General features: G+C 62.6%; 56 protein-coding genes, 1 tRNA gene and 1 other RNA gene. 29 read left to right on the top strand and 29 right to left on the bottom strand.

Translation table 11 applies throughout. From position 1 onward, the window contains the following. The 11 genes from AC6CH8_RS17430 to AC6CH8_RS17380 all read left to right on the top strand — a co-directional run. Positions 1-748, top strand: a 748-nt coding sequence (locus tag AC6CH8_RS17430) for an HNH endonuclease (protein ID WP_498191644.1), incomplete at its 5' end; no start/stop codon positions are given. 364 nt (positions 749-1,112) lie between these two features. After that, complete coding sequence (locus AC6CH8_RS17425; RefSeq protein ID WP_498191643.1) at positions 1,113-1,667, top strand: RNA polymerase sigma factor; 555 nt, start codon at positions 1,113-1,115, stop codon at positions 1,665-1,667. Then, positions 1,664-2,602, top strand: a complete 939-nt coding sequence (locus AC6CH8_RS17420) for a hypothetical protein (RefSeq protein WP_498191642.1) — start codon at positions 1,664-1,666, stop codon at positions 2,600-2,602. The genes AC6CH8_RS17425 and AC6CH8_RS17420 overlap by 4 nt, the downstream gene beginning before the upstream one ends. 87 nt (positions 2,603-2,689) lie before the next feature. Beyond that, positions 2,690-3,115, top strand: coding sequence for a CoA-binding protein (locus tag AC6CH8_RS17415; RefSeq protein ID WP_498191641.1), 426 nt, complete (start codon positions 2,690-2,692; stop codon positions 3,113-3,115). A gap of 138 nt (positions 3,116-3,253) precedes the next feature. After that, the gene (locus AC6CH8_RS17410; protein WP_498191639.1) at positions 3,254-4,060 is read left to right on the top strand and encodes a polysaccharide deacetylase family protein; all 807 of its coding nucleotides are present in this window, start codon (positions 3,254-3,256) and stop codon (positions 4,058-4,060) included. 49 nt (positions 4,061-4,109) lie between these two features. Then, positions 4,110-4,520: an MmcQ/YjbR family DNA-binding protein gene (locus AC6CH8_RS17405; protein WP_498191638.1), complete on the top strand. Its 411-nt coding sequence runs from the start codon at positions 4,110-4,112 to the stop codon at positions 4,518-4,520. Positions 4,521-4,615: 95 nt separating this feature from the next. Beyond that, positions 4,616-5,266 carry a hypothetical protein gene (locus AC6CH8_RS17400; protein ID WP_498191637.1) on the top strand — a complete coding sequence of 217 codons (651 nt, stop codon included), beginning with the start codon at positions 4,616-4,618 and terminating at the stop codon, positions 5,264-5,266. A 150-nt stretch (positions 5,267-5,416) separates the two neighbouring features. After that, positions 5,417-6,826: an N-acetylglucosamine/diacetylchitobiose ABC transporter substrate-binding protein gene (gene ngcE, locus AC6CH8_RS17395; protein WP_402936692.1), complete on the top strand. Its 1,410-nt coding sequence runs from the start codon at positions 5,417-5,419 to the stop codon at positions 6,824-6,826. A gap of 5 nt (positions 6,827-6,831) precedes the next feature. Then, positions 6,832-7,848: a carbohydrate ABC transporter permease gene (locus AC6CH8_RS17390; protein ID WP_498191636.1), complete on the top strand. Its 1,017-nt coding sequence runs from the start codon at positions 6,832-6,834 to the stop codon at positions 7,846-7,848. Continuing rightward, complete coding sequence (locus AC6CH8_RS17385; protein WP_091465147.1) at positions 7,848-8,741, top strand: carbohydrate ABC transporter permease; 894 nt, start codon at positions 7,848-7,850, stop codon at positions 8,739-8,741. The genes AC6CH8_RS17390 and AC6CH8_RS17385 overlap by 1 nt, the downstream gene beginning before the upstream one ends. Before the next feature lie 118 nt (positions 8,742-8,859). Then, on the top strand, positions 8,860-9,180 hold the full coding sequence (locus tag AC6CH8_RS17380; RefSeq protein WP_498191635.1) for a putative quinol monooxygenase: 321 nt from the start codon (positions 8,860-8,862) through the stop codon (positions 9,178-9,180). A 123-nt stretch (positions 9,181-9,303) separates the two neighbouring features. On the opposite strand, the gene AC6CH8_RS17375 is transcribed toward AC6CH8_RS17380, so the two are convergent. The 6 genes from AC6CH8_RS17375 to AC6CH8_RS17350 are packed head-to-tail and all read right to left on the bottom strand — an operon-like array spanning position 9,304 to position 14,537. Then, positions 9,304-9,828, bottom strand: coding sequence for a flavin reductase family protein (locus AC6CH8_RS17375; protein WP_498191634.1), 525 nt, complete (start codon positions 9,826-9,828; stop codon positions 9,304-9,306). Between the two features lies 1 nt (position 9,829). Then, the gene (locus AC6CH8_RS17370; protein WP_091465153.1) at positions 9,830-10,186 is read right to left on the bottom strand and encodes a cupin domain-containing protein; all 357 of its coding nucleotides are present in this window, start codon (positions 10,184-10,186) and stop codon (positions 9,830-9,832) included. A gap of 2 nt (positions 10,187-10,188) precedes the next feature. After that, the gene (locus AC6CH8_RS17365) at positions 10,189-11,676 is read right to left on the bottom strand and encodes a 4-hydroxyphenylacetate 3-hydroxylase family protein (RefSeq protein WP_091465154.1); all 1,488 of its coding nucleotides are present in this window, start codon (positions 11,674-11,676) and stop codon (positions 10,189-10,191) included. Beyond that, positions 11,673-12,368, bottom strand: coding sequence for a DUF2848 family protein (locus AC6CH8_RS17360; RefSeq protein ID WP_178993252.1), 696 nt, complete (start codon positions 12,366-12,368; stop codon positions 11,673-11,675). Before AC6CH8_RS17360 ends, AC6CH8_RS17365 begins: the two co-directional genes overlap by 4 nt. Before the next feature lie 10 nt (positions 12,369-12,378). Beyond that, positions 12,379-13,173, bottom strand: coding sequence for a carbon-nitrogen family hydrolase (locus tag AC6CH8_RS17355; RefSeq protein WP_498191633.1), 795 nt, complete (start codon positions 13,171-13,173; stop codon positions 12,379-12,381). Next, complete coding sequence (locus AC6CH8_RS17350) at positions 13,170-14,537, bottom strand: MFS transporter (RefSeq protein WP_498191632.1); 1,368 nt, start codon at positions 14,535-14,537, stop codon at positions 13,170-13,172. Before AC6CH8_RS17350 ends, AC6CH8_RS17355 begins: the two co-directional genes overlap by 4 nt. Before the next feature lie 164 nt (positions 14,538-14,701). Between AC6CH8_RS17350 and AC6CH8_RS17345 the strand changes: the two genes are divergently transcribed. Continuing rightward, positions 14,702-15,343, top strand: coding sequence for a GntR family transcriptional regulator (locus AC6CH8_RS17345; protein WP_498191631.1), 642 nt, complete (start codon positions 14,702-14,704; stop codon positions 15,341-15,343). Positions 15,344-15,349: 6 nt separating this feature from the next. Here the strand turns inward: AC6CH8_RS17345 and AC6CH8_RS17340 are convergent, their stop codons facing one another. Beyond that, on the bottom strand, positions 15,350-15,643 hold the full coding sequence (locus AC6CH8_RS17340) for a DUF503 domain-containing protein (protein ID WP_498191630.1): 294 nt from the start codon (positions 15,641-15,643) through the stop codon (positions 15,350-15,352). Positions 15,644-15,762: 119 nt separating this feature from the next. Between AC6CH8_RS17340 and AC6CH8_RS17335 the strand changes: the two genes are divergently transcribed. Genes AC6CH8_RS17335 through AC6CH8_RS17325 form a run of 3 tightly spaced genes read left to right on the top strand, consistent with a single transcriptional unit; the run spans position 15,763 to position 18,856 of the window. Then, positions 15,763-16,941: a GGDEF domain-containing protein gene (locus AC6CH8_RS17335; protein ID WP_498191629.1), complete on the top strand. Its 1,179-nt coding sequence runs from the start codon at positions 15,763-15,765 to the stop codon at positions 16,939-16,941. Next, positions 16,938-17,441 carry a hypothetical protein gene (locus AC6CH8_RS17330; protein ID WP_178993257.1) on the top strand — a complete coding sequence of 168 codons (504 nt, stop codon included), beginning with the start codon at positions 16,938-16,940 and terminating at the stop codon, positions 17,439-17,441. The genes AC6CH8_RS17335 and AC6CH8_RS17330 overlap by 4 nt, the downstream gene beginning before the upstream one ends. After that, positions 17,438-18,856 (top strand): putative bifunctional diguanylate cyclase/phosphodiesterase, encoded by a 1,419-nt coding sequence (locus AC6CH8_RS17325; RefSeq protein ID WP_498191628.1) that lies wholly within the window; start codon positions 17,438-17,440, stop codon positions 18,854-18,856. Before AC6CH8_RS17330 ends, AC6CH8_RS17325 begins: the two co-directional genes overlap by 4 nt. 51 nt (positions 18,857-18,907) lie before the next feature. Here the strand turns inward: AC6CH8_RS17325 and purL are convergent, their stop codons facing one another. Genes purL through purS form a run of 3 tightly spaced genes read right to left on the bottom strand, consistent with a single transcriptional unit; the run spans position 18,908 to position 22,237 of the window. Then, complete coding sequence (purL, locus tag AC6CH8_RS17320; protein ID WP_178993259.1) at positions 18,908-21,217, bottom strand: phosphoribosylformylglycinamidine synthase subunit PurL; 2,310 nt, start codon at positions 21,215-21,217, stop codon at positions 18,908-18,910. Beyond that, on the bottom strand, positions 21,214-21,984 hold the full coding sequence (purQ, locus tag AC6CH8_RS17315; RefSeq protein WP_498191627.1) for a phosphoribosylformylglycinamidine synthase subunit PurQ: 771 nt from the start codon (positions 21,982-21,984) through the stop codon (positions 21,214-21,216). Before purQ ends, purL begins: the two co-directional genes overlap by 4 nt. Before the next feature lies 1 nt (position 21,985). Next, positions 21,986-22,237 carry a phosphoribosylformylglycinamidine synthase subunit PurS gene (purS, locus tag AC6CH8_RS17310; protein ID WP_011773385.1) on the bottom strand — a complete coding sequence of 84 codons (252 nt, stop codon included), beginning with the start codon at positions 22,235-22,237 and terminating at the stop codon, positions 21,986-21,988. 278 nt (positions 22,238-22,515) lie between these two features. On the opposite strand from purS, the gene AC6CH8_RS17305 reads away from it, so the two are divergent. Beyond that, positions 22,516-22,701: a hypothetical protein gene (locus AC6CH8_RS17305; protein WP_017198376.1), complete on the top strand. Its 186-nt coding sequence runs from the start codon at positions 22,516-22,518 to the stop codon at positions 22,699-22,701. 177 nt (positions 22,702-22,878) lie between these two features. Next, the gene (locus AC6CH8_RS17300; protein ID WP_054808888.1) at positions 22,879-23,169 is read left to right on the top strand and encodes a DUF1540 domain-containing protein; all 291 of its coding nucleotides are present in this window, start codon (positions 22,879-22,881) and stop codon (positions 23,167-23,169) included. A gap of 69 nt (positions 23,170-23,238) precedes the next feature. Here the strand turns inward: AC6CH8_RS17300 and AC6CH8_RS17295 are convergent, their stop codons facing one another. Then, positions 23,239-24,183, bottom strand: a complete 945-nt coding sequence (locus AC6CH8_RS17295; RefSeq protein ID WP_498191626.1) for a manganese catalase family protein — start codon at positions 24,181-24,183, stop codon at positions 23,239-23,241. Positions 24,184-24,311: 128 nt separating this feature from the next. Continuing rightward, complete coding sequence (locus AC6CH8_RS17290; protein ID WP_498191625.1) at positions 24,312-25,250, bottom strand: phosphoglycerate dehydrogenase; 939 nt, start codon at positions 25,248-25,250, stop codon at positions 24,312-24,314. Between the two features lie 261 nt (positions 25,251-25,511). Here AC6CH8_RS17290 and AC6CH8_RS17285 point away from each other — a divergent pair, with 261 nt between their 5' ends. After that, on the top strand, positions 25,512-28,688 hold the full coding sequence (locus AC6CH8_RS17285; RefSeq protein ID WP_498191624.1) for a S8 family serine peptidase: 3,177 nt from the start codon (positions 25,512-25,514) through the stop codon (positions 28,686-28,688). 132 nt (positions 28,689-28,820) lie between these two features. On the opposite strand, the gene AC6CH8_RS17280 is transcribed toward AC6CH8_RS17285, so the two are convergent. The 4 genes from AC6CH8_RS17280 to AC6CH8_RS17265 all read right to left on the bottom strand — a co-directional run bounded on the left by AC6CH8_RS17280 (position 28,821) and on the right by AC6CH8_RS17265 (position 31,293). Continuing rightward, positions 28,821-29,255 carry a serine protease inhibitor gene (locus AC6CH8_RS17280; protein WP_498191623.1) on the bottom strand — a complete coding sequence of 145 codons (435 nt, stop codon included), beginning with the start codon at positions 29,253-29,255 and terminating at the stop codon, positions 28,821-28,823. Positions 29,256-29,284: 29 nt separating this feature from the next. After that, positions 29,285-30,223, bottom strand: a complete 939-nt coding sequence (locus AC6CH8_RS17275; protein ID WP_498191622.1) for a 3-methyladenine DNA glycosylase — start codon at positions 30,221-30,223, stop codon at positions 29,285-29,287. Beyond that, entirely contained in the window at positions 30,210-30,737 is a 528-nt protein-coding gene (locus tag AC6CH8_RS17270; RefSeq protein WP_498191621.1) for an SSI family serine proteinase inhibitor, read from the bottom strand. Before AC6CH8_RS17270 ends, AC6CH8_RS17275 begins: the two co-directional genes overlap by 14 nt. 79 nt (positions 30,738-30,816) lie before the next feature. Then, positions 30,817-31,293: a MarR family winged helix-turn-helix transcriptional regulator gene (locus tag AC6CH8_RS17265; protein WP_498191620.1), complete on the bottom strand. Its 477-nt coding sequence runs from the start codon at positions 31,291-31,293 to the stop codon at positions 30,817-30,819. A gap of 116 nt (positions 31,294-31,409) precedes the next feature. Between AC6CH8_RS17265 and AC6CH8_RS17260 the strand changes: the two genes are divergently transcribed. The 3 genes from AC6CH8_RS17260 to AC6CH8_RS17250 all read left to right on the top strand — a co-directional run bounded on the left by AC6CH8_RS17260 (position 31,410) and on the right by AC6CH8_RS17250 (position 32,614). After that, positions 31,410-31,634 (top strand): hypothetical protein, encoded by a 225-nt coding sequence (locus tag AC6CH8_RS17260; protein ID WP_054808891.1) that lies wholly within the window; start codon positions 31,410-31,412, stop codon positions 31,632-31,634. Positions 31,635-31,800: 166 nt separating this feature from the next. Then, positions 31,801-32,031 carry a hypothetical protein gene (locus tag AC6CH8_RS17255; protein WP_044568518.1) on the top strand — a complete coding sequence of 77 codons (231 nt, stop codon included), beginning with the start codon at positions 31,801-31,803 and terminating at the stop codon, positions 32,029-32,031. 187 nt (positions 32,032-32,218) lie between these two features. Next, the gene (locus AC6CH8_RS17250; RefSeq protein ID WP_420180057.1) at positions 32,219-32,614 is read left to right on the top strand and encodes a LapA family protein; all 396 of its coding nucleotides are present in this window, start codon (positions 32,219-32,221) and stop codon (positions 32,612-32,614) included. Positions 32,615-32,723: 109 nt separating this feature from the next. Here the strand turns inward: AC6CH8_RS17250 and AC6CH8_RS17245 are convergent, their stop codons facing one another. The 3 genes from AC6CH8_RS17245 to AC6CH8_RS17235 all read right to left on the bottom strand — a co-directional run bounded on the left by AC6CH8_RS17245 (position 32,724) and on the right by AC6CH8_RS17235 (position 35,855). Further along, a complete protein-coding gene (locus tag AC6CH8_RS17245; protein WP_011773410.1) occupies positions 32,724-33,023 on the bottom strand; it encodes a DUF4193 domain-containing protein in 300 nt (99 codons plus the stop codon). Positions 33,024-33,197: 174 nt separating this feature from the next. Beyond that, complete coding sequence (locus AC6CH8_RS17240; protein ID WP_498191619.1) at positions 33,198-35,693, bottom strand: beta-glucosidase family protein; 2,496 nt, start codon at positions 35,691-35,693, stop codon at positions 33,198-33,200. Further along, entirely contained in the window at positions 35,694-35,855 is a 162-nt protein-coding gene (locus AC6CH8_RS17235) for a hypothetical protein (RefSeq protein ID WP_420180059.1), read from the bottom strand. A gap of 136 nt (positions 35,856-35,991) precedes the next feature. On the opposite strand from AC6CH8_RS17235, the gene AC6CH8_RS17230 reads away from it, so the two are divergent. After that, positions 35,992-36,588, top strand: a complete 597-nt coding sequence (locus AC6CH8_RS17230) for a TetR/AcrR family transcriptional regulator (protein ID WP_498191618.1) — start codon at positions 35,992-35,994, stop codon at positions 36,586-36,588. A 72-nt stretch (positions 36,589-36,660) separates the two neighbouring features. Here AC6CH8_RS17230 and AC6CH8_RS17225 read toward each other — a convergent pair whose 3' ends face one another. Continuing rightward, positions 36,661-38,007, bottom strand: coding sequence for an aspartate kinase (locus tag AC6CH8_RS17225; RefSeq protein WP_091465188.1), 1,347 nt, complete (start codon positions 38,005-38,007; stop codon positions 36,661-36,663). A gap of 145 nt (positions 38,008-38,152) precedes the next feature. Continuing rightward, positions 38,153-38,671 carry a DUF427 domain-containing protein gene (locus AC6CH8_RS17220; protein WP_498191617.1) on the bottom strand — a complete coding sequence of 173 codons (519 nt, stop codon included), beginning with the start codon at positions 38,669-38,671 and terminating at the stop codon, positions 38,153-38,155. An 83-nt stretch (positions 38,672-38,754) separates the two neighbouring features. Here AC6CH8_RS17220 and AC6CH8_RS17215 point away from each other — a divergent pair, with 83 nt between their 5' ends. Beyond that, the gene (locus AC6CH8_RS17215) at positions 38,755-39,261 is read left to right on the top strand and encodes a hypothetical protein (RefSeq protein WP_091465191.1); all 507 of its coding nucleotides are present in this window, start codon (positions 38,755-38,757) and stop codon (positions 39,259-39,261) included. Positions 39,262-39,328: 67 nt separating this feature from the next. Further along, entirely contained in the window at positions 39,329-40,414 is a 1,086-nt protein-coding gene (locus AC6CH8_RS17210; RefSeq protein WP_498191616.1) for a hypothetical protein, read from the top strand. Here the strand turns inward: AC6CH8_RS17210 and AC6CH8_RS17205 are convergent. From AC6CH8_RS17205 to ffs, 4 genes are all read right to left on the bottom strand, one after another. After that, positions 40,395-41,000 carry a dihydrofolate reductase family protein gene (locus AC6CH8_RS17205; protein ID WP_498191615.1) on the bottom strand — a complete coding sequence of 202 codons (606 nt, stop codon included), beginning with the start codon at positions 40,998-41,000 and terminating at the stop codon, positions 40,395-40,397. The two genes, AC6CH8_RS17210 and AC6CH8_RS17205, sit on opposite strands and share 20 nt — an antisense overlap. A 36-nt stretch (positions 41,001-41,036) precedes the next feature. Next, the gene (recR, locus tag AC6CH8_RS17200) at positions 41,037-41,636 is read right to left on the bottom strand and encodes a recombination mediator RecR (protein WP_498191614.1); all 600 of its coding nucleotides are present in this window, start codon (positions 41,634-41,636) and stop codon (positions 41,037-41,039) included. 33 nt (positions 41,637-41,669) lie between these two features. Next, positions 41,670-44,756: a DNA polymerase III subunit gamma and tau gene (locus AC6CH8_RS17195; protein WP_498191613.1), complete on the bottom strand. Its 3,087-nt coding sequence runs from the start codon at positions 44,754-44,756 to the stop codon at positions 41,670-41,672. A gap of 34 nt (positions 44,757-44,790) precedes the next feature. Further along, an RNA gene (gene ffs, locus AC6CH8_RS17190) (signal recognition particle sRNA small type) lies at positions 44,791-44,887 on the bottom strand. Positions 44,888-45,297: 410 nt separating this feature from the next. Between ffs and AC6CH8_RS17185 the strand changes: the two genes are divergently transcribed. Beyond that, on the top strand, positions 45,298-45,786 hold the full coding sequence (locus AC6CH8_RS17185) for a hypothetical protein (RefSeq protein ID WP_498191612.1): 489 nt from the start codon (positions 45,298-45,300) through the stop codon (positions 45,784-45,786). An 11-nt stretch (positions 45,787-45,797) separates the two neighbouring features. On the opposite strand, the gene AC6CH8_RS17180 is transcribed toward AC6CH8_RS17185, so the two are convergent. Beyond that, positions 45,798-46,121 (bottom strand): hypothetical protein, encoded by a 324-nt coding sequence (locus tag AC6CH8_RS17180; RefSeq protein ID WP_498191611.1) that lies wholly within the window; start codon positions 46,119-46,121, stop codon positions 45,798-45,800. A 305-nt stretch (positions 46,122-46,426) separates the two neighbouring features. On the opposite strand from AC6CH8_RS17180, the gene AC6CH8_RS17175 reads away from it, so the two are divergent. Next, positions 46,427-46,511, top strand: a tRNA-Ser gene (locus AC6CH8_RS17175). A gap of 46 nt (positions 46,512-46,557) precedes the next feature. Here AC6CH8_RS17175 and AC6CH8_RS17170 read toward each other — a convergent pair. Continuing rightward, entirely contained in the window at positions 46,558-47,487 is a 930-nt protein-coding gene (locus tag AC6CH8_RS17170) for a LysR family transcriptional regulator (protein WP_091467496.1), read from the bottom strand. 123 nt (positions 47,488-47,610) lie between these two features. On the opposite strand from AC6CH8_RS17170, the gene AC6CH8_RS17165 reads away from it, so the two are divergent. Beyond that, positions 47,611-51,072 carry a bifunctional proline dehydrogenase/L-glutamate gamma-semialdehyde dehydrogenase gene (locus AC6CH8_RS17165; protein WP_498191610.1) on the top strand — a complete coding sequence of 1,154 codons (3,462 nt, stop codon included), beginning with the start codon at positions 47,611-47,613 and terminating at the stop codon, positions 51,070-51,072. A 79-nt stretch (positions 51,073-51,151) separates the two neighbouring features. On the opposite strand, the gene AC6CH8_RS17160 is transcribed toward AC6CH8_RS17165, so the two are convergent. Continuing rightward, positions 51,152-52,072 carry an oxygenase MpaB family protein gene (locus tag AC6CH8_RS17160; protein WP_498191609.1) on the bottom strand — a complete coding sequence of 307 codons (921 nt, stop codon included), beginning with the start codon at positions 52,070-52,072 and terminating at the stop codon, positions 51,152-51,154. Between the two features lie 44 nt (positions 52,073-52,116). Then, positions 52,117-53,559: an MFS transporter gene (locus tag AC6CH8_RS17155; protein ID WP_091465205.1), complete on the bottom strand. Its 1,443-nt coding sequence runs from the start codon at positions 53,557-53,559 to the stop codon at positions 52,117-52,119. Positions 53,560-53,656: 97 nt separating this feature from the next. Between AC6CH8_RS17155 and AC6CH8_RS17150 the strand changes: the two genes are divergently transcribed. Both AC6CH8_RS17150 and AC6CH8_RS17145 read left to right on the top strand, forming a co-directional pair. After that, the gene (locus AC6CH8_RS17150) at positions 53,657-54,037 is read left to right on the top strand and encodes a MarR family winged helix-turn-helix transcriptional regulator (protein WP_091465207.1); all 381 of its coding nucleotides are present in this window, start codon (positions 53,657-53,659) and stop codon (positions 54,035-54,037) included. A gap of 154 nt (positions 54,038-54,191) precedes the next feature. Then, positions 54,192-55,838 carry a M23 family metallopeptidase gene (locus AC6CH8_RS17145; RefSeq protein ID WP_498191608.1) on the top strand — a complete coding sequence of 549 codons (1,647 nt, stop codon included), beginning with the start codon at positions 54,192-54,194 and terminating at the stop codon, positions 55,836-55,838. The last annotated feature ends 98 nt before the right edge of the window (positions 55,839-55,936 follow it).

The following is a 55,936-nucleotide window of genomic DNA, read 5'->3' as shown; positions in this document are numbered from 1 at the left end:
CCCGGCGCCGGACACCATGACGTACCTGACGGCGCTGCTTCCTGTGGCCCAAGGGGTGGCGGTCTACGCTGCTCTTTGCCAGGCTGCTGATTCGGCCCGTTCCAGCGGGGATGCGGGCTCTGGTGTTGTCCCGACCCGTGGTCAAGTCATGGCCGATACCTTGGTCGAGCGCGTCACCGGCACACCCGGCGGGATTTCAGGGATCAACCTGGACCTTGTCATGACCGACCGCACCCTGTTCCAAGGCGACAGCGAACCGGCCCGGCTCAAGGGCTACGGAATCGTCCCGGCAGAATGGGGGAGGGAAATAGTCGGTTCGGGGCAAGCTGGCCAGGTCCACGCGAGAACGGCGGATACAGAGCTCACTGTCTGGCTTCGCCGGCTCTACACCGCGCCGGCCAGTGGTGAGCTCCTGAGCATGGACTCCAAAGCCCGGCTCTTCCCGGCGAGGCTTCGGCGTTTCATCGAAACCCGCGACCACACCTGCCGCACGCCGTACTGCGATGCGCCCATCCGGCATATCGACCATGTGGTTCCTTGGCGTTCCGGAGGGAAAACAAACCTCGCCAACGGTGCAGGTCTATGCGAGGCGTGCAACCACACCAAGGAAAACCCCGGCTGGACCAGCAAAACCGTCCATGCTGACGTGCACGGGGGTATACACACCCTGGAAATCAGCACCCCCACCGGACACAGCTATCAATCGAAAGCCCCACCCCTACCCGGACACCACCCCTCCAGAACGTAGACATACGCCGCAGATGTCCTGGTGCTGCCCACCTCAATGCGCCTTCAAGAAACTTCTGAAAAAAGTTCGTAGCCCGCGTAACCCTTTGGGGTGCCGCGACGATTACGTCATTGAAAGGGCCGAGCTGGAATTTGTCCCCCATCATGTTCCAGCTCGGTTCTTCCTTGTTTCGGGAGAGTTTGATCTCCGGGGAGGTCTCGGAAAGTTTGGCCTCCGGCGAGTTGGCCGGGGAGTTGGTCGGGATAGCGGGTCCTTCCACGGAAGGGCGCGGAGAGCAGTTACCCTTGGTGGGGTCGTCCGTTGGTGACAAGGCGGATGTCCAGGCCCAAGTAACGGACCTGCCGCCGATCGAAAGCCTCATTCTGTGACCGACGCATTGACCGATGAAGCGCTACATGCACTCAAGGGCAATAACGCGGAACTGTTCGGCGCCGTCTACCAGACTTATGCCGGCCAGGTTCTCGGCTATCTGACGGCCAAAGGTGTGCAAGACCCGGAAGCAATCACCCAGGACGTGTTCTTGGCAGTTCTGCCCCGACTGGATGACATCAGCGGCGGGATTCACGGCCTCCGGACCTTCATCTTCTCGGTGGCTCATGCCCGCATGGTGGATGAGCATCGGAAGCAAAGCAGGGCACCGGAACACCACGAGTTTGAGCCGGAACGGGATACTCGGGAAGTGAGTTCCGCGGAGGCGGAAGCCATGGGTCTTTTGGCGCCCAAAGAGGTCATGAGGCTTTTGGACTACCTTGGTGACGACCAGCGGGAGGTCTTGACGCTTCGAATCGTGGCAGGCCTGACCGTTGAACAGGTTGCCGACATCATGGGGAAATCCGCCGGGGCAGTAAAACAACTGCAGCGGCGGGCACTTATTACGCTCCGTGAGCACTCGGCAGTAAAGGAATACGTGTCGCCATGACATACAGGGATAGTGAACGCGAAGCAATCGTGGAGGAGCTGCTACTCGACGCCGATGCTGTCATTGCCACTGATGCTGATGCTGATGCTGATGCCACGTCCGGCGTCCGGCAGGCGCTCCTCTCATTGAGTTCCTTCGCCAACCTTGCAGCCCCAACTCCGAGTGCGGAGCTTTCCGCCATGCTGGCTGGTCCGCACGATGAAGTCTCCAAACGTCGCTGGAGGCACAAACACCGCACGGCGGTAGTGAGCGTAGCCGTGGTGGCAGCGATGGGCCTAGGCGTCAGCGGTGTTGCCGCTGCCAGTTCCGGCTTCACCCGGAACCCTTCCTTCGTTGATGAACTTCTGGGCAACGTCCGGCCTCAGCCAGTGGCCGCCGCACCGGTATTTCCGATTCCCGACGCCCCGCGCGTTAGCACGGAACCCGCTCCTGTCGTGGATCCTGCAGCTGTTCCACCGATCCCAACCGCTTCATCCATACCCGTGCCAAGCCGCGTTGAACCTACCCAAACTCCCGCACAGGCACAGGCACAGGCACAGGCACAGGCACAGGATGTGCTTCCCGTCCCCGCTCCCGCCGGCCCCGCACAGAGCGGCTCCACGCCGGGCAACTCCGCACCGGGCAACTCTGCGCCGGGTGGCTCCGCGCCGGGTGGCTCCACACCGGGCAGTGCCGCGCCGAACCTGCAGACAAAGCCCGCCCCGATCAAGGCGGAGAAGCAGCAATCCGCTAAGCCTGATGCTTCACTGCAGGGTGCCGGGAAGCCGACGCCTGCTTTGCCGGGACCGAACGCCACCAAGCCCGCACACGTGCCTCCCGGTCTGGGCAAGCAACTGACGGGCAAGCAACTGACGGGCAAGCAACTGACCGACAAACAGTTAAAGACAGCTGCGGACAAGTGGAAGCAGTGGCTTAAGCACGGCGACCGACGCTAGGAAGGGAACGGCCGACTAAGGAAACCATGCCTAACGTGCAGGATATTCGGCAAAGCTGCTCGTAGAAGGCCGGAGTAGGCTTGGGTCATGATGCATGTCAACGATCCGGCCGTCGTCGAGCGGTTGATGCGAACAAAAGGCACTTGGGCCATCGTTGGCCTCAGCACCAACCCGTGGCGCTCCGCGCATGACGTCTCGCTGTACGTACGGGACACCATGGGGATGGAGATCATCCCCATCAACCTCAAGGGCGAGGACGTGCACGGCGAAAAAGGGTATGAAACCCTCGCGGACATCCCCGAGGCCAGGCACCCCATCGATGTTGTTGACTGCTTCGTGAACTCCCAACGCGTGGGCGCAGTGATTGACCAGGCGATTGCGATCGGCGCAAAGGCTGTTTGGCTCCAGCTCGGCGTCTTTGACGACGACGCCGTGCAGCGTGCACGTGAGGCCGGACTCGACGTGGTGGTCAACTCCTGCCCGGCACGTGAAGGCTGGCAGTACGGCCTGTGATTCGGGGACACATTCCTCTGCTAGATTGCAGCTGAATCATTTCTTGAGTCTTGGGGGACAACCATGTTCGGTGGCCATTCTGCGGTGCCTGTTTCCACGCCCAGCAGACGGGCCGTCTTCAGTGTTTTAGGCGCTTCCGTGGTGGCCGGATTGACGGCGTGCACTGCCGCTGAAAGTTCGACGCCGGCGCTGACGCCCAGTGGCGCTGCTGTATCGCCCGAGGTGCCGGGGGCGAACGGTGCGCTGGCAGTCGGAGGCGAGGTTCCGACGTCGTCCGCTTCTCCAACTCCCACGCTGACGGCCACCAAACGCATCCGCCGCACGTTTATCCCGGATTACCAGCTGCCGCCGATCGTTGGTGGGCTGGCTCCGGTGATCACCAAAATCGAGACCAAGCATCCGGTGGTCTTCCTGACCATTGATGACGGCAACATCAAAACGCCGGAGTCGATCAAGCTCCTGGCGGAGTACGACTATCCGTCGTCGCTGTTCCTCACCAAGGACACCATCGCGGACAACCCGGCTTTCTTCAACGCGTTCAAAGCCCAGGGCAGCCTGATCGAGAACCACACGGTCACTCACAACATCAACATGGTGAGGCAGTGGGGCTATCAGCAGCAATTGAACGACATGGTGGGAATGCAGGAGTACGCGCTCCAGCACTACGGCCGCCGTCCTACGCTTTTTCGGCCCCCGGGAGGCGCCTACTCCAACGTGATGCGCCAGGCCGTTGCTGATGCAGGAATGAAGGCAATCGTTACGTGGGAGGCGAAGGCGAACGCCGGGAAGATGGACTACCAGGTGGGCAATTCACTGCGTCCCGGTGACATTGTGCTCATGCATTTCCGGGCTGAGTTCGCCGCTGACCTCGCTGCTTTCCGCGCTGCCCAGTTGGCGGCGGGACTTGAAGTGGTGCTGCTGGAGGACTTCCTGGGCGTGGCGTAGGCGGGGCATCAGCATGGCCCGCCGCCCGGAGCGCCAGTAGGCTCTCCCCATGGATGTTTCCACCCTCCGCTCGATTTGCCTTGGCTTTCCCGGCGCGTTCGAAGACTTCCCGTTCGGTCCCGAGACCTCCGTGTTCAAGGTGCGTTCCGCCGTCGCGGGTGGTTCGCGTCAGGAGGCCAAAATGTTCGCGTTGTCCACCATGGATCCGGACAACTGGTCCGTGAGCCTTAAATGCGAGCCGGCGTTGGCTGAACAACTCCGGGCAGCAAACCCTGAAATCACCGGTGCCTGGCATATGAACAAGACGCACTGGAACGGTGTCCGCCTGGACGGCGCCCTGCCGGATGACATGATCCGGGACATGGTGGAGGACTCGTATGACCTGGTGGTGGCGACGCTGAGCCGCAAGCAGCAGGAACAACTTGGCTGGGCCAGGCTCGCAAAACCACAGCGCAACTGACACGCCCGCAAACCCCTCCCCACGGCGCTGACATGGGACTAGATTGATACTGCATACCTAAAGACCTCAGTCACTGGCTGGTCAGGAGCGGTTTGATGCTGGATCAGAAGACACTGGACCACCTATGGAACTTTCGCGATCCTGCATCTTCCGAGGCAGCGTTCCGCGCCGCGATGGTCGAGGAAATGTACGACGCCGACGAGCGCGCTGAGTTGGCAACCCAGCTTGGGCGGGCCATTGGTTTGCAGGGCCGGTTTGAAGAGGCCGATGCCCTCCTGGACGAAATTGACGACGACGAGCCAACTGTTGGTGTGCGGATCCTCCTTGAGCGCGGTCGGGTTCTTAACTCCGACGGGCGGGCCGCCATGGCTGTGCCTCTCTTGGAGCAGGCGGCGGAGTTGGCGGACCATCTTGGTGAGGAATTCCTGGCTGTCGATGCCCTGCACATGCTCTCCATCGCAGATGCTGCCAACGCCGAAGTGTGGATGCGTAGCGCCCTTGAATATGCGTCCACAGCCCATGATGAGCGAACCAAGCATTGGATGATTGCTTTGCACGCAAGCCTTGGTGCGTTTCTGCAGGATAAAAACCGGCTCACCGAAGCCCTGGTGGAGTTCCAATTGGCCGAACAATGGGCGGCACGACTGGGAACTGAGCGGCAGAGGGCCATGGCACGGCAGGCAATCACAGTGTGGAAAAGCCCTCGCAGAAGGGCCGTAGAAAGATCACGCTTTGACAAATGTTGATCGAAACTGCCAAGAAAGATTGATTTTCGATCATTCGTGGTGAATTATGTCACAGAAGGTTGGTGCTGCCAGAGCGCCTACCCAGACTGTCTGACTGAACGGCTTTCCCGCCGCAACAGTCGACACTACGAGTCACTGGAGGGTTTAGAAATGAACGTTCAGCACCAGTCCGTCGGACGCCGTGGATTCCTGCGCGGAGCACTCGCAGCAGCCGTGCTCGTGCCCATGGGTGGAACCATTGCTTCCTGTGCCGCAGGTGGCGGCGGCACTACCACCGGCCCCACCGGCACTGTTTCGGACACCAACCCGTTCGGCATGGCGGAAAAGGCCACCCTCGACGCCGTGATCTTCAAGGGTGGCTACGGCATCGACTATGTCGAGTTCGCCGGCAAGATCTTCGAAAAGACGCACGAGGGCTCCACCGCCAAGATCGCCCCGTCCACCGATATCGCCCAGGAGCTCCAGCCGCGGTTCGTCGGTGGCAACCCGCCGGACCTGATCGACAACTCCGGTGCAAAAGCCATCGGCTTCAGCACCATCCTGGCCCAGCTCGAAGACCTTACCCCCCTTGTGGAGGCAAAGAACCTCGAAGGCAAGGTCATCAAGGACACCCTGTACACCGGCGTACTGGCTCCAGGTACTTTCGACGGCAAGCTTGCTGCCCTGAACTATGTGCTCACGGTGTTCGCCATGTGGTACTCGGATTCCCTCCTCAAGGAAAACGGCTGGACCCTGCCAAAGACCTGGGATGAGATGTACACCCTGGGCGAGCAGGCCAAGGCCAAGGGCAAGTACCTGTTCGTATGGGGCAAGGAAGCTGCCACGTACTACCAGGAAATGGCGATCGCGTCCGCCGTCAAGGAAGGCGGCGACGAAGTCCGCATCGGCTTGGAGAACCTCACTGCTGACTCGTGGTCCCACCCGGCTATCCAGTCCGTTTTCACTGCGCTGGACAAGATCGTGAAGGCCGGCTTCTTCAAGCCCGGTGGCTCCGGCACCCAGTTCACGGCAGCTCAGGCGCAGTGGACCAACGCCCAGGAGGCCGTGTTCTACCCGTCAGGTTCCTGGATTGAAAACGAAATGAAGGACCAGACCAAGGCCGGCTTCAACATGATGGGAGCGCCCGTGCCCACGGTCAGCGCCAGCCCCAAGCTGCCTTACACGTCCCTCCACAGCGCTGCGGGCGAGCCGTTCATTGTTCCCTCGCAGGGCAAGAACGCTGCCGGTGGCAAGGAATTGCTCCGCATCATGCTGTCCAAGGAGGCTGCAACCAACTTCGCCAAGACCAAACTGGCCCCCACCATCGTCAAGGACACGGTCCCGGCCGACGGCTTCGGTTCCACGGCACTGGTCTCGCAGACCAAGTTGCTCGCTGACGCCGGCGAGGACATCTTCACCTGGAACTTCATTGACCTCTACGGAACCAACAAGGACCAACTGGTGGTCTGGAACAGCTTCCTTGACGGCAAGTCGGACGTCGCAACCCTCACTTCCGCACTGCAGAACATCTCCGACAAGGTCCGTAACGACAGCTCGGTCAAGAAGATCGAAGTGAAGTGACTTCAGTGAAAACTCAGCAGAGCCGGAGCGACGACGGCCTGGCCGCCGTCGTTCCGGCAACGGCTCCGCAGCAGTTGGTTAAGCGGCGGCGGAAACCGTTGACATGGGACAAGGTCAGCTTCTTCGCGGTCTTCCTCGGACTGCCGCTGGCGATCTACCTGTTGTTCGTGATTTGGCCCTTCGTGCAAGCCTTCGGTTATTCGTTGACGGACTGGTCCGGTTTCTCTCCCAACCAGAACTTCATCGGCCTGGAGAACTACACCAAGATCTTCACGGACGACATCTTCATGAAGGCCATGGGAAACAACATCCTCCTGGTCATCTTCCTCCCCATCATCACCATCATCCTGAGCCTGGTGCTCGCATCATTGGTGACGGTTGGCGGCAGCAGCAAAGGCCAGATCAAGGGCCTGCGGAACTCCAGCTTCTACCGGGTTGTGTCGTTCTTCCCCTACACGATTCCGGCGATCGCGATCGGCATCATGTGGGGACAGATCTACGATCCCTCGGGTGGCCTGCTTAACGGCATCCTCACAGGGCTGGGCATGGACCAGTTCAAGGACTTTGCCTGGCTGGGTGACAAGAACACCGCAATGATCGCCACCATGTTCGTGATTGTCTGGGGCTTTGTTGGCTTCTACATGGTCCTGTTCGTGGCTGGTATCAAGGGCATTCCTGCCGAGCTTTTCGAGGCCGCCAGGATCGATGGTGCCGGTCGCTTCCGCACCGCGGTGTCCATCACCATTCCTCTGATTCGCGACAACATCCAGACTGCCTACATTTACATGGGCATCCTGGCTCTGGACGCGTTCGTTTACATGGCGGCACTGAACTCGGGCGGCGGCCCCGACAACTCCACGCTCGTGATGGCACAGCAACTGTTCTTCACCGCGTTCAGCAAGGGGCAGTTCGGCCTCGCCAGCGCCATGGGCGTTGTGCTGGCCGTTGCCACGCTGATCTTCTCCGGATTGGTCTTCCTGGTCAACCGGCTCACCGGCGGCGATAAGGATGTGAGCCTGTAATGAGTACCAAAGTCTCAACTCCGGAAATGAAGTCACTTCACTTCCAGCCGCGGACACCGGCAACCACTACGGGCGACAAAGTGGTGGGAGCGGTCTCGCACACAGCGCTGACCATCTGGACCCTCATCGTCATTCTTCCTTTGCTGTGGACGTTCATGTCCTCCTTCAAGACGTCCAGCGAGATCTTCGCGTCGCCGTTCGCCTTGCCGGGTGAATGGAAGCTGGACAACTACGTCAAGGCCTGGAGCGAGGCAGGCATCGGATCTGCCTTCCTCAACTCGGTGCTGGTGGTGGCCGTGGCACTGGTGATCGTCATGGTCCTCGGGGCCATGTGCGCCTACGTTCTGGCGCGCTACACCTTCCGGGGCAGCCGGGCCATTTACTACCTGATGCTCGCGGGCCTGACCTTCCCGATCTTCCTCGCCATGGTGCCGTTGTTCTTCGTCCTGAGGAACATGGGCCTCCTGAACACCCTGCCGGGACTGATCCTTGTGTACGTGGGCTTCGCGCTTCCGTTCACCGTGTTCTTCCTGTTCTCCTTCTTCAAGTCGCTGCCGCACGAAATCACTGAAGCAGCGGCCCTCGACGGAGCAGGGGAGTGGCGGACGTTCTTCCAGGTCATGCTGCCGATGGCCAAGCCGGGCCTCGCCTCGGTTGCCATCTTCAACTTCCTGGGCCTCTGGAACCAGTTCCTCATTCCGGTGTCCATCAACGCAGCCGGTCCTCGCGTCCTTTCCCAGGAACTCGCGGCCTTCGCCGGCCAGATGGGCTACGCCGTGGACTACGGCGCGCTGTTCGCGGCCGTCAGTGTCACCGTCATTCCGGTGCTCATCGTCTACGTGATCTTCCAGCGCCAGCTGCAGGGTTCCGTTTCGCAGGGCACCTCCAAGTAACACAACCAAGCTAAAACAGCCTTCGACGGCGGTCCTCACCTTAAGGTGCGGGCCGCCGTCGGGCGTTGACTCTGAAAAGATGGAACGGATTCTGTAGTGCAACGAAAGGCAGCAGCCCGTGATCTTTATTGTGGTCAAGTTCAACGTCAAGCCCGATTGGTCTGAGCGCTGGCTGGACTTGGTGGCCGACTTCACCAAGGCGACCCGCGAAGAGCCCGGCAACTTGTGGTTCGACTGGTCCCGCAGTGTGGACAACCCGAACGAGTTCGTCCTGGTGGAAGCCTTCCAGGATGATGCCGCTGAGGCCCATGTGAACAGCGAGCACTTCAAGAAGGCCATGGCGGACATGCCGCAGGCCCTCGCGGAGACTCCCCACATCATCAGCCGCCAGTTCGAGGGCAGTGGCTGGGACCGCATGGGCGAGCTGACTATCGACTAGCGGCTGTACCGCATCCACCCACTTTGGAACCAAAACCGCCCCCGACACACCTTCAAAGAGGCGTGTCGGGGGCGGTTGTGATTCAAAGAAGGTCGTGGCGGCACAGGCCCTCGACCGTACTACTCAGAACATCCAGGGAATCTCGGCATGGCCGAAGTCGCTGAATGAGCCAAAACGGCCGGCCTTGAACGCCAGCACCTCGCCGTCCCGGTCCCGGCACGTGGTGACCTGGCCGAAGAAGACCTGGTGATCTCCGACGTCGTACTGCTGCACAACGGTGCAATCAGCTTGGGCGAGGGCGCCCTTGATGACCGGAAGCCCGCTGTCTGTGACGTCGAAGTCTCCTTCAGCGAAGCGGTTCCCGCCGCGGACAGCGAACCGCCGGGCCACCGACTCCTGCTTGGCGCCGAGGATGGATACCGCGAACTTACCGCTCTCCATCAGGGCCTCGCCCGTCCGGGTACCGAAGTTCAGCGAGATCATCAGAATGGGCGGTTCCAGGCTGATGGAGGTCAGCGAGCTGATGGTCATCCCGTATTGCTCGTCCTCGTGCTGGGTGGTGACCACGGCGACGCCGGTGAGGAATCGGCCCATGGCGCGGCGCATCCCCATGGCGTCGGGGATGGTGAAAGCTGGTGCCAGGCTCATGTCAGTTGCTCCGCTCCGCGTAGTACCGGACCTCGAACATCTTGGCGCCGTTTTCGGAAACCCATGGTCCGTGCTCCATCCCGGGAGGCCGCGTTGCCCAGTCGCCGGCCTTGAAGGTCTTGCCGAGGCGCTGGTCAACGAACGAGCCTTCGAAAATGAAGACCTCTTCCCAGAAATCGTGAGTCAGAACTCCGTTGGGGGAAGTGTCCGTTCCGGGCTCGAACTTCAGGATGCGCGTGACGCTGTCGTTGTCCGAGTCGCGGGCGAGGATGGCCTCGGAGAGGCCCTCAATGTGTGGGTTGCAGGGTGCGAAGTCCACCGAGGATACAGGCGTGAACTCCACTTCGGGCTTTGCCATGGCTAGGCTCCTTCCATGCCGTCGCCGGCCCCATTGACTGTGCTTTCGATGCTGTACGAACCCAGGAATGTGTCCAGCTCCGCAACCAGAGCGTCATAGCCGTAGTTCCTGTACGTGTAAGCACCGCGGACCACGAACGGAGCGCCGGCATAGAACATTTCGTACTGCTGGTGGCGGCCAGCGAACTCGGAACCGATGATGTCCCAGGCAAGCTTGAACAACTTGACGCGTTCTTCGCTGGCAACGCCCGGGGACTGGACGTAGCGCTCCATGTCCGGCCGGGTCACGCTGCTGGTCATGTCGGCGATGCTGGACGGCAGCTGCAGGACACCGCCGCCTACCAGGTCGCGGAGGATGGAAATCACGCGGGGGTAGGTCTCTGACTGCAAGCCCATGGCCCCGTAAAGTGCGCTCTTGCCCGGAACCCTCATGCCGGCGTCGTCCGTGGTTGCTGTGTATTCGGCGGCGAGGACGGCTGACTCAACGGACTGCACAATGGCGGCGAGCTCGCCGAGCTTCTCCTGCACGCCAGGGATCTTGTCCGTGCCGTTGACCTGCGTGACCTTGCGGGCAACGGAGGCGATGAACTTCAGCTTGGTGGAGAAGCGGATCTGGGCTTGCCAGTTGCCCAGGGCGTGGGCGCCGGTGTCGAAGAACTGGCGGCGAAGGGTTTCGATGTTCCGGTTGATGAACACCCGGTCCCACGGAATGAGCACGTCGTCGAAAACAACCAAGGCGTCAGGCTCGTCGTAGTGGCTGGTCAGCGGGTAGTCGAACTCGCTGGTGGCAGCCGGCGCGAACGGACGGCGGCAGTACAGCTTCAGTCCGTCGGTTGCCACCGGGATGGCGAAGCTGACCGCGAAGTCAACATCGTCCGGGCCCAGGGGCTTGATGCAGGTGACAAAGACTTCGTCGGCAATGGCGGCGCCTGTGGCGAGCATCTGCGAACCTCGGACAATGATGCCCTCCTCGGTTTCACGCACGACGCCGACCTGCAGGTATTCGCCTTCCCAACCGGACGCCGTGGTTGCGCGGGAAACCTGCGGGGGAATGATCGCATAGGAGAGGTACAGGTTCTCGGAGAGGATCTTCTTGTAGTACCGCTCCACGTTGCCGGCAAAGTCACGTTCGTCGTTCTTGAAGACGTCCGGATGGGAACCGAACGCCGCGAAGAACGTTCCGACGTGGTCGGGGCTGCGGCCCACCCAGCCATGGGTGTGTTTGGCCCACTTTTCGATTGCCTGGCGGCGAAGGACCAGCTCTTCCTGCGTGCGGGGGGCGGCGAAGGTGCGGTTGGCCGGACCATTGATCTCATCCGAGTGGAACTGCATGCCGTTGGCGGGATCGGCTGCGATATCGAACAGCTCGGCCATGGTCCGGGCAACGTTCGCGAAGGCCGGGTGCTCCAGGACGTTGCCGACTACCTCGCCGTCGAGGATCACTGTCCGGCCGTCGTTCAGGGACTTCAAATACTGCTTTCCGGTTCTCATCGGAGTGAGCCTTTCTTGATTTTGTAGTTATGTTCAATGGTGGTCCCATTCGGGAAGGAGAGCTCCAACTTCCAGGAAGTTCCGTCGACGAACTTCCCGTTCAGCAGCGGAAGCGTGCCTCCCAAGCACATGAAATCAGCGTCGCCGATGTCGGTTCGTGCGAGAAGGCGCTCGACGACGTCGGCCGGCTTGAGGAGGCCGCTCAGCGAACCTTCCTGGTACAGGGCGCCGTCAACCCATGAACGGGCTGTGCATTCGTCGAGATCCAGGTCTTTCAGTGATTCGACGGCAATCACCTCGTTTGAGACGGGCTTGGGGCATGCCCGCTTGGAGTCGCCGATGTCGCGGGCTTCGATGTCCCGGTCTGTGTGGTCGGAGCCGATACCGAGGTAGTACTTTCCGTCGTGGCGGATGTAGAGGGGCTCGATCTCGCCGGACGTCAGGTTCTCGGTGGTGTCATGTTCACCCGAGGTCTCGAACAGGTCCGAGTCCATCCGGTAAAACATGGGAACCTCCGGTGGGGGAGCCACGCCGATTGCGGCGAGCTCATCGATGTGATGCTGGACTGCCTTGGGATCGCGGCCCGTGTAGCCGGCCACTACTGCATGGAAGTCGGTGATGACGATTGTCTGGTCGGTGCCCACCACCCTGAAGGTGAGCGGGACTTGCCTTGTGGTTTGCTGTGTTTGCATTGGGTTTCCTCTAAACAGTCAACGTGTTGTAAGCGGGTAGGCGATCGCCAATGACGGGAAACTCTTGGCGGACTGACTGGACCTGACGGGGATCGATGTCCACCATCAGCACCGTTTCGTCTGAGCCTGCCTCGGCGATGACATTGCCGCCCGGGTCCACCACCCGGCTGTGCCCACCAAGGTCTACACCTTCCTGGTTACCGGCAGCGTTGCAGGCGATCACGAAGATCTGGTGTTCCAGTGCCCTGGCTGTGGTGAGCAACCGCCAGTGTTCCCGCCTGGCAGCGGGCCAGGCCGCGGGTACGATCACGATGTCCGCGCCGCGGGTGCTCAACTCCATCCACAACCCGGGGAAGCGGAGGTCGTAACAGGTGATGCCGGCAACGGCGCCGAACGGCAGCGGGACTACGGGAAGTGAGGAGCCGGCAGTGAGCAGGCTGGCCTCCTTGGACTTGTAGCCGAAGACGTGGATCTTCCGGTACGTGTGGATCACTTTGCCGTCCGGCCCCAGCAGGATGGAGGTGTTGCTGAGCTGGCCGTCCTCACCGGCCTCGATGATGCTGCCGAGGTGAAGGTAGACACCCAACTCCGCCGCTACCCGCGAGCACATGGAGACCGTTGGTCCATCCAATGTTTCCGCGAGGTCCTCATAGGCATCGAAGTGGAAGTAGCCAGCGCTCCAGAGTTCAGGGAGCACGATGAGCTCTGCACCGTTGATGCCCCGAAGGATGGCTTCCACGCGATCAATCCGTTCCTCACGGGTTTCGGAGTCCGGGCTGGCCACTTGGACGAGTGCGATTTTCATGCTTGTTCCTTATCCAGGGCTGGGGTCGGGTCCCTGTCCAGGTCGCTGAGCTTCAGGCCCTTGGTTTCCTTGGCGAACATCACGGAGACCATGGAGATCAGGCCCATGGCCGCGAGGTAGATGCCGATCGCGTAGCCGGTGCCGAAAGCGCTGTAGAGAGCCAAGGCGATGATGGGAGACAATGAACCTGCGATCAGCGAAGCCAGGTTGTAGGACACTGAGGTTCCGCTGTACCGGACGTCCGTGGGGAAGAGTTCGGAGAAGAACGCTCCGATCACTGAGCTGTAGGCCGCGAAGATCAGGAGCCCTCCCACAGCTGCGGCAATGATGCCCCACACCTGGCCGGTGTTCAGCAGGAAGAAGAACGCGAAGGCCCACACCATGGTGGCGATCGAGGCACCAATCAGGATTGGTTTACGGCCCACCTTGTCTGCGTAGACGGCGAGGATGGGAATGGCGACGACGGCGACGCCCTGGCCGATCATGACGGCGGTAAGGCCTGTCTGCCTTTGCAGCCCCATGATCTGGGTGACGTACGTGATGATGAACAGCGAGTAGATGTAGAAGCCTGCGTTTTCGCCCATCCGGCTGCCGGTGGCGATGAGGATTTCACGCCAGTTGCGGCGGAACAGGATGGTCAGTGGCAGCTTCCGTTCCTTGTTGCCTTCGGCTTCGCGCTTCCGCTGTGCTTCCTTGAACAGCGGGGTTTCCTGCACGTAGAGCCTCAGGATGAGGCCAATGACAACCAGCAGTGCGGACAATCCGAACGCAATGCGCCAGCCCCATGCCAGGAATTCGCTCTCCGGCATGGTGGCGGCCAGGATGGCCAGGACGCCGGCGGCCATCAGGTTGCCCAGGGGCGGACCCATGTTTGGCCAGGAGGACCAGAAAGCGCGCCGGGTGCTCTCATTGCTGTGTTCGGAAACCAGCAGGACGGCACCGCCCCACTCACCGCCGAGGGCAAAGCCTTGGATCAGGCGGAGCAGCAGGAGGAGCAGAGGTGCTGCCAGACCAATAGCGGCGTAGGAGGGGATGAAGGCGATCAGGGTTGTAGCCACGCCCATGAGCATCAGGCTGGCAACCAAGGTGGCTCGACGACCATGCTTGTCGCCGAGGTGTCCCAGGACTATTGCGCCGATGGGACGGGCAAGGAAACCGGCTGCGAACGTTCCCAAGGCAAGCATGGTGCCAACCATGGGATCGTCGGTGGGGAAATAGAGCTTGTTGAATACCAGCGCGGCCGCGGTGCCGTAGAGAAAGAAGTCATACCATTCGACGGCGGTGCCGGCGAGGCTCGAAGCAGCAACGACGGGCAGGCTGGAGTGCTTCTGTCGCCTCAGTTCTGCTTTCTTCAATTCGGTCATTGTGGGGGTCCTTTTGCGGGGAGATTCCGATGCGTGAGCGGTGTCACTAAGAAGACTGTAGACGAGTTGTATACAACCTGTCTATATTTGAAACAGAAGTTTTTTCAGCACTCCGCTCCGTTCTGAATGCAACTCGTATACTGGGCTAGCGAGAAAGGCTCTGCATGATCCAGATGACCCCCACTGCGCAGTCGCAGCCAGAAGTGGCCTACCAGTGGATGAAAAGTTACATCGCAGCGCTCCCTCGCGAGGAGGAAACCTTCCTCAATGAAGGGGTCCTGGCAAAGACCACTGGCACATCACGGACACCTGTGCGTGAAGCCTTGCTGCGCCTCGAAGCCGAGGGATTCGTCAAGCGCGTCCCGCATAAAGGCGCCTACGTCCCGCCGATCTCAGACCCCGATGTCCGCGCCATCCTGCAGGCCAGGGCGGTAGTGGAAAAGTGGGCGGTCTCAGCCGTGGAGACCATGCCTGACGCCCAGATCGACGCCTTCCAGCGCATCATTGACCAGCAGCAGGAAGCGCGGGAAGACCCAGCCAGGTTCATTGAACTGGATACCGAATTCCACACCCTGATGGTCCGGGCAGGGGGCAACCCCGTGCTTGCCGATTTCTATGCTTCCCTCCGGCAAAAGCAGCTCAGGATCGGCGTCAAGGCAGTCAGCCAAGGCGCCGATCGCGCCGGGGACGTCCTCCGTGAACACCAGTTGATCGTTGACGCGCTCCGCAGCCGAATCCTCGACGCCGCGCATCAGGCCATTGATGCCCATCTGGACTCCACCCGCTTGGCGGTCATCGGCTACTGAGCCCTGCTAGTCCTCGCTGTGCAGCTCCCGCTGCCGTGCGCTCAGCAGCTCAAACTCAGGCCGGGCAGCCACGAACCGTTCAACGGCGTCGAGCACTTGCTGAAGGCGCGCGTGGTCGGGGGCCACCACAGCTGCCCCCACCAGCGCTCGCCTATGTTGGTCCTGCATGCCCGTTTCAGCGGCAGAAACCTCGAAACGCCGCTTGAGCTCAGCCACGAGGGGCCGTACCAGCGACCGCTTCTCCTTGAGGCTATGGACATCGCCCAAAAGGACGTCGAACTCAATCCAACCGATCCACATGGTTCATTATTACTTGCCTGCATCTTGAGCCAATCTTGAGCAAAATTCGCATCCAGGTTGAGTAAGCCCCGGGACACTGAACTCAAAGGCCGGAGGGTGACCAGCTGAGGGGGTTGGACATGGAGCTCGATGCATTCTCGGTGAGGGTCGCGCTGGGCGTGGTTACGGTGACCCTCCTGGTGCTGTTCTGTACTTCATTCCACCGCACGCGCTCGCCGTATGCGGGCTGGTGGAGCCTAGCCTTGCTCGAGTTCATGGCGGGGAATGCCGCCTTCCTCCTCAACGGAACCCCCCACCAGCAATGGGCCAACCCCTTGGGCAACGTCCTGGTGGTGGCAGGCGCTTTCAGCGTGTGGGCCGGAGCGAAGACCCTCCGGGACCGGAAAGCCGCGTCATGGCAGCTGGCTCTTGGTCCGGCCGTCACGGCTATCGCATCCTTTCTGGAAAGCCCCGGGAGTAACGTTTGGTCCGGAGGCCTCGTTTATCTGGCCATGATGACGTTGGGCATAGCGTTGGCCGCGTACGATCTCTGGTTCATCAAGTCTTCGCATTCGCAAGTCCACAAAGCCCTGTCCATCGCCGCAGGCCTGCTGGCAGCCTATTATCTGGGCCGCTGGATGGTTTATGCCCTCGAAGGGCCGGGCAGTTACACGTTCCGCACGTATTTTGGGCCCGGACCGTCAGCGCTGATATCGATGGTTCTCCTGGTCACGGTGTCCTTCAGCATGACGGCCCTGACCAGCGACCAACTCATCAAAGGCCTCCGGGAGCGTGCCACCCGCGACCATCTCACAGGACTCCTCAACCGCGGAGCATTCCTGGACCTCGCCACCACGGAACTTGAGCGCCTTCACTCCACAGGGTCTGGCGCCGCCGTAGTCCTGGCCGACCTGGACCACTTCAAAGCCGTCAACGACGAACACGGTCACGGGGCAGGGGATGTGGCCTTGCAGGCATTCGCTGATGTTTGCACAGCCTCGGTCAGGTCCACAGATCTCATCGGACGCTATGGAGGCGAAGAGTTCGTCCTCTTCCTGCCGGGAGCTACGCAGGACCGGGCCGAGAACATCGCTACGGAAATCAGCCGCCGGATGGCAGCCTTGCCGACTCCAGAGGGCGTTGTCTTCCCCACCATCAGCTACGGAGTCACATCAAGCATTCCCGCTGCAGCCGACCTCAATTTCATGATCGAGGTAGCGGACGCAGCCCTTTACAGCGCGAAAGCGCAAGGAAGAAACAGGATTGTAGGAGCCCACCGCCCCGAGGCGGCCACTATCGCGGATGAGGCAAGATCATGACCTTCAACGAACTCACCACCCGGATCCAGATCCAGCACACCCAGGAACTATCCGCGTTCCGGCAAGGCATCACAAGCCCTCCTTACAAAGCTGGAACACCCACAATGCTGAACGCGGACCGGCGTTCGGTAAGGATGAGTCCCGTTCAATCGGTGGAGGACAGCAACGCGAACCTCACCATCGTGGCCGACGTCGAAGGCCTTGCCTGGTTCACGGCGGACAAGGGCCTCCTGGGCAGCTGCATCACAGTGTCCATTGCCGGTCACCGCAGGAACACCGGTACCCGCGTGCACCTCCCCCTCGCAGAATGCGACGCTTGGATTGAGGCGATCCTAGGCGGGGCATGGATCACGCACGTGTACCGCGCCGGAAACAAGGTGGAACCGGACGGCAGGCTGGACATTGCGTCATACCGGCTGTTCCTGGACGAACGCCGTAACCCAGTGGCCAAACCGCAGGCTGTCGCCGACTCCAGCCTGCGACGCTTGGAAGAGTCGTGAGAGGCTCCAAGCCCCACAGGTTGATCCCCCTTGATTCACGGATCGAAAAATTGGAGCGGCACGTGCAGGCGCTGATGGAGGAGCTCCACAGAGCACGCTATGAACAACGCCGCGAGGCCCTTACGGACGCCCTTACCGGGCTCGGCAACCGCCAAGCACTGGTGAATTCCTTCATCGAAGCCCAAGCAGCCACGGCCAACGGCGCCGTCCCGCCGGCACTTCTCCTCCTGAACCTGGATGGGTTCAAGGCACTGAAAAACTCCGCAGGCCACGCCGCAGCGGACCAGATCCTGGTCACCGTTGCCATGCGCATCCGCTCGGCCGTCCGGGAGAACGACGTCGTCACCCGCCTTGGGGGCGACGAATTCGCGGTGCTGTTGCCCGCTACCCCGCAAAGCCGGGCCACCGCCGTCGGGAACCGCGTCCTGGCCGCGCTGGAACCGAACATCGACCTGGGCAACAACAGCATCCGCTGCGGCGCAAGCCTTGGGCTGCGCACCGCTGAACCACATCACAGTATCGAGGACCTTCTGCAAGAGGCCGATCTGGCCATGGAAGAATCCAAAAACGAGGGCAGGAACAAGCTCAAAGTCTTCGATCCTTCCACCCTTCACGCGCGGCAACTCCAGCGGCAAATAGTGGGAGAGCTCCGCGAAGCCATCCGTTCTGATCAGTTGGTCCTCTTCTACCAACCGATCGTGGAGCTTTCCACTGGCAGGATCGAAGGCTGCGAAGCTTTGGTTCGCTGGAACCACCCCGTTCATGGACTGATCATGCCGGACCAGTTCATTCCCGTTGCGGAGGCCACTGGCCTGATCGCGGAATTGGGCAGGTGGGTCCTGCGGACGGCCGTCGGCCAGTTACGACGGTGGCGGGATAATGCGGCCACCAAACAGCACGACTTCTCCATGCGCATCAATGTTTCTGCCGCCGACCTTCAAAGCCTCGAGTTCGTGGACGACGTCGGTGAAGCCCTGGCGGAGGAGAGCCTGGCCCCGGAATCACTGGTGCTGGAGCTCACCGAGAGTGCCATCATCCACAACAACGAGCTGGACCGCTACACCTTGGCAAGCCTGCACAGGCTGGGAGTCGGACTCGAGATCGATGACTTCGGCGCCGGGTACTCCTCCATGGGCTACCTGCGGAAACTTCCTGTGGACCGGGTAAAAGTGGACCGGCAGTTCGTAAAGGACCTGGGCAAGGACCCTTCGCAGCTCGGCTTCGTGGCCGCCATCCAGGAAGTCATCCGCTCCTGTGGCCTGGAAGGCGTTTGGGAGGGGATCGAGACCGCCGAACAGGCGGAGGCGCTCCGGAGTATCGGCTGCGCAAGCGGGCAAGGGTATTACTTCGGGCGGCCCTTGCCGGAGAAGGAATTCACGGAGCAGTTGGCCCGCCAAGTGGTGTGGCCGGCTTAAACAGGAACGCGGGGCCACATATAGGTGGCCCCGCGTTGTTTTTGCCTGCTCTTAGCCGAAGTACTTCGGGAGGGTGGCTTCGTGTGCTTCGCGGAGAGCGTCCAGGGAGAGCTCGTCGACACCGTTGATCTCCAGCTTTCCGCCGGCAGCGTCAACAACGCCGATCCGGAGGTGGGCGAAGCCGCGGGCGGTGCACATGTCCTTGAAGCGGACTTCTTCGGATCGCGGGACGGACACGATGGCCCGGGCCTGCGACTCGGAGAAGAGGGCGGTGAACAGGTCCACGCCGTCGCGTTCCATGAGTTCTTCAAGGGCGATGCGGGCACCGACACCGTAGCGCAGCGAGGACTCAACCAGGGCGGCCGCCAGGCCACCTTCGGAGAGGTCGTGTGCTGCGTCAACCATGCCGTCACGTGAAGCGTTGATCAGGATCTCGCCCAAGCCGCGCTCAGCTGCGAGGTCAACCTTCGGAGGCAGGCCACCAAGGTGTCCGCGGAGGTTGGACCATTCGGAACCGTCCAGCTCTGCTGCGGTGGTGCCCAGCAGGTAGATGGCCTGGCCGTCCTCGCGCCAGCCCGACGGCGTACGGCGGGCGACGTCGTCGAGCTTGCCCAGAACTGCCACCACGGGGGAGGGGTGGATCGGCGTGGTGCCGGTCTGGTTGTAGAGCGAGACGTTGCCGCCGGTGACCGGGATGCCGAGTTCCATGCAGGCGTCCGAGAGGCCACGGATGGCTTCGGCGAGCTGCCACATAACATCCGGGTCCTCGGGGGAACCGAAGTTCAGGCAGTCGCTGACGGCCATCGGAACAGCACCCGAGGTGGCAACGTTGCGGTAGGCCTCAGCCAACGCGAGCTGTGCACCCTGGTAGGGCTCCAGGTAGGTGTAGCGGCCGTTGGCGTCGGTTGCCAGGGCGACGCCCAGGCCGGTTTCTTCGTCAACACGGACCACGCCGGCATCGTCCGGGTACGCCATGGCAGTGTTGCCGCCAACGTAGCGGTCGTACTGCTTGGTGATCCAGTCCTTGCTGCACATGTTCGGTGATGCCACGAGCTCGGTGACGGCTGCAGCAAGCTCCGAGGGAGCGGACGGACGGCCGGCATCCTCAACAGATCCGGTGAAGGAGTTGGCCTGGACCGAGTCCTGCCACTCCGGGCGGGCGAACGGACGGTCGTAGACCGGGCCGTCGTGCGCAACGGTGCGGGGATCGACGTCGACGATTACTTCGCCTTCCCAGGTGATGATGAGGCGACCTGTATCGGTGACCTCACCCAACCAGGAGTACTCCACGGCCCACTTGTCCATGACAGCTTCGAAGGCTGCGATGTTCTCCGGGGTGACAACGGCCATCATGCGTTCCTGCGACTCGGACATGAGGATCTCGCCCGGGGTCAGCGTGGGGTCGCGGAGCAGGACCGAGGTCAATTCCACCTCCATGCCGCCGTCGCCGTTGGAGGCGAGCTCGGACGTGGCGCAGGAGATGCCGGCAGCGCCGAGGTCCTGGATGCCTTCAACCAGAGAGCCCTTGAAGAGCTCCAAGCAGCATTCGATGAGGACCTTCTCAGCGAAGGGGTCACCCACCTGGACGGCCGGACGCTTGGACGGCTTGGTGTCATCGAAGGACTCCGAGGCCAGCACCGAAGCGCCGCCGATGCCGTCGCCACCGGTGCGCGCACCGAACAGGACAACCTTGTTGCCCTTGCCGGAGGCGTTGGCCAGTCGGATGTCCTCGTGGCGCATGACGCCCACGGCCAGTGCGTTCACCAGCGGGTTGCCCTGGTAGACGGAGTCGAAGACCATTTCGCCGCCGATGTTCGGCAGGCCAAGGCAGTTGCCGTAGCCGCCGATGCCGGCAACGGCACCGTGCATGACGCGGGCGGTATCCGGGTGGTCGATCGCGCCGAAACGCAACGGGTCCATCACGGCAACCGGGCGGGCGCCCATGGAAATGATGTCGCGGACGATGCCGCCGATGCCGGTAGCGGCACCCTGGTAAGGCTCAACGAACGACGGCGAGTTGTGGGACTCGATCTTGAACGTCACGGCCCAGCCGTCGCCGAGGTTGGTGACGCCGGCGTTTTCGCCGATGCCAACCAGCATGTCCTTCTTCATTTCCTCGGTGACCTTCTCGCCGAACTGGCGAAGGTGGTTCTTGGAGGACTTGTAGGAGCAGTGCTCGCTCCACATGACGGAGTACATGGCCAGCTCGGCGCCGGTGGGGCGGCGGCCCAGGACCTTGACGATCTCGTCGAATTCGTTCTGCTTCAAGCCCAGCTCAGCCCACGGGAGTTCCGTGTCCGGGGTCTTGGCAGCGTGCTCAACGGTGTCGATGTTGAACTTCTTGGTGGTTTCCGTGGTCACTTGTCGCCTCCCACAATCTTGGTCAAAACGGAGGTGAAGAAACCGAGGCCGTCGGTGTCGCGGGGTGCACCGTCAAGCGATTCCGGGCCGAAGCCGGTCTCCACAGCGTGCTCGGGGTGCGGCATGAGGCCCACCACGTTGCCGGCTGCGTTGGAGATACCCGCGATGTCACGACGGGAGCCGTTCGGGTTGAAGCCCACGTAGCGGAACACCACGCGGCCCTCAGCCTCAAGGGCATCCAGGGTCTTCTCGTCAGCGATGTACTGGCCGTCCTGGTTCTTCAACGGCACAATGATTTCCTGGCCGTCCGCGTAGTCCACGGTCCAGGCAGTGTTGGCGTTCTCCACGCGAAGTGTCTGGTCGCGGCAGATGAACTTCAGGTGGTCGTTCTTGATCATGGAACCGGGCAGCAAGTGCGACTCGGTCAGGATCTGGAAGCCGTTGCAAATACCCAGGACCGGGAGCTTCGCCTCGGAGTTGGCAGCATCGATGATCTTGGACATCAGCGGCGCGAAACGCGAAATGGCACCGGCGCGGAGGTAGTCACCGTAGGAGAAACCGCCGGGGACGATGACAGCGTCAACGTCGCCTAGTTCGGTATCTGCATGCCACAGGGAAACCGCTGTGCCACCTGCAAGCCGCACCGCACGGGCGGCGTCGCGGTCGTCAAGGGTGCCGGGGAAGGTCACGACGCCGATCGTGGCGCCGGCCAAGCGGGGTTCTGCGGCGACGGCCACTGCCTCGCCAATCAGGGGAATCGACGTCATATCAGGCCTCGACGACCTCGACGTTGACAACATCCTCGATCACCGGGTTGGACAGGAGAGTCTCGGCAGCTTCGCGGGCCTGGGCCAGGATAGCGTCGGTCACCTCGCCGTCGACGGTCAGTTCGAAGCGCTTGCCCTGGCGGACTGCGCTGAAGCTGTTGAAGCCGAGGCGGGGCAGAGCACCCACGATGGCCTTCCCCTGGGGGTCCAGAATCTCGGGCTTGGGCATGACGTCAACGACGATCCGGGGCATCCGGTAACTCCTGTGCGTGAGTTGGGTGAACCTTAAATAAGGCTGCCGCGGAGGTGCCGTCTCACGCCGTTCAGCCGCATCCAAACAGCGTTTTAGCACAGGGCTAAACACGTTGTGAACTGCAATGTTTGAACGGCATGGGGGGCGCTCCGCGAGCTTGCACACCTATTCTACCGGGATCAACGCACATACCCTATTCAGCCGGATTGCGCGAGGGCACCCCGCCGTGATGGCAGAAATTGCTGGCCGCGGTTGTCCGCCGTCACTAAGATTGCGGCATGGCTGAGAAACCGAAATCGATGGTGCTGGGCGTAGTGGCCGCAGCCGTTTTTGCAGGTCTGGGCCGAATGGTCATCCAGAAAATCATGGCGGACAGAGCCGCCCGGGAGCATCGCGTTACCGCGCCTTTGGACAAGGAAACGCGGGCCAGGATCAGCGACGCCCTGCGCACTCCAAGTAAGTAGGTCCTAATCTCCGGAGGGCCGATTTTCGGCGGAATGGCGCGGATTAGGGCACATACAAATGCGCTATTCAAAGCGGTTAAATGGTGTGATTCCGGCGTAGTTTGGAAGGACACCAGGGGTTCAGCCCCAGTACCTTTCAAGGGCCAGTACCTTTCAGGATCCACACCAGGAGGAACAATGACCGAACACATTGCCGAAGTATCCGCCTGTAGCGTTGGCACGTGCGGATTCAACCACAACGGTTGCACCGCATTCGGAATCACCATCGGCGGCAGCCAGGACCACGCTTCCTGCGCAACGTTCATTGACACCAATGCCATGGGCGGCCTTCCCAAGGTCCTCGCCCACGTAGGTGCCTGCCAGCGCTCGGAGTGCGTCCACAACAACAACCTCATGTGCGAGGCACACGACGTCAAGGTCGGGCCCGGCCGCGAAGCCGCCGACTGCCTGACGTACGAGCACTCCTGATAGTTCTTGCAAAAGCGGGCCTGACCTCCTTGGAGGTCAGGCCCGCTTTTCCATGCGCCTACCGTTGGGCTAGCCGCCCTTGGGGCTGTCGGCTTCCTTCATTTCCTGTTCCGCCGTGGCTTGGATCAGAGCCAGCAGTTCAGGATCCAGTCCTGGTGCGAACTCTTCCTTGCGCTCCGGGGACATGGTCATCGGGAAGCCGTCGGGCATGACATCGGTGGTTAGCTCGGTGCCATCGTTGGACGGGGAAGCTCCGCGGTAGAGCTTGCCGGCCTCGCTCAGGTTGTCGGCGCTGAAGGTGTACTGGATGCTCTGCAAGCCCTTATCCAACAGCTTCTTCACCTCGGGGAACTGCTCGGCGTTGGTCTTCGGAATGGGGAGGACCTTGCCCCAGTTCACTCCCAGGCTTTCCAGGGCCTTGGCGTACGCGTTCTCGTGGGCTTGGTCGCGAACGATGAGGTACGCGATCGTGGAGCGTGCCGTCTTGTTTTCCGTCATTTCGTAGATGCGGCACTTCTGTAGCCTGCCCGTTGACTCAAGCATCAGGTTGTAGAGCAGGTCCAGCACCAGGTTGCCACTGTTGTAGACATAGGAGCCGCTCCATGGGTTGCCTGCAGCGTCCACCGGAAGGGCGCCCTGGGCCCCCACCAGATAGTGATGGATGTTGCTGGTGTCCAGCGCGATCTTCAGGGGAGTGGCACCACCGGCGCCCGGTTGGTCCACAGGATCCGTTTTCTTGCCCTGGTAGCGCGGCGAGCCGTCCAGGAGCTGGGAAATGGTGGTTCCGATGAGTTCCACGTGGCTGATCTCTTCAGTGCCGATGCCTTGAAGGAGATCTTTATAGGGTTTCGAGGCGGCGTCGCCCCGGAAGTTCATGCTTTGGAAGAGGTACTGCATCATGGTGCGCATCTCACCGAATTGTCCGCCGAGACCTTCCTGGAGGGCGTTTGCTGCGGCGGGGTCGGGCTCGTCTGCGGCGATTTCGTTGATGAGAAGTTGGGTGTGCAGGTACATTGCGATTCCTCACGTTGTTCATGCTGCGTGTTTGGGATGGAAACCCTCTGCTGGCCACCCCGGACGCACCCACCATAAGCATGCTTACTATTTGGAGGCAATGAAAATATCGATTTGATTCCCAGGCGTTAGCCGGCAACTTGGTTGGTCAATGCGTTGCCTTCCTTGAGTGCCTCGATGTTGGCCAGCACGAGCTTGGCGGCGCCCTTGGGGCGGTTGCCGGCCACGTGGGGCGTGATGATCAGGTTCGGTGCACTCCACAGTTTGGAGTCGGCGGGAAGCGGTTCGTCCTTGGTGACGTCGACGGCGGCTACGCGCAGCCTGCCTTCGTGCAACGCTGCAAGCAGGGCGTCTTCGTCCACCGTGGCGCCGCGGCCGACGTTCACAAAGATGGCGGTGTTCGGGAGGGCGCGCAGGATGTCTTCGTTCAGGGCGTCCGCGGTTTCCGGGGTCGCCGGCAGGATGGAGACCAGGACGTCGGTGGTGCGCAGGACTTCGGGGAAGTCGTCGTCAGCCACTACGGGGAAGCCGTAACGCTCACCCTTGGAGCTGGCGACGCCGGTAACGTTCGCTCCCAAAGCGGCCAGCAGGGGAGCCAGTCGTCCGGCGATGGAGCCGAAGCCCCAAATGGTGACGTTGGCGCCGTCGAGCGTGTAGAGCTGCTCCGTGTCAGGCGCGGACTGGGCCGCGTTGTACGGCTGGTTCCAGGTGTAGCCCTTCTGGGAATCCATCAACTGGTCCATGCGGCGTACCGCCGCCAAAATCAGAGTCAGTGCGTGTTCGGCCACGGGGCCATCGTGAAGGGAGCGGCCGGACGTGATGGCCACGTTGTCCCCGAAGCCTGCTGCCAGCACTGAATCCGGGCCAGCTGCGAGCGTCTGGACAAGCCTCAGTTGGCGCATTTCCCTGGCTGCATCAGCCAGGTTGTCCGGGGTGTTCCGCCATACCACCAGCACCTCCGCGTCGCGGTGCTCGCCGGGGATGGGCTTGTCCACCTCATACACAACCACCTCGTCATCCGGCGTAGGAAGGTCCAGTTTGATGGTGTCGGGGACAAGGATTTTCACAGCGGCTCCGTTGCTAAAGTGGCTCGGCGGTACGCACTTGAGGCTACCGCCCGCACCCTTGGTTCTGTAATAAATCACCGCTCCTATGACAAGACAAAAAACTTGAAATGTGCTGTATGTCATATTTGGCTCTCACTAGGTACTCTGTGACTCGGCTGGTTGCGCGGTTTTGACAGGAACTGTCAAAGGTTCAACCAACTAAAAGTTGACAGGCCTGGGCGATGGAGCCCGGTCCTCCCTCAGTGAAAGGTGCAACCACTCGTGAAATCACAAGGAAAGAGCTTCGTCAGAAGCGGGGGACTTCGAAAGGCTGCGGCGCTTGCCCTTGGCCTGCCGTTGCTGCTCTCGTCGATGGCGATGCCCGCCCAGGCCGCTCCCGCCCCGGAGACGCCCGGGAATGTTGCAGGCGTGGCCAAGAAGAACCTTGACCCCAGCGCCTACAAGGACGGCCGATACATGGTGGTCCTGGCCGAAAAGCCTGCAGCTACCTACGACGGCGGCACGGCCGGGCTTGCGCCCACCAAACCCGAAGAAGGCAAGAAGCTCGACGCCGACAGCGCTGAGGTGAAGGAATATCAGCAGCACCTGCAGCAGAAGCAACAGGAAGTTGCACAGCAGGAAAACGTCACCATCGTGCGCGACTTCACCACCGCCGTCAATGGCTTCAGTGCCAACCTGACGGCAGACCAGGCGATCAACCTTGCCAAGGACCCCAAGGTCCTCATGGTGGCACCGGACACGCAGTATGCTCCGGACTACTCCACCACCGACTTCCTCAAGCTCAGCGGCCCCAACGGCACCTGGGCTACCCAGTACGGCGGACAGGACAACGCCGGCAAGGGCACCGTTGTTGGCGTGATCGACACCGGTTACACCCCGTCCAACCCCTTCTTCGCCGGTGAGCCTGTTGGCCCGCTGGTGGGCAATGCCCAGGTGGGCGTTCCGTACCGCACCGCTGACGGCAAGATCGCCATGCTGAAGGCCGACGGCGATACTTTCGTCGGCGAATGCCAGCCCGGTACCGACACGGGTGCCGACTACGATGGCAGCGCCTGCAACTCCAAGGTTCTTAGCACCCACTACTTCGCTGACGCCTTCCTGGAAACCGTTCCCCCGGAAAACCGTGCCCCTGAAGAAGTAATCTCTCCCGTAGACGTGGACAGCCACGGTACCCATACAGCCAGCACGGCAGCGGGCAATGCCAACGTTGACGCCGTAGTGGATGGCCGCAGTTTCGGAACCACCAGCGGCATCGCACCCGCCGCCAAGCTCGCCGTCTACAAAGTCTGCTGGGAGGACACGGACCCTGCCACGGGTGGCTGCTACGGCTCCGCATCCGTGGATGCGATCGAGCAGGCCATCCTGGACGGTGTGGATGTATTGAACTACTCCATCTCGGGTTCAACCACCTCCACCACCGATCCCGTCTCGCTGGCCTTCCTGTCTGCAGCTTCCGCAGGCATTTTCGTTGCAACCTCGGCGGGCAACTCCGGACCGACCGCAAGCACCGTAAACCACGGAGCACCATGGCTGACCACGGTTGCCGCGACGTCCTTCTCGCAGGAGCTCCAGGGCACTGTTGAGTTCTCCGATGGCAGCAAGTTCCGCGGAGCGAGCATCATGAACCGCGAGGTGAGCGGGGCCGGCGTCGTGCTTTCCACCAACGCTGCAAGCGGTGAAGGCAACGCGGCGCTCTGTGCTCCGGGCTCGCTGGACCCGGCCAAGGTAGCCGGCAAGGTTGTCGTTTGTGACCGTGGTGTTGTTGACCGGACCGCCAAGAGCGCTGAGGTCCTTCGCGGTGGTGGCGTGGGCATGATCCTGGTGAACCTGACCGATTCCTCCCTGGACACCGACAAGCACGTCATTCCCACCGTTCACGTGAACCCGCCCGCCACTCAGACCATCAAGGACAAGGTCACGGCCAACCCGGCCATCACCGTCTCCTTGTTGAACCGCGACACCACGGGCTTGCCCGCTGAGGCACAGCCGCAGATCGCAGGATTCTCCTCGCGTGGTCCGCTGCTTGCTACCGACTCGGACTTGTTGAAGCCTGACGTGTCCGCTCCCGGCGTCGCTATCCTCGCTGGCGTTTCGCCCATCGGAACCGGTGGAGATAACTTCGGCTTCCTCTCGGGAACGTCCATGGCTTCCCCGCACGTTGCCGGTTTCGGCGCCCTGATCCTCGCCAAGAACCCGCAGTGGTCCCCGGCCACCGTGAAGTCAGCCATGATGACCACCGCTGGTCCGGTCAAACTGGCCAACGGCGCCATAAACAAGGATGTCTTCGCCACGGGCGCCGGACAGGTGGATCCGGCCAAGGTCCTCTCGCCGGGCCTGGTGTACGACGCCACCACCGAGGACTACCTGAAGTTCATCCAGGGCACAGGCATGGATCTGGGCATGGAAGGGCTGGGCACCACGCAGGCGCGGGACATGAACGTTCCCTCCTTTGCGCTGGGCAACCTCGCAGGCAAAGTGGAGGTCACCCGTACCCTCACTGCCCTGACTCCGGGAACGTACCGTGCATCGGCCAACGTTCCGGGTGTCAACGTCAAGGTCACACCGTCCGTGCTGACCTTTGGCGCTCCCGGTGAGAAGAAGACGTTCAAGGTGCAGTTCGAAAACAAAAATGGTGAACTGGGCAAGTTCGCCATGGGTTCTTTGAACTGGCAGGGTGCCAACAAGACTGTCACCTCCCCGATCGCCGTCCGGCCGCAGTCCGTCATCGCGGACAAGGCCCTGACATTCACGGGAACGGGCCCCAGCGGCTCCGGAACCATCAACATCACCTCGGGCACCAACCTGCCGGTAGGCGTCACCGTTGATGGCCTTTCCAAGGCAGACTCCTCGGCAGTCGAACTGGTTCCCGGCCCGTTCGCGGGCGAAACCAATGCGTCCAACTACGTGAAAAAGGTGACCGTTGGCGAGAGCAGTGCGCTCGCCAAGTTCTCGGTGATCTCTTCCAACGAGGCCGCGGACTTCGACATGCTGGTGGTCACCCCGTCCGGGCAGCAGCTGCCTGCCGCAACGGCGTCGGCCAGCGAAACCCTGTCCGTCCCCAACCCGGCGCCCGGCGACTACTACGTCTACGCCAACCTGTACGCGAGCCCCAACAACCAGGCCACCAAGGCCACCGTTGACGCCGCCGTGCTGGGTGCCAACCAAGGTAACGCCACCGTGACGCCGAACCCGATCCGTCTTGCCAACGGCAAGACCGGTCAGATCTCGCTGAACTGGAAGAACCTGGAGCCTGGCTCCTACATTGGCCGCCTGACCTTTGCAGGAACCAGTGAGCCTAGCTTCGTTACCGTCCTGGTCAACCCGGGCGGAACCGTAGTGGTTCCGGACGAGGAAGACCCGAAGAAGGACAAGAAAGACAAGAAGCACGGTGGCAAGATCCGCGCTGATGAGCCGACACAGGGCAACAACGCCGGCTAGTGCTCGCTTGATGCAGTAACCCGGCGACGCGCAAATTCGTGCGTGCCACAGAAACGGGCTGAGGACACCTGAACCCAGGTGTCCTCAGCCCGTTTGCGTGTCGTGAGCCGGTTTGGGTGTCACGGGCCGGACCTACACGGCGCCGGTTGAGCCCCCGGTGTTGCCCAGCAGCGAAGCCAACGCCTTCCACCGTGCGATCTCACAGCCATCCGTCCTACTGAACTGGCTATGGACTTCGCGTCCCCGGAACCACCCCTTGACCACGGCTACCTGTGGGCCGCCGTACTGCTGCGTGCAGATCCGGTCCGGCCGAGGCTCGGGAAAAAAGACTTCCTCACCGAACTGCTCGACGGCGGCCAGCGCCGCAGTTGCATCAGGCAAGTTCGAGTCCAGCGAGTCAGGGTCAGGCGACAGGATGCCTGCCGCGGACCGAAGGTGGAAGACCCGGCTTTCAGCGCCAGGTGCCTCCGTCAGCGTGACCGTCAGGTCGACGTCGTAGTCGCTCTTATCTGCACCGCGGTTGTTAGTGCCTGACTTGTCTGCGTGGCTGTTATCTGCGGAAACCATGGTTACCTTTCGCTGGTGGCGGCGGGTGCTCAGGCAGCCAAACCGCTCAGCTCATCCAAGAGCGGTCCTACTGCCTGGAGCACACGGGCCCGCAACTCCTGGGATTCGGCCGCGAAAGCCCGCTGGTATTCAACGTACTCGGCCTTGCCCTGCGGTGTCTCAATCCTGATGGGCGGGTAGCCCCATTCTTGAAGATCGTAGGGGGACGCTTGCATGTCCATGGTGCGGATCCGCCATGACAACTCGAAGCAGTCCATCACCAGCTCGCTCGGCAGGGCGGGCGTTAGCTTGTAAGCCCACTTATAGAGGTCCATGTTGGCGTGCAGGCAACCCGGCTGCTCCATGGTGCGCTGGTTCTCGCGGGTGGGCGTGAGTTCATTCAGCGAGGTGGCATCAGGTGTGTAGAAACGGAAGGCGTCAAAGTGCGAGCAGCGGATGCGGTTCTCTTCAACAACAGCATCCGTGCCTTCGCCGCCAAGCCTCAGCTTCAGGTACTCATGCCGCAGCTCAAACTTTTCCTGCCGGTACACCATGGCCCATTCGTGCAGGCCAAAGCACCCAAACTGTGCCGGTCGCTTCGCCGTACCCGCCAGGATGATTCCCGCGAAGCGGACAGCCTCGGCGCGGTCGGCAAGGAAGCCGGCCCGCTCAAAGGTGACCGCAGGCGTGCCTGGAGCCAGCCCCACAGAGGCGAGTTCGGCGTCGTCGAGCGCTCTGTAGAACTTCCAGGTGACGCGCTCCAAGGCGCGCTGGCCGCTGAGGACCACGCCGTCGCCGGGATGCCAACGTTGCAACTGGCCCGGCTTCTGCGTGTAGTAGGTGAAGAGGAAGTCCTCCACGGGGTGTTTCCTACCCGCTGAACGACGCGCCAGATAGGGATCGGCGTAACGCGCGACGCGTGCATGGTGGGCCGCCTCCAGCCCGAGCCATTGCTCCTGGGGGAGGTGCCGAAGCCTAGAGGCCGCCATCTGATCCGAGGACGCTCTTCGCGGCGTCCCATAGGGCGATCTGGCAGCCATCCGTCCGGTTGAAGGAAGCGCTGACTTCTTTGCCGTCCACTGAACCGGTCACCTTGGCCGTTGCCGGGCCGCCGTACTGCATGGTGCAGGCCTGGTCCGTTCGCATCGGGGCGGGGCTCAGGAGGGAGGGGCCGTTCTTGAGTGACGTGCAGGCCTCGGCTGCCGACGGGTGGCTGCTTTCGGCGGCGGGCACGCCATTTGTGCAGACGAGCGTGAACGCCTGAGGGGCGGATTCGGGAGTTTCAACGAGCGTGATGGAGAGTTCGGCATTGCCCGCGCCGGGGGCTGCTGACACGCTGGGTTTCCCGCTTGGGGTGATGTTTGGGCTGCTGCTTGAAGTGGCCGACGACGACGGCGCTTCAGTTGGGCTGTTGGTTGAACCCGGGGTGGGGTTGCCTGAGCACGCGGCGAGGCCGGCGACGGCCAATACTGCCAGTAAGGGCCGAATAAATCGCATGCGCATGGAGTCTCCTAGGTTGCATCCATTTTACGTGGCACTTTTGGTGCTCGCTTCAAGGACACCACCGAGGCTGTGGGCTTGGCTAGGGAGTTGCGCTGACGGGTTTCTGCTGGGTGGCGGCGATCAGTCCGGTCATGGCCTGGTGGAGTTCAGCTACTTCTTCGCGGGTAAGTTGCAGGCGCTCGCGGATCTGGCTCGGAACTGCGGTGGCCTGCTCGCGAAGGGCGGCACCTTTGTCTGTCAGCTTGACCGCCAGTGCCCGTTCATTGCCGGGCACGCGCTCGCGGGTAATCAACTCGGCTTCCTCCAGGCGCCTGAGTAGCGGGGAGAGCGTGGCGGGTTCATGGAGGAGGCTGTCGCTGATGTCCTTCAGCGTCCGGGGGCTTCGTTCCCAGAGGGCAAGCATCACCAGGTACTGGGGATGGGTGAGCCCGAGCCGCTCCAGCACTGGCTTGTAGACGCCCACAACACTGCGCGAGGCCACTGTCAGGGCGAAGCACAGCTGGCGCTCCAGAAGGAGGTCGTCGGTCTCCCGGGTGGACTCGTCAAGGGCTGTCATGGCTGCCTCCTGTGCTTGCTGCCTGATCTATTAGCGCACATTTGGCGATTAGTTAGTGCACTAATAATTAGCGTACTATGGACTTACTGAACCGCCTAAAAGAGGAGTCGATCCGCGTGGCCAAGGAATCCTACACACGGAAATTCATGCGCGCGACAGGGAAGTTCCGTGTGATTTTCGGGCCCGCTCACAGCAGCTCCCTCGACCATGAGATGACCGAGGCCAACCGGAAGTTGCTCGCGCAACGCCAGGCTGAGACCCAACAGTGGGAAACACTCCGCCGGCCCGACGGCAGCACCTACGTAGTGCCCCGCAACCCGGAGGACAAATCGCTGCGGTAGCGTTCCCTGCCTCCCGCCGAGGTGGCACTTAATGCCCATGTTTTTGGGAAACATTGGCGTTAAATGCCATCTCGGCGGGGGATTTGGGGCGTAAAATTGGCCTCACTGAACGGCACGCACCAGCCATGCCGCTTTTCTCTCTCCGGTAAGGAAGGAGGTGGAAAACATGGGACGCAGAATGGAAGGCTTCGTCCATGTGACCGAGCGGCTGCAGTCCGTTTTTGGACCCGCAACCCACGGCGACACGGACAGCCCCGTGGTGCACAAGCACGATGATTTCGAGACCGCTTCCGAAGCGGATCTGAAGAATTTCGACGTCGAAACCGACTCTGAGGGTCATCACTACGCAGTCCGGAACAATGATCCGGGCCCAACCAGCACCGACTACAGCCTTTAATGAGGCGTGAGATGCCGAAGGGCCGGACCGCGAACTCCGGCCCTTCCTCATGCGTTGACCGGCCTAACGCGCTGACTGGCCAGCCACCTTGACCCTGATTCCTTTTCCGTGCCACTGTTGAGCAACTAATCAGGATGCTTATTATGTGAGTAGTACGGTAAATGCTGGTCTACAGAGGGGGCCGTCAATGAGTTTCCAAGACGATGCAGCAAGGATTCCGGGTGGTTCCGCGCGCCCGGACCGGGGTAGCCCGGATCGAGGTAGCTCGGAGCAGCGGGATCGAGCGGTCCCGCCTGCTTCGGGGCACGACAGGCCAACCCGCACGGCCGCTTTATGGGTGGCGGTGGCCGTGGGCTTGGCGGTTCTGGTGATGCTGATCGTCTTCTTCGTCCAGAACCAGGACATGATCACCGTCCGGTTCTTCGGGCTGGAGGGGACACTCGCCCTCGGCACCACACTGTTCATAGCGGCTGTGGGCGGCGGGGTCCTGGTGGCCCTTGCGGGCGGGGCGCGCATCCTTCAGCTCAGGATGAACAACCACCGCCGGAAGAAGGCAGCAGGTGGCCCGGGAGTGGCACCCTAAACGCAGTTAACTGCGGAAGGACCGGAGCGCTTGCTCCGGTCCTTCCGCAATTTAATCCCGACGGCGGCACTCCCTGACGATGTTAAGTCCGCCGGGGTGGTGGGCGGTTTTAGCCTTCGCAGTCAGTGCAGTAGGCGACGCCATCTTTTTCGCGTGCGATCTGCGAGCGGTGGCGAACCAGGAAGCAGGAGTGACAAGTGAACTCGTCGTTTGCCTGCGGAATGACCTGGATGACCAGTTCTTCAGCGACGATTTCGCCGCCGGGGCCGTTGGCATCGAGGCCATCGGTTTCGTCCAGTTCAAGCACGACACTCTTGGCCGTGGGAGCGCTGGCGGACTGGAGAGCCTGGAGGGACTGCTCCTGGTTCTCTTTTACATCGGTACGGAGTTCGTCGTAATCGGCTGCCACTTTTTAATGCCTCTTCGTGTTAGGGGGTTACCGGGTATGCAACGTACAGCATGCCACGAAAATTCCATACCATACCCCAGTTCTGCAGCTTGTGGCGAAAACCACGTGGGTGACGGGCAAAAAAACCCGCCACCCAGCGTACTTTCGCCTCTGTATTACCGAAGTTCCATGTAATTACCGAAGTTCGATGTGGAGGGCTTGGAAGTCGTCGGACGCGTGGCGACCAACCAGCAGGCGGAACGTGCCCTGCTCAAACTGCCAGCCGCCGTCGTAATATGCAAACGCCTTGGCAGGGATGCGTATTTCCACGCTCTCCGTGCCGGCTGGAGCGAGGTGTGTCCCGGCGTAGCCAGCTAGCCAGCGAACGGGCCGCTCCACGACGGAATCGGCGCGGTCCAAGTAAACCTGGACGACCTCCCGCCCGGTGCGTGTGCCCGTGTTCCGGACAGGTACGTGCACCACAACATCATTCCCGGCGGCGACTACCTGCGGCGCGTGGGCCTTGCCCAGTTCAAAGGTTGTGTACCCAAGGCCATAACCGAAGGGGAGGGCGGGAGCTGCGCCGCCTTCGCCTTGCTGCTTGAGCCATGCGCGGTAGCCGATGTGGATTCCCTCGGAGTAGACCACCTTGCCGTCCACGGGGGTGGTGTTCAGGACGGGAACGTCTTCCAGGGCGGCGGGCCACGTGGTGGGGAGGCGTCCGCCGGGTTCCTCGGCACCCAGCAGGATGTCGGCGATGGCACTGCCGAACTCCTGACCGCCAAACCAGCCCAGCAGGACCGCGTCCACCTTGTCGAGCCACGGCATCAGGACAGGCGAGCCGGAGTTCACCACAACCACTGTGCGCGGGTTGGCCCCGGCTACTGCTTCCACGAGCTGGTTTTGGTAGCCGGGCAGGTCCAGGTCCTTGCGGTCGAAGCCCTCGGATTCGATGGCGGCGTTGGTCCCCACAACCACCACTGCAACTTCGGAGTTCCGGGCAGCGTCCACTGCCGCGTCAATCTCGGCTTGCGGGTCGGCAACCACTGTCTCCTCGCCCAGCAGGATGGCCGTGAACGGGATGACCTGTTCCTTGGGCAGTTGGTACTCGGCCTCGATCCGGACGGTCTGGTCCGCGGTGGTTTCCACGGCGTGGACGGTCTTGGGCGGATCGAAAAGGGCGGCGCCCAGAACTTCGGTCTCGTCCTTGATGTCGTCGTTGAAGACTTCCGTTCCGTCCACGACAAAGCGGATGCGGCCTACGGTGCCGACTCCGAGGTGATGGACGCCTGCTGTCTCGGCTGTCCAGACTGTTTCCATGCGGATGGAGGCCGCGCCGTCGGGAATTCCAATGCCGAACCAGATCAGGTGCGAGGCCAGGCGATCTTCGCCGGAGATCTCTGTACCGTCTTCGGCAAGGAAGGTCACGCGGATTCCGGGGACTTCGGAGACCGGGTTGTGGAGGGATGCGCGGGGGAACGGCTGGATGCCCTCGGCGACCTTGGCGCCACGCGCGTAGGTGACGGTGACGTCGTCGGGCAGTGCCTTCCGCAGGCCTGCCAGCGGCGAGACGGTGTATTTGGGCATCACGGTGGCGCTGCCGCCGCCCTGGGTGCGGGCTTCGTCGGCATTGTGGCCGATGACCGCCACGCGGCTGAGCGTCTTGGCGTCCAGCGGCAGGATGCCGTTGTTGCGGACCAGCACAGCGCCGCGGACGGCGACTTCACGTGCGACGGCGGCCCCGTCCTGTTGCGTCGGGAGCTCGGTCACTGCGGGCTGGAAGCCTTCGAGGGAGCCGACACGGGCCGCGAGGCGGAGGATGCGGTTGACCTTTTCCAGGATCGCCTCACGGCTGACCCGGCCATCGCCGACGGCGGCAAGGAGCTTGGGTCCCCAGTGGCCTACCGGGCCGGGCATTTCCAGGTCCTGGTGGGCGTTGGCAGCCTCTACTGAGCGGACACCCGTCCAATCGGACACTACGACGCCGTCGAAGCCCCATTCGGTGGACAGCGGAGTCTCCAGGAGCTTGTTCTCGCTGGCGGTGGTGCCGTTGATGGAGTTGTACGAACTCATCACCAGCCAGGCTCGGGCCTCCGTGATGGCGTCCTCGAAGGCTGCCAGGTAGAGCTCACGCAGGGGGCGTTCGTCCACTACGGAGTCCGCGGTGAAACGCTCGGTTTCGGCTTCGTTGGCCAGGTAGTGCTTTGGCGTGGCGCCAACGCCCATGGACTGGACACCTGCAACGTACCCGGCCGCCATGGTTGCGGTGAGCCGCGGGTCTTCGCTCATGCACTCGAAGTGGCGGCCGCCCAGCGGGGAGCGGTGCAGGTTGATGGTGGGGCCCAGGACGGCGTGGACGCCCTTACGGCGGGCCTCCTGGCCCAGGACCTGCCCGTACCGGTGCGCCGTCTCGACGCTCCACGTCGCGGACAAAGCAGACGACGACGGCAAGGAGACCGAGTCGTGGCGCTCATCGAAGTCTTCGCCCCGGACCCCGGCCGGACCGTCGGACATGACCACGCGGGAGAGGCCGATCTCCGGGATGGCGTGCGTGGACCAAACGTCCGCACCTGTCAACAGTTGGACCTGCTGCTCAAGCGTCAGGCTCCGGGCCAGTTCGCGGATCCTGGCTTCCGCATCGTTAGCTCCTGCTTGTGGCGAGGTGACTGCCGGGGAGAGTGAGGGATTCATTTACTTGACTCCTTTGATACGGGTGACGAGGAGGGCCATCCAGAGGCCGGCGCTCGCGATGGGCATGCCGATGACGTAGGCGCGGGAAGCGGCTTTTGTGCTTCCACGTTCCGGGCGGGCGGTTTCCGCGCCTGCCACCTGCTGGTTGAGATTGAGGGCCACATTGCCTCCTGATGAACAGGTGACCCACCGTTGGGTCTTGAAGGAAGACTCTAGCGACAAAAGTCTAGTGTGACTAGATTTTCAGAGAAAAAATCGAGTGATACTCGATTTTTGAACCTTCAAATAAACTGAACGGATGTCAACACCCAGGGCCCGCGGCCAGTACGCCAAGGGCGCCGAACGCCGCGAACAAATCATCCAGACAGCTACAGATGTCTTTGCCACGGAGGGCTTTGAAGGCACTGCCCTCAAGCGCGTCGCCGAACGGGTGGGCGTCAAGGAAGCCACTCTGTTCCACTACTTCAAAGGCAAGCAGGAACTACTGACCGCAGTCCTGGCCGAGCGGGATCGACGGTCACTCGCAGTTGGTGGCGAATCCGAGGTGGGGTTGAGCCTCATGCCGGGCATCGCCGAGCGCAACGAGCGTGAGCCCGGCCTGACCACGCTTTACGCGGTGGCCTCCGCCACGGCCAACGATCCCGGGCATGCCTCCCACATGTACTTCAAAGAGCGCTACGAAACAGTAGTGCGGGACGTCGCCGTGGACATCGAGCGGCGACAGAAGGCAGGCGAGGTACGGACCGACGTCGGGGCTGAAGCGCTCGCGAGGCTGGTGGTGGCCGCTTTCGATGGTTTGCAGTTGCAGTGGCTCTACGACAAATCCGTGGATATGGCAGAGGGACTGACTCAACTGGTGGAAGTCCTGCTGGCGCCGACTCACCCAACTAAGTAGCAGTTAAGGCCGTTCTGAGAGCTCAGAACGGCCTTAAGTGCTACTTAGTTGGGGGCGTTGCCCGGGGTGACCCTAGCGGCCGGTGCCGCCGTAGACGGTGGCCTCAGCGTCGCCGTCGAGCTCGAACGCATTGTGGATGGCGCGCACGGCGTCGTCCAGGGCATCGGCGCTGGTGACTACGGAGATGCGGATTTCTGAGGTGGAGATCATGTCGATGTTGATGCCGGCGTCGGAGAGGGCCTTGAAGAACGTGGCCGAAACGCCGGGGTGCGAACGCATGCCAGCGCCGATCAGGGAGAGCTTGCCGACGTGCTCGTTGTATTCAATGCTCTCGAAGCCGATCTGGCCTTCAGCTGCACGCAGGGCGGCCAGGGCGTCGGCGCCTTCAACGATGGGCAGCGTGAACGAGATGTCCGTGCGGCCGGTGCCGTGGGTAGAGACGTTCTGGACAATCATGTCGATGTTCGAGTGCGCATCAGCGATCACCTGGAAAATCGCAGCAGCCTTGCCGGGGATATCCGGGACGCCTACTACAGTGACCTTGGCTTCGGACCGGTCGTGTGCAACGCCGGAGATGATTGGCTGCTCCAAGGCAACTCCCTCTTGAATGTTGAACTTTTCGTCGGCACCCGGGATGACCCACGTGCCTTCGTGCTGGCTGAATGAGGAACGGACGTGCAGGGGCACACCGAAACGGCGGGCGTACTCCACGCACCGCAGGTGCAGGATCTTGGCACCGGAAGCGGCCAACTCAAGCATTTCTTCGCTGGAGATACGGTCGATCTTCTGGGCGGAGCTCACAACTCGGGGATCGGCCGTGTAGATGCCGTCCACGTCTGTGTAAATTTCGCAGACATCAGCCTCAAGTGCGGCGGCCAAAGCAACAGCGGTAGTGTCCGAGCCGCCGCGACCAAGCGTGGTGATCTCGTTGGTGCTGCGGCTCATGCCCTGGAAACCGGCCACGATTGCGATGTGTCCCTTGTCCAGCGCGGTGCGGATCCGGTGGGGGTCGACGTCGATAATCCGGGCCTTGCCGTGGATGCCGTCGGTAATCATGCCGGCCTGGGATCCAGTGAAGGACTGTGCGGAAGCGCCGAATTTGTTGATGGCCATGGCGAGCAGGGCCATGGAAATTCGCTCGCCTGCGGACAACAACATGTCCATTTCGCGGGCGGGAGCCGAGTCCGTGACCTGGCTTGCGAGATCCAGGAGTTCGTCTGTGGTGTCACCCATTGCGGAGACAACAACCACAACCTCGTTGCCGGCCTTCTGCGCATCCACGACGCGCTGTGCGACCCGCTTGATGCCATCAGCATCGGCAACCGAGGAACCGCCGAACTTTTGAACGATCAGCTGCTTGGTAATGGCAGCCTCGTTGGAGAGCTCTTCGATCTTCACTTCGGTAGTGGGCATAGTCATGCGCGCACCCTCACTGCATCAATAGGGTTCGAACGCGGCATGCTGAATTCCAAATTGGAGCACGCCTGCGTAGCTTATTTCCCCAGTTTATCGCCGCGTGCAGGGCTGGTAGGAATTGTGACCACATAGCGGCCACGTGCTCTCCCTACCACCCGGCAGTGCCCGGGCCACCCTTGAACGGGCCGACGATCTGCCGTGTGATCCAGCCGCCGTAGAAGTCGCCTTCCTGGAATGTCACCTGTTCGCCGTTGATTTCGCAGGAATCCATATGCACCGGGTAGAGGGCCACCCGGCTGCTGAGGGCCTCGAAACCCCGGGCCGGTTTGGTGTAGGTCCACCCGCCACGGGATACGGCGACGCCGCCGGCAACGACGTCGAAATAGCTCGCTTCGCCCTTGAACTCGCAGAAAGTGGTGCCCCCAACAGGGACGAGCACACCGCTCCGGAAGGCATCCAACGGCACGTAGTAGACAGGCGGATGGCTGGTCTCCAGGACCCGCATAGCGTTGGCGGTGTCAACGATCACCTGACCGCCAAGCCGCACCACAATCCGTTCCGAGCGTGCTTCGATCCTCGGCGGACGCGGGTAGTCCCACACCGATTCCTGACCGGGGCCCGGTTTGATGGGACGGGGGCGCCGAAAGACGCCGTTGCTGGAGACCATGAGCCATGGTTGCACGCTCGGCTGGGATCTCGCCTTGAATTCGTGAAATTAGGGGCATACTCCGGACGCTAGGATTATTGCCCATGGATCCGAAGGAGAAGGAACACCTCAACCGGTTGCTGAACCGTCCGTACTACTACGGGTACGCCATGAGAGGTAAGACCATCTTTGCGTACACGAAGGAAGAATGGGGCATCGGTGCGAGTTCCGGCGGCGGCGACTACAACCTGATCCGCTCCTTCTATTTCAGTCTGGCACTAACGATTCTGATGGCGCCAGTTGCGCTGGGCTGCCTGATTCTTGCATTTGTCCTCTTGATCAACCTGCAGATCACGGCCCTGATTATGGCATTTTTCGGGCTCATCTTTGGCTTCGCCCTCCTCCAGTGCTATTTCAACGTCAAGGAAGAATGGCTGGGGAGGAAGGCGCGAAAACTCAAGGGCCTTCCGAAGCCTTGGTGGAAAGCGTCCGATGACCAGGCCTACGAATGGTTCTTGACCCACCCATCGCCTCACATCCACATGACCCTGGAGTACTTCCCGGATTCCGTGAAACTCCGGCAAATAGCGGACAATACCGCAGGGAACTAGCCCAATCGATCTAGAGGCCGCACGTTCGCCCGGCGTACCATCCAATTCATGAGGTTTGTGAGCGGCGATGTCCGGCGTTCGTGACCAAGAGGGCGGCTCGGATCCGGGCCGGGCTGAACCCGAATACGAAGTGATCGGCGGTGTCATCGACGATCATCCTTCCAGCACTGCCCGGAAGGCGGATTCGGGGCGGCCGCGCGCATCCGGAACCTTTAAGATGACCGCGGGCAAGGCATGGAGGAACACCCGGAAATCCTTCACATCGTGGTGGTTCTGGTTGGCTTGCGCACTGGGGATTGCGCTCGCGTGGGGGATGGCCGCCGCACTCATTGTTATGGGAGAGGCCAACGGCTGGTTCGAGACCGAGGTTGCCGGCGCCGTGTATTTGCTGATGGCGGCATTCCTGGCACTGGCGGCTGCCATGCTGGGTGCTGCTTGGGGCTTCCGGCATACGAAGGGAAGCATCCCTGTTCTGCTGCTGTCAGGAGCCATGAGGGGTGTGGCGTTGGCTGCGACGGGATGCGGTGCGTTGCTCCTGGTGGGCCTCAGCTTCGGCGGACCAATGGCGCTGGCCGGTGCCGCCGTCGTCGTCATAGTTCTTGAAGTAGCGCTGTTCGGGCTGATCGGTGCCGGTTCGCGGAGATGCTTCGCCAAGGCAGCTCCCGGTGCGGCTTTGGCTGCGGTGCTGGTGGCTTTCCTGTGCATTGGCAATGTGGTGGTCACGCTCCTGCTGATTCCCGCGACCGCGGGAACAGTCCAGGTTTCGGTGCCCGTCAACGTCGAGCGCGACGACTCCGGAAGAGTCATCGCGTACGAATGCGTAGGCAGTCTTCGTCCAGTTGAGGTGGCGCACACGGATCGGATTGCCTGGCTGGCCACGTCCAACCCTGTCCTGCTCCTGGGAAGCGTGGGCGGTGAACTGGCAGCTACGGACAACCCGGTTGGATGGATGTTGTCCGGACTGCAATGGGCTGCCGACGGTCCCTCACGCGAAGTCCCGTGCCTCGGCGGGGAATCAAGTGCTGGCCTTGCGCCTTCGATCCCCGTCGCCCTGACCGGCTTGGCACTACAGGGGCTGCTGGCTGCGCTCGTGCTTGTTGCGGGACGCTGGCAGGCCACCCGGCGGGCGGCGGCTAGTTCGGGGCCCGGGTAACCGGCTGACGCACATACTCGGAAATTACGACGCCTGATCCGAAGGCCGTCGTCGACACCTCGCTGAAGGCGCTGGGCTGGTAGGCCCCGGGCGCGAAGAGCGGGATCCCGTCACCAAAGAGCAGCGGGCTGCGTTTGAGCACAAGCCGGTCAATTTCACCGGCGAGCTGCGTTGCGAGTCGCCCGCCGCCACAAAGCCAAATCGCCTTCCCGGGCTGTGACTTCAACCGGCGCACAACGTCTACGGGGTCTTCGTCGGTAAGCGTCAAATTCGGGTGCTCGCCCGGAATGTCCGCCTCGGTGCGCGTCCGGCTAAACACTATTTGTTCGAGGTGCTGATACGGGCTGGTCATGCCCGCCGGAAGGCCCACGGCGTAGGTATTCCAACCCATCACCACCGTGTCAAACATTGTCCCGTTCCGTTGGATGCCCATGGCGTCCGCGATCACGGTAGGAATGGCGTCAGGGAAGCGTTGATTCTGTGCGGCCATGTGGTCGCCCTCCACTGGGAAGGCATCGAACTCGCCTCCGGGGCCTGCAATGTAACCATCCAGGCTTACGGCAACGTAGTAGACAAGTTCTCGCACGGGACCCCCATCGCGGCTGATGTTGTGATTGCGAGATTACAGCAAGGCGTTGCGCCTGCCCTCGAACGCCCGGCCCAACGTGACCTCATCGGCGTATTCTAGGTCTCCACCCACAGGCAGGCCCGATGCCAAGCGCGTTACGGTGATTCCGATCGACTTGAGCATGCGGGCAAGGTAGGTAGCCGTAGCTTCGCCCTCGAGGTTCGGGTCCGTGGCGATGATGATTTCCTGGATGGCGCCGTCGTTGAGGCGTGTGAGGAGCTCACGGATGCGCAACTGCTCCGGACCTATACCCGCGATCGGATTGATGGCACCGCCAAGCACGTGATAGCGGCCGCGGAAGGACCGCGTACGCTCGACGGCCAGGACGTCCTTGGACTCCTCAACGACACAGATGACCGACGGATCGCGGCGCTGGTCGCGGCAAATATTGCACGTTTCCTGCTCTGTCACGTTGAAGCAGAGGCTGCAGAACTTCACGCGTTCCTTGACCGTGGTGATGGCCGTGACCAGGCGCTTCATGTCCTCGGGGTCCGCCTCAAGGATGTGGAATGCCAGGCGCTGCGCTGATTTGGGGCCCACACCGGGAAGCCGGCCGAGCTCATCAATCAGCTCTTGAACTGCACCTTCGTACACAATGTCCTCGTTCGGTTGAAATCAATGCTGGAGTCAGCGGGGTTGTAGGGGAGAACCGTCCAAGGCGCGCTCTTCAATCAGCTTCCCGCCCAGAATACGCTCCACCGCGGCGCGCCCAAATACCCGGGACTCCTCGATGGTTTCGTCTTCCGGGCTGGGAATGTCCTCCGCCACTGACTCCGGCTTCGCCTGGGTCCTCACCGGCGCCTGGACACGGCCCGCTTGGGCTTCGGGGCTGTTCGTTAAGCGCTGATACAGGCTTTGACGGCCAGTTGGACTGCCCGACGGCGCAGCCTCCTCGAGCGTCGCAACGGAGCCGTGCGCTTCCTCGGGTTGAGTCGCCAACGACGGCCAGGCCGCCGGGGCGTTGCTGGTTGCCGGGGCGGGCATGGATTGCGCTGCGGGCCAGCTCGACGCCGGTGCGACGTCCCAGCTGGAGCTCGGGTTCTCCTCGGCGTTGGTGGGGTGACCGTAGGTTCCGGACGCCGTTGCCGGAGCCGGTGCTTGCGCCGCGGCCGGTTCATAGTCCGGGGTGTTTGTTGCGGGCGCGCTTTCTGCGATGTCCTGCGCGGGTTGCTTGCCCACGTTGGACTCCGTGCCTACAACCCAGGTTCCCGGCGCCTGCTCGACTGCGCGCGACCACGGATCGTCGGACGCAGTGGTGCTCGAAGCGGGTGACGTTGTGGCTGCGGCCGGGGGTGCGGTTGTGGAGGTCTTGGCCGGTGTTGCTGCTGCCGACGCCATTGGGCTTGCCGGCGCTGAGGCCGCCGGTTGGGAGTTCGTGCGGCTGTAGCCCGCGGGTGGTTCCCAGTCTGCCGGAGGCTCTTCATCCAGCGGCGGGGCGTCCTCGTCGAGCGGCGGACCCCAATCATCGTCGGGGTACGAGTAGTCACCGGAAGGCTCGGCCGCGGGGGGAGCGGCGGGAGTTGAGGCGGCTGGTGCTGGTACCGGCGCAACTGGGGCGGGGGCAGTTGCGGTAGCGGTGGGCTCTGCTCGCGCGGGGGTGGACACCGAAGGCTCGGGTGCTTCTGCTGGCGCGGATGCGGCGGGTGCAGGAGCGGGGGAAGCTACTGGCGCGGAAGCGGGCGCAAGACCCCAAGCGGAGTCGACAGCTGACACTGGTGCCGGCGCCGAAGCTGTTTCCGCAGGCGCCGACGTGACACCTGTGGCTGTGCCCTTGGGGGATCCACTGCCAGACGACGCCGGGGCGCCCACGGATGATGCAGTTGCCGGAGTTTCCCGGCTAGTAGGTGCTTTTGGGTTTGGCTCAGAGCTCGCTGAACTGTTGCCGCCAGCCACTGCGACGATCTGGCAGTCGATGCCGATGGTCTTGTGGATCGCCTGCCGAAGGTTCTCGGAGTGATCGGCACGTCCGAACGCACCCGCGAGGCCACCGGTTGTGAAGGCAAGCGTCAATACCTGGCCATCAAACTGTGCCACTTGGGCATTCGGTTCAACCAGTGCCCAGGTGCTGCGCTTGATCTTGGTCAGCGTCTGCAGGACGTCCGGCCAGGCGCGGCGCAATGCTTCCACATCGCCGCTGCCTCCGGTAGCGGGAACCGGAGCAGCAGCCGGCTGCGGAGCTGCAGCAGGTGCCTGTTGCGGTGCGGGCGTTGGCTGTGGCTGAGACAGGGCTGCTTGGGATGGGGCAGCTTGCTGCGAGCGGCCGGCAGCCGGACGGTCTTCGACGGGCCAATCGTTGGTGGACACTCGAGGTGCTGTGATGGCATCCCGCGAACCAGCGTCTGTGGACTGATGTGCAGGGGACGGCTCCGGAGTGGACGCGGACTGCTCGGGCGCGGCAGATGCTGCAGCAGGGGCTTGCCGGGAAACGGCGGGTGTCGCCGGGACAGCCGGAGTTTCCGCCTGTGCCGGCGCTGTAGGTGCGATCGGCGTAGTAGCCGTAGGAGCCGGTGGGGCAGCAGCCACAGCCGGGGCGCCGTCGTCGCCGGTGTAATTCAGGCGACGTTCCACGCGGTCGATGCGGGCAGCGATGCCACGCTCGGTCTGCTCGGCGCTGGGCAAGAGGATGCGCGCGCACAGCAGCTCAAGGTGAAGGCGCGGCGACGTAGCACCGGTCATCTCAGTGAGCGCGGTGTTGGTGACGTCCGCCGCCCGGGACAGCTCCGCCGCGCCCAAGTTGGTTGCCTGATTGCGCATCCGGGCGATCTGGTCGGCTGGCATGCCACGAAGAATGGCCTGCGCGCTCTCGGGCATCGCCTGGACGATGATGAGGTCGCGGAATCGTTCCAAGAGATCTTCGACAAAACGGCGGGGGTCGTGGCCGGTCTGGATAACGCGGTCCACGGCACGGAACACAGTGGCAGCATCTGCCGCAGCAACGGCATCCACGATGTCGTCCAGCAATGAAGCATGTGTGTAGCCCAGCAGCGCAACAGCGAGCTCATAATCCAGGCCATTGGGACCGGCGCCGGCCATGAGCTGGTCCAGGACGGACAAGGTGTCGCGAACGGAACCTCCACCGGCGCGGATGACGAGCGAGAGCACGCCGGGAGCCACAGGAACGTTCTCCTGCTGGCAAAGGAGCTCGAGGTACTGCATGAGCGGCTCGGGCGGCACCAACCGGAAAGGGTAGTGGTGCGTACGGGAGCGGATGGTCCCGATGACCTTGTCCGGCTCCGTGGTGGCGAAGATGAACTTGATGTGTTCCGGGGGCTCTTCGACGATTTTGAGGAGTGCGTTGAAGCCGGCCGACGTGACCATGTGGGCCTCGTCAATGATGAAGATCTTGTAGCGGTCCCGGACCGGGGCGAAGGTCGCGCGTTCGCGGAGATCGCGGGCGTCGTCCACGCCACCGTGGCTGGCGGCGTCGATCTCGATGACATCCAGCGAGCCGGAGCCGCCGCGTGCGAGTTCGACGCAGCTGGGGCATTTGCCGCAGGGAGTATCAGTGGGGCCTTCGGCGCAATTGAGGCAGCGTGCAAGGATGCGCGCGGACGTGGTCTTGCCGCAACCGCGGGGGCCGGAGAAGAGGTAGGCGTGGTTCACGCGGTTCTTGCGGAGCGCCGTCATCAGCGGCTCCGTGACGTGTTCCTGCCCGATAACGTCCGCGAAAGAGTCCGGGCGATACCTTCGATACAGGGCAGTTGTAACAGTCACAAGTGAAACCTACCTATAGGGACTGACAGTTAAAGTAAGTGACCCCTCATGCACCCGCCAGAGCCCATCTACCCTTGCTACCTTCCGGTCCTGGGGGAGTTCAACAGGATGACGCCACATGAGGGGCCGTCGACAAGCTTACCCGAACTTGGGTTGGGGTTCGAATCGACTCGAAGGGCTGTGGATAAGGCTCGACGGCGGGTGGCTGGCCTTCTCATTTTGTCGGGGCTGGCTGGTAAACCTCGTACTGCAGGAGGGGTTCGTCGGAAAGGGTGTGGCTATGGTGCGGGATGGGTAGTGGGGAGTGGGCGGACCCCAAAGATGTGTCCGGCGAGATTCACTAGGACGTGCTCGCTGTGGTTCGTGTCCTGGCGGTCTCCGGATGGAGGCTGAGTTGAGAGTTGACGGCACTCCCAGGAATTCGACCCAGCGAGCCAAGATCCTTCTACGCGACGCACGTCGGTGCCCGGGTCAGCATGAATTGCTCAGAGGGCGGAGGTAGCTGTTGTCACTTGTCAACACTTTGGAATATTCTAAGACTATGAATACCGAGCGGCCCTTCGAAGTACGTCTCCGTTTGGGGGAACTTCCCGAGCCGGTTGAAGACCTACTCGTGGAACAGCTTGATGCGATCGTGTCTCGCTTCGCTGAAGTGCCCTATGTGACTGTCCTGCAGGATGCCGCAAGCGGCACGGAGGCCGCCCATCGGGTGGTTGACCAGGTTCGTCATCTCGGTGGAGAGGTTCAAGCCGTTGATCTCGACTATGTCACGAGGGGTGAGATTGCCGAGCGACTGGGAACGACGCGACAGGCCGTGGCTCACTGGGTTGCTGGCCAGCGGCAAGCGGCCTTTCCATTCCCTCGTCCGGCCATTCAGGCGGGAGTATCGCTTTGGTGCTGGTCGGACGTCGTCATCTGGGCAACAGTCTCGAGCCATGCCGTCAGCGAGGACGTTAGGCTGTTGTCCGCCGACGAGATCGCAATGATCAATGGAGAATTGGCAGCCGGGCGAATGCCCATCTTCGCCTGACCTGGCACCCATCACCGCCAGCCATTCACCGACCACGTCATGAAAGACGGCTCCTCGTAAGGGTGTGCCGCCCGCAGAGCCCGTACGACGCCGTCGAGCATGTCTTCCTCCACAACGCACTCAATCCGAGTTTCGGGCACCTGTTCCCCGATTCCCACCTCGCCCATGAAGGGGCGCGCCCCAGGCAGCGGCGTGAAGCGGCCAGTGCCTGGTGAAGTAAAGGCGCAGTGGGAGTAATCGCCGATTCGCCCGGCGCCTGCGTCGCCTATGGCCAGGAGGACTTCCTCGATATGCGTCTCAGGAACGTAGGCAACCAAGGCGTGGAGCTGATCCATAAGCACATCCTGTCAACAAACTTCGGCTACAAACAGGTCTCAACCATTGCAAAACGAGGGACCGCAGCGGACCATGGGTATGTACACCGATTGGGGCAATCTCAAGGTTGTGAGCTGCGGGGCCTGGGAGCGAGGGGCCGGACCCGGCAGCTCAACGGTGATACCGCAAGAATGGGCGCGTTGGGGGCGTCCATTTTTCCGTTAACGGGCTTATCTTCGAACCCTTCTACAGGCGGTGATTCGGCCCGATTACACGATGCCGAAATTCTCAGGTACAGTAGTATCTGCTTTCGAATCGGAAGCAAGGAGAATTCGCCTAGCGGCCTATGGCGCACGCCTGGAACGCGTGTTGGGTTAACGCCCTCGGGGGTTCAAATCCCCCATTCTCCGCGTTTGGCCCCAGTCCCCGGACTGGGGCCTTTTGCGTTCCCGGAAGCTAGTCGGCGTCAGCCTGCTGCTCGGCATCCTGCTGCTGTGTTGCCGCGACCCTCTCCAGCACTTCGCGGCAGGCTGCGGTTGCAGGGTGGATGCGGCCTGCGGTCCTGGTGGACGTGAAAACGGTTCGCTTCGGAAGGCCCGGGAGGTCCAGGAGTTGGACGGTGCGGGTTCTCCCCGTCCACACCAGGTCCGGCATGAGCGCCACGGCGTTTCCGGATTCAATGAGCCGGATCTGTGCTTGGAGGTCGGCCGTTTCGTAACGAACGTCGGGCTCGAAGCCCGCCGAACGGCACGCCTGCTCAGCCCAGTGCCTGGAGGCGGCCCCCCGGGGCTCCATGACCCACGGCATTGAGGCGGTGTCCGCAAGCGAAGAAACAGTTTCGCCGCCCAATCCCACCGGGGGAGTGGCCAGGCGGATAGCATCGCTGGTGAGGATCACACGGTCCAGGCCGCTGTGATGCGGGGCGGCGTGGCCTGGGTATTGCTCCGCCACCACGAGATCGAAGTCGCGCGCCCAGGTTTCGTAGAGTGCAGTCTCGGGCTCGCGCTGCGTCATCTCCACGCGGACCTCTGGATACTCCTGGCGCATGATGCTGAGGAAATCGGGCAGCAAAGCCAACGCGGCGGACTGGAAGACGGCGAGCCGGACAGTGCCTGTGACCATGGAGAGCGAGGCCGCGAGTTCGGTCTCCGCGCGCTCCAAGGTCTCCAAGAGAGCGGCCGTGTGGGCTACGAGGATCTCCGCTTGCGGAGTCAGCTGCACTCGCCGCCCGGCTTTGCGCAGCAGTTCCACGCCCGCTTCCTTCTCCAGCAACGTCAGCTGCTGGGACACCGATGAAGGGCTGTACTGCATTGCGTCGGCGACTTCGGCCAAGGTTCCGCGGATCTTCAATTCGTGCAGCAAACGCAGCCTGCGGACGTCCAGCAAGGCGGCCTCCAAAGGTTCGGGATGGGTAATGAATATTCGTCAGAAAAGATCGCTTTTCCTAACGTGATTGTAGATCCATACTGATGGAAACAAACAAACTTCTCCGCCTCAGAAGGAGCCCCCATGACCAGCACCCTCCCGGATGCCACCGCCCCGCGCACCCAGGATTCCGGACAGTTCGATGCTTTGGCTCAGGAAGCCATCGCCTTGGTCCGCCACTGGCTTACCGAAGCCAGCAAGATCCCCGTCGATGTGTCAGCGCAGCGCCTCGCGGGCGTCTTGAAGGACCCGAACGGCCTTGACTTCACTGTCGGATTCGTCGACGGCGTCATCCGCCCCGAGGACCTGTCGGTCGCCGGCCGCAAGCTCGCAGAGCTCGCTCCCAAGGTGCCCAAGTTCCTCCCGTGGTACATGCGCAGCGCTGTACGCGTAGGTGGCGTCATGGCTCCGATCGTCCCGCAGGTAGTCATCCCGATCGCCCGCCGCGTGCTCCGCGAAATGGTGGGCCACCTGATCGTGGACGCCACCGACGCCAAGCTCGGCCCGGCCATCGCCAAGATCCGCCAGGACGGTGTTCACCTGAACGTGAACCTCCTCGGTGAAGCAGTCCTGGGCGAACACGAAGCCCAGCGCCGCCTGGATGGAACGCTCAAGCTCCTTGCCCGCGATGACGTGGACTACGTTTCCATCAAGGAATCCTCCACCGTGGCACCGCACTCCCCGTGGGCCTTCGACGAAGCCGTCGACCACGTGGTGGAGAAGCTCACCCCGCTGTATCGCCTGGCTGCATCCTTCCCCAAGCCCAAGTTCATCAACCTGGACATGGAGGAATACAAGGACCTCAGCATGACCATCGCGGTATTCAAGCGCATCCTGGACATGCCCGAGTTCAAGAACCTCGAGGCCGGCATCGTCCTCCAGGCCTACCTCCCGGACGCCCTTGGTGCCATGCAGGAACTCCAGGAGTGGGCTGCGGCCCGCCGCGCCCAGGGTGGCGCTCCCATCAAGGTCCGCGTGGTCAAGGGAGCCAACCTCCCCATGGAGCAGGTTGAAGCTTCCCTGCACGACTGGCCGCTGGCTACCTGGGGCACCAAGCAGGACTCCGACACCAGCTACAAGAACGTCATCAACTACGCCCTCACCCCGGAACACATTGACGCCGTCCGCATCGGCGTCGCTGGCCACAACCTATTCGACGTCGCCTTCGCCTGGTTGCTCGCCAAGGAGCGGGGCGTCACTAAGGGTATTGAATTCGAGATGCTCCTGGGCATGGCTACCGGCCAGGCCACCGCAGTCCGCAAGGACGTCGGCAGCCTCCTGCTCTACACACCGGTGGTCCACCCGGGCGAGTTCGACGTCGCCATCGCCTACCTGATCCGCCGCCTCGAAGAGGGGGCCAGCCAGGAAAACTTCATGAGCGCAGTCTTCGAGCTGAGCGAGAATGAAGCCCTGTTCAAGCGCGAGCAAGAGCGCTTCCTGAATTCCCTGGCCCGCATGACGGACGAGGTTCCCGGCCCCAACCGCCAGCAGGACCGGCGCCTCCCCGCAGAGCCGGCACCGCTGGAGGGCTTCAGCAACACCCCGGACACGGACCCGGCACTCCCGGCCAACCGCGCCTGGGGCCGCGACATCCTCAAGCGCATCCCGGGTTCCACCGCCGGCAATAAGATCGTGGAGTCCACAAAGGTCTCGGACGCCGCCGAACTGGACCGCGTCATCGCCACGGCCGTGGACCACGGCAAGGCCTGGGGTGCCCGCCCGGCAGCCGAGCGCGCAGCCATCCTGCACCGCGCCGGCGACATCCTTGAGGCGCGCCGTGCGGAGCTTCTTGAGGTCATGGCTTCCGAAACCGGCAAGACCATCGACCAAGGCGACCCCGAGGTCAGCGAAGCAATCGACTTCGCGCACTACTACGCCGAGCGCGCCAAGGACCTGGAAACGGTCGACGGCGCCACGTTCGTCCCAGCCAACCTCACCGTGGTGACCCCGCCGTGGAACTTCCCGGTGGCGATCCCCGCAGGCTCGACGCTCGCAGCGCTTGCCTCAGGTTCCGCCGTCGTGATCAAGCCTGCAAAGCAGGCCCGCCGCTCCGGTTCCGTCATGGTGGATGCCCTCTGGGAAGCCGGCGTGCCCCGTGAAGTCCTGGCCCTCGTGCAGCTCGAAGAGCGCGAACTCGGCACCCAGCTGGTCTCGCACCCGAGCGTTGACCGGGTCATCCTCACTGGTGGCTACGAAACCGCTGAACTCTTCCGTTCCTTCCGCCAGGACCTGCCGCTGCTCGCGGAGACGTCCGGAAAGAACGCCATCATCGTCACCCCGAGCGCTGACCTGGACCTGGCTGCCAAGGACGTTGTGTACTCGGCATTCGGCCACGCAGGCCAGAAGTGCTCGGCTGCCTCGCTGGTGATCCTGGTGGGCTCGGTGGCCAAGAGCGCCCGCTTCCACAACCAGCTGATCGACGCCGCACGCTCGTTGACCGTCGGTTACCCGGAGGATGCCACCACGCAGATGGGGCCGATCATCGAGCCGGCCAACGGCAAGCTCCTGAACGCCCTCACCACCTTGGGCGACGGCGAGACGTGGGCCATCAAGCCCGAGCGCCTCGACGAAACAGGACGTTTGTGGTCCCCGGGCATCCGTTCGGGCGTCAAGCGTGGCTCCTACTTCCACCTCACCGAGTTCTTCGGTCCGGTCCTGGGTGTTATGACCGCAGAGACCCTCGAGGAAGCCATCGCCATCCAGAACGAGATCGAGTACGGCCTCACCGCCGGCCTCCACTCCCTGGACTCCGCTGAAATGGGCGTCTGGTTGGACACCATCCAGGCCGGAAACCTGTACGTCAACCGCGGCATCACCGGTGCGATAGTCCAGCGCCAGCCGTTCGGCGGATGGAAGAAGTCGGCAGTCGGCGCCGGAACCAAGGCCGGTGGACCGAACTACCTGATCGGCTTGGGTAGCTGGCTCCCCGCCGAGGCCAAGGCCAAGCGCGGCACGATGCTTCAGGGTGCTGCCGCGCAGATTCTCGCTGCTGCAAAGTCGGTGGACGTGTCCGCTGAGGAACTCCAAACCCTGCAGCAGTCACTCTTCAGTGACGCAGCAGCCTGGGAAGCCGAGTTCGGCACCCGCAAGGACGTCTCAGCCCTGTCCGCAGAGCGCAACGTCTTCCGCTACCGCTCCCTCCCTGTCACCATCCGCCTCTCCGAAGGCGAGCGGCTCGCTGAGCTGCTCCGCGTGGTGGCAGCCGGCGCAGTGGCGGGTTCGGCTCTCAAGGTGAGCTCCGCCGTCGTGCTTCCCGACGCCGTGGTGACTGTGTTTGCGAACCTGGGCGTCAGCGTCCGGATCGAGGACGACGCCGCGTGGCTGGCCCGTGCAGCAAAGTTCGACGCCGGCCGGATCCGCCTGATCGGTGGCGACTTCGCCGCGCTGAGCGCAGCCATGGGTGGTCGCCCGGACGTCGCGGTCTACCACGGTGCTGTGACCCAGGCCGGTCGGATCGAGATGCTGCCGTTCCTCCGCGAGCAGGCCGTGTCCATCACGGCGCACCGCTTCGGCACCCCGAACCACCTGTCGGATCACCTGATCTAGCCGTTGGATACGGAAGGCCGGGCAGGACGGATTCGCTCCGACCTGCCCGGCCTTCGTTGTTATCGGTCCACCAAGCCCATCAGGCGGCGTACCCCAGCCTCTGCAACCTTCGCCGGGCAGCCTGCTCGCTGGGTCCGTGGGAGCCCAAAGCAAACCGGACCATGCCCAGCACGGCCCGGGCAGCGGTGATGACGGGCAAGGGAATCGGACCAATCCCGGCACGGCGAATACCGAGCATCTCCCGGTACTTGGGCTCAAGACTTGCCACTGCGGCGGAAAACAGGATGGTGTACCCGGGCTTGAGAAGCGGGCTCAGGGGCGGGTAGCGGATGAACGACACCGTCTCGGCCAAGCGCTCATCAGCCCGGAGTATCCCGGAGGCGCACCACTGCTCAAGCTCATCACGGACCTGGGCCTCGGTCAGAGGAGGGTCCTCCACACCCATAAGCCGCCCTGCAGCTGCCCATTCGCGAACGTAGGCGTCGGGCCCGCCTGGGATGGGCCGGCCCCAGATGCGGTTGGCGGTAATGAAGGAGTCCGCGTAGGTGATGTGGACCCAGCGGAGGAGTTCGGGATCGTTGGCGGCGTACTCGCGGAGTATTCCGTTGCCGTCCACATAAGTACCCCGGACGCGCTCGTGGATCTTGCGCACGCGTGCGGTCGCTGCTTCGGCGGCCTCCGTGGAACCGTAGGTCACCGTGAAAATCCATCGGACCGTGTTAGCCAACCGTCCGAGAGGGTCTTTTTGGAAGCCTGAGTGCTCGTACACTCCGGCCAGCGCGCCGGGATGCAGGGCCTGCATCAGCAGTACCCTGATCCCGGCCACGATGGTGGCAACATGGCCGTGCACGGCCCAGACGGCCGATCCCGGCAGGTGATATCCGGCGTCGTTCCCTTCCGCGAGGCGCGGCACCCACTCTGGAGGCGTGCCCGACGTTCCTGTGAAGGTGCGCTGCAGTTCGTGCCTGTACTCCGTGAGGTAGTTCCTCATAGGTCCCATGAGACCTCGCAATTGCGCCCATGTACAGGGGAAAAACGCGGAGCTTAGGAGCGGACGCGCCGCCGAGACGGTGCTGCCGCAACCAGCAGGGCGGCGATGGCGACGGCGGCACTCAGGATGAGGCCCGGACGGTACTGTTCCAGCATGGCTTGGGCGCTGACAGTTCCGGCGGCCTGGCCGTGACCGCTGACCAATGCCGTGGTGACCGCCAAAACCAGGGCCGCCCCAACCTGGGTGCTCGTCTGGATCAAACCCGCAGCCAGCCCTTGCTCTGAATCCTTGATCCCGGCCGTCGCTTGGACGTTGATGGACGGGAAAGCCAGCGCGAAGCCGATGCCCAGCAGGACCACGGAGGGCAGGATATCCAGCACGTAGTTCGGCGTGGTGCCCACCCGGAGGAACAGGACATAGCCCAGGCCAAGGGCCGTTAGCCCGGTCAGAATCAGTTGAGTGGCCCCAAACTTCTCAATGAGACGGTCCGCGAACGGCGCGCTCGTAGCCACCAACAGACCTGCCGGCAGCAGGGCCAGCGCCATTCCCAGCGGCGTCCAGCCCAGCACGGACTGCAGGTACATGGTGACGATGAACTGGAAGCTGAGGTAGGAGCCGAACAGTCCAACGGCGCTGAGATTGGCTCGGGCTACCCAGCCCTCCTTGAGGATGCTGAAGCGGATCAGCGGATGCTTGACCCTGTTCTCTATCACCGCGAAGGCCGCCAGCACGGCGATGGACACTGCGAATCCGGCGATTGTTGCCACAGATCCCCAGCCCTGCTCAGGTGCCGAAACCAAGGTGTACACGAGTCCGAGCATCCCCAGCGCGAGAGTTACGGCGCCCCAAATATCGTGCCCGCTGTTCTCCGCCGACGGCTTGTCCTTCGGGATGAACTTCATGCCCAGGAAGACCACGACGACGGCGATGGGTACCGAGACCAGGAACGTCCAACGCCAGCTGAGGCTGGTCATCAGGCCGCCCACCACCAGGCCGAGCGAGAAGCCACTGGCGCCGAACGTGGTGAAGATGGACAGCGCCTTGTTGCGCTCGCGGCCTTCGGCGAAGTTGGTGGTGATGATGGAGAACCCGGTGGGTGCGGTGAAGGCAGCGGCAAGTCCCTTGATGAACCGGGTGGCGATCAGGATGGCGGGATCGTCCACCAGCCCGCCAAGGAGCGACGCTGCGGCGAATACGGTCAGCGCAATGAGGAAGATTCGACGCCGGCCCAACAGATCGGCGAGACGGCCACCGAGGAGCAGGAGGCTTCCGTAGCCCAGGACGTAGGCGGAAACGATCCACTGCAGGGAGTCGGTACCCAGGTTGAGTTCCTGTCCGATCGACGGCAAGGCAACGCCGACCATGGAGACGTCCAGCCCGTCCAAAGCCAGGACGGTGCACACAACCATGAGCAGCAGCCACTGGGCACGCGTCCAGTGAACGGCTGAAACCAAAGGCGGCTCAGTTGAGGTTTTGAGGGTGGTGGGTGATGTCATGGATTTGAATCTACATGACGCGTCATTCAATGACAAGGAATATGATGCGGAATATTATGACGTAGATTCTAACTTGGAAATGAACTAGAATCAGGGCATGGCAACGACGCGTGACCGTCAACTGGTTGAGCAGTGGCGCAGCATCCAAAACTCCTACTTCCGCACCGCAGGAGCGATTGACCGCGCCCTCGAAGCGAAGTTCGACATTGGCCTCAACGAGTTTGAAATCCTGGACCTCGTTGCCGAAAGCGAAGAGTCTGCGTGCCGGATGAAAGCCTTGGGGGAGCGGACCCCCATGACCCAGAGTGCTGTCTCAAAGGTGGTGGACCGGCTCGAAAAAGCAGGCTTGGTGTCCCGCGAAACCTGCGCAGATGATCGCCGTTCCCTCTTCCTGGAACTGACTGAGGCGGGCCGTGCGCTGCATGCCAATGCCGCCGTCGAACACCGTGCCCTGCTGAAGGAAAACCTGGGCTCTTAGCCCCCGAAACAAAGCTCAAGGTTCTTGAGCCAAAACTGAGCCAACCTTTCGGTAGATGGCACCCGGGAAGCCTTTCTTTCTCCCCTGATTCCCGCAACAATGGTGCTTGCACGCCAGGCTGGGGTTTGGTGCCGCTGGCTTTGGGGAGTGTTCTGTGGGCAAGCATCATGAATCAGACCGGGCAGTAGATTTGATCCGCGCCGTCGGCTTCCATCGCGTTCTCATCGCGGGATGCCTCGCCGTCCTGGCTTTCTTCGCCTTTGGCTTCCAACCCTTGAATGCTGTCTCCAGCAGCGCCGTTGGCGGAGCACTGGCGCAGGGGGTGGTGGAACCAACGGCTCTAGGCACCCTGGTGCCGCCGGAAGCCGAGACCTTGGTGATTGACTCCATGCCGGAGCCCCCCGAGCAAATACCCGGCACGCCCATGGTCTACTTCGACCGCGCTCTGGTAAGAACCGTCAGCAAGGACGGTTCCACAGGACTGACCGTTGCCTCCGCAGGGCTTTCGCGACCACCTGCAGGGAGCCTCTACTCACCGCTTGAGGTCCTCAACAAGAGCTCGTCTTACGGCTACCGCTACAGTCCCTTGACTGGCCTGGCCGGAGAATTCCACTGGGGCCAGGATTACGCAGCCGCCTGCGGTACACGGGTCTACGCCGCAGACGCCGGCGTAGTGCGGGCTGTCGGATGGCATGTGTGGGGCGGTGGCAACCGGGTTGAAATCGAGCATGGCAACGGCTTGGTCACCACGTACAACCACCTCCAGGCAATCGGCGTCACGCAAGGCCAATCGGTGCGGGTGGGCGAGGTTATCGCAGAGGTTGGGACCACGGGCTGGTCCACAGGATGCCACCTTCACTTCGAGACGATCGTCAACGGTCTCCATACTGACCCCGCGAACTGGACACTGCTGTCCATCCGGCAGACTGATCCGCTGCAGACCATCGCCATGGTGAACTACCAGCCGGGTGTGGGAAATGGCGCTTCCGGAACCCCGCAGTGGGCCGTTCCTGTTTCGGACGGAACCAACCGGGCCGTCATCGGTGGAGAGCACGAACACGACGAACCGCTTCCTGTTCCACCGCCGGCCCCGTCCGGCACTACTCCGCCGGCCACTTCGACGCCGGGCACCCCCGGCGGAACTCAAACCACGACGCCGACGCCCTCACCTTCCGTGACGGTTACACCGACGCCAACCCCGACGACCACTGCTACGCCGACGCCGACAGTTACGCCGACTCCGACGACCACTGCTACGCCGACGCCGACAGTTACGCCGACTCCGACGACCACTGCAACGCCGACTCCGACTCCGACTGGCACCTCCACGCCATCGCCGGCGACCAGTGCCCCGGAAACCAGCATCGTCCCGCCGACGCTGACGACGTCCCCGGTGGCACCGACCCTTCAATCGGCCATCGCCCCGCCGCCGGCAGTTGTTGAACCGGCTCCGCTCGCGCCCGCGGTTGTGGAGCCAGCTCCGGTAGCTCCCGCTCCGGCACCGGCCGTGGTTGAACCGGCTCCGGTTGTGCCGGCTCCAGCGCCCGTGATGGTGGAACCAGCGCCCGTTGTCGTGGCGCCAGCACCCGTAATTGTGGAACCAGCGCCAGTAGTTACCCAGGCCGTTCCACCGGCTCCTGCACCTCCGGTGGCGCCCGCACCTGCGCCCGTGGCTGTCCTTCCAACGGCGCTCCCAATGGTGGTGCTTCCGCCCGGATACATCCTGATAGCACCGGACCTGGTCCAGCGGCCGGATGGTGTGATCGTGCCGTTGTCCACGCTGATCCTCCCGGCACCCTAAGCCGGACACACGCTAAAGGCCCGTGAAACGCCGGATAACCCTGCATTTCGCGGCCCCAAGCCAGCTCCCGTAAGCTCGATGGCGGCAAACCCGCCAGA

Source organism: Paenarthrobacter sp. GQ52 (assembly GCF_059759005.1).
The sequence above is the reverse complement of the archived record's forward strand: the minus strand, read 5'-3'. Positions and strand labels throughout refer to the sequence as shown.

Excerpts from the sequence above, each read along its gene's own strand:
- AC6CH8_RS17420 (WP_498191642.1), top strand. The coding sequence starts at position 1,664 with ATGACATACAGGGATAGTGAACGCGAAGCAATCGTGGAGGAGCTGCTA.
- AC6CH8_RS17415 (WP_498191641.1), top strand. The coding sequence starts at position 2,690 with ATGATGCATGTCAACGATCCGGCCGTCGTCGAGCGGTTGATGCGAACA.
- AC6CH8_RS17405 (WP_498191638.1), top strand. The coding sequence starts at position 4,110 with ATGGATGTTTCCACCCTCCGCTCGATTTGCCTTGGCTTTCCCGGCGCG.
- AC6CH8_RS17400 (WP_498191637.1), top strand. The coding sequence starts at position 4,616 with ATGCTGGATCAGAAGACACTGGACCACCTATGGAACTTTCGCGATCCT.
- ngcE (WP_402936692.1), top strand. The coding sequence starts at position 5,417 with ATGAACGTTCAGCACCAGTCCGTCGGACGCCGTGGATTCCTGCGCGGA.
- AC6CH8_RS17385 (WP_091465147.1), top strand. The coding sequence starts at position 7,848 with ATGAGTACCAAAGTCTCAACTCCGGAAATGAAGTCACTTCACTTCCAG.
- AC6CH8_RS17375 (WP_498191634.1), bottom strand. The coding sequence starts at position 9,828 with ATGAGCCTGGCACCAGCTTTCACCATCCCCGACGCCATGGGGATGCGC.
- AC6CH8_RS17370 (WP_091465153.1), bottom strand. The coding sequence starts at position 10,186 with ATGGCAAAGCCCGAAGTGGAGTTCACGCCTGTATCCTCGGTGGACTTC.
- AC6CH8_RS17365 (WP_091465154.1), bottom strand. The coding sequence starts at position 11,676 with ATGAGAACCGGAAAGCAGTATTTGAAGTCCCTGAACGACGGCCGGACA.
- AC6CH8_RS17360 (WP_178993252.1), bottom strand. The coding sequence starts at position 12,368 with ATGCAAACACAGCAAACCACAAGGCAAGTCCCGCTCACCTTCAGGGTG.
- AC6CH8_RS17355 (WP_498191633.1), bottom strand. The coding sequence starts at position 13,173 with ATGAAAATCGCACTCGTCCAAGTGGCCAGCCCGGACTCCGAAACCCGT.
- AC6CH8_RS17350 (WP_498191632.1), bottom strand. The coding sequence starts at position 14,537 with ATGACCGAATTGAAGAAAGCAGAACTGAGGCGACAGAAGCACTCCAGC.
- AC6CH8_RS17345 (WP_498191631.1), top strand. The coding sequence starts at position 14,702 with ATGATCCAGATGACCCCCACTGCGCAGTCGCAGCCAGAAGTGGCCTAC.
- AC6CH8_RS17340 (WP_498191630.1), bottom strand. The coding sequence starts at position 15,643 with ATGTGGATCGGTTGGATTGAGTTCGACGTCCTTTTGGGCGATGTCCAT.
- AC6CH8_RS17335 (WP_498191629.1), top strand. The coding sequence starts at position 15,763 with ATGGAGCTCGATGCATTCTCGGTGAGGGTCGCGCTGGGCGTGGTTACG.
- AC6CH8_RS17330 (WP_178993257.1), top strand. The coding sequence starts at position 16,938 with ATGACCTTCAACGAACTCACCACCCGGATCCAGATCCAGCACACCCAG.
- purQ (WP_498191627.1), bottom strand. The coding sequence starts at position 21,984 with ATGACGTCGATTCCCCTGATTGGCGAGGCAGTGGCCGTCGCCGCAGAA.
- purS (WP_011773385.1), bottom strand. The coding sequence starts at position 22,237 with ATGCCCCGGATCGTCGTTGACGTCATGCCCAAGCCCGAGATTCTGGAC.
- AC6CH8_RS17305 (WP_017198376.1), top strand. The coding sequence starts at position 22,516 with ATGGCTGAGAAACCGAAATCGATGGTGCTGGGCGTAGTGGCCGCAGCC.
- AC6CH8_RS17300 (WP_054808888.1), top strand. The coding sequence starts at position 22,879 with ATGACCGAACACATTGCCGAAGTATCCGCCTGTAGCGTTGGCACGTGC.
- AC6CH8_RS17295 (WP_498191626.1), bottom strand. The coding sequence starts at position 24,183 with ATGTACCTGCACACCCAACTTCTCATCAACGAAATCGCCGCAGACGAG.
- AC6CH8_RS17280 (WP_498191623.1), bottom strand. The coding sequence starts at position 29,255 with ATGGTTTCCGCAGATAACAGCCACGCAGACAAGTCAGGCACTAACAAC.
- AC6CH8_RS17275 (WP_498191622.1), bottom strand. The coding sequence starts at position 30,223 with ATGGCGGCCTCTAGGCTTCGGCACCTCCCCCAGGAGCAATGGCTCGGG.
- AC6CH8_RS17270 (WP_498191621.1), bottom strand. The coding sequence starts at position 30,737 with ATGCGCATGCGATTTATTCGGCCCTTACTGGCAGTATTGGCCGTCGCC.
- AC6CH8_RS17265 (WP_498191620.1), bottom strand. The coding sequence starts at position 31,293 with ATGACAGCCCTTGACGAGTCCACCCGGGAGACCGACGACCTCCTTCTG.
- AC6CH8_RS17255 (WP_044568518.1), top strand. The coding sequence starts at position 31,801 with ATGGGACGCAGAATGGAAGGCTTCGTCCATGTGACCGAGCGGCTGCAG.
- AC6CH8_RS17250 (WP_420180057.1), top strand. The coding sequence starts at position 32,219 with ATGAGTTTCCAAGACGATGCAGCAAGGATTCCGGGTGGTTCCGCGCGC.
- AC6CH8_RS17240 (WP_498191619.1), bottom strand. The coding sequence starts at position 35,693 with ATGAATCCCTCACTCTCCCCGGCAGTCACCTCGCCACAAGCAGGAGCT.
- AC6CH8_RS17230 (WP_498191618.1), top strand. The coding sequence starts at position 35,992 with ATGTCAACACCCAGGGCCCGCGGCCAGTACGCCAAGGGCGCCGAACGC.
- AC6CH8_RS17225 (WP_091465188.1), bottom strand. The coding sequence starts at position 38,007 with ATGACTATGCCCACTACCGAAGTGAAGATCGAAGAGCTCTCCAACGAG.
- AC6CH8_RS17220 (WP_498191617.1), bottom strand. The coding sequence starts at position 38,671 with ATGGTCTCCAGCAACGGCGTCTTTCGGCGCCCCCGTCCCATCAAACCG.
- AC6CH8_RS17215 (WP_091465191.1), top strand. The coding sequence starts at position 38,755 with ATGGATCCGAAGGAGAAGGAACACCTCAACCGGTTGCTGAACCGTCCG.
- AC6CH8_RS17210 (WP_498191616.1), top strand. The coding sequence starts at position 39,329 with ATGTCCGGCGTTCGTGACCAAGAGGGCGGCTCGGATCCGGGCCGGGCT.
- AC6CH8_RS17185 (WP_498191612.1), top strand. The coding sequence starts at position 45,298 with ATGAATACCGAGCGGCCCTTCGAAGTACGTCTCCGTTTGGGGGAACTT.
- AC6CH8_RS17180 (WP_498191611.1), bottom strand. The coding sequence starts at position 46,121 with ATGGATCAGCTCCACGCCTTGGTTGCCTACGTTCCTGAGACGCATATC.
- AC6CH8_RS17165 (WP_498191610.1), top strand. The coding sequence starts at position 47,611 with ATGACCAGCACCCTCCCGGATGCCACCGCCCCGCGCACCCAGGATTCC.
- AC6CH8_RS17160 (WP_498191609.1), bottom strand. The coding sequence starts at position 52,072 with ATGGGACCTATGAGGAACTACCTCACGGAGTACAGGCACGAACTGCAG.
- AC6CH8_RS17155 (WP_091465205.1), bottom strand. The coding sequence starts at position 53,559 with ATGACATCACCCACCACCCTCAAAACCTCAACTGAGCCGCCTTTGGTT.
- AC6CH8_RS17150 (WP_091465207.1), top strand. The coding sequence starts at position 53,657 with ATGGCAACGACGCGTGACCGTCAACTGGTTGAGCAGTGGCGCAGCATC.